This window comes from Serratia silvae (genome assembly GCF_023282985.1).
Taxonomy (GTDB): Bacteria; Pseudomonadota; Gammaproteobacteria; order Enterobacterales; family Enterobacteriaceae; genus Chania; species Chania silvae.
Map to the genome: position 1 here is coordinate 114801 of NZ_JAGQDC010000011.1, position 52883 is coordinate 167683.

49 protein-coding genes and 2 pseudogenes (1 of these 51 only partly in view) are annotated in these 52883 nt (G+C 52.8%); 40 read left to right on the forward strand and 11 right to left on the reverse strand.

The genetic code is table 11. The features are described from left to right. Together KAJ71_RS14625 and KAJ71_RS14630 are read left to right on the forward strand one after the other, a co-directional pair. Positions 1 to 1468: the 3' portion of an NAD(P)-binding protein gene (locus KAJ71_RS14625; RefSeq protein ID WP_248946404.1), read on the forward strand. Its footprint begins 443 nt before the window's first position; 1468 of the gene's 1911 nt are visible here — the last part of the coding sequence; its start codon lies off the left edge, out of view; the stop codon is at positions 1466 to 1468. After that, positions 1465 to 2646, forward strand: a complete 1182-nt coding sequence (locus tag KAJ71_RS14630) for a cytochrome c (RefSeq protein ID WP_248946405.1) — start codon at positions 1465 to 1467, stop codon at positions 2644 to 2646. Before KAJ71_RS14625 ends, KAJ71_RS14630 begins: the two co-directional genes overlap by 4 nt. Before the next feature lie 43 nt (positions 2647 to 2689). Here KAJ71_RS14630 and hmpA read toward each other — a convergent pair whose 3' ends face one another. Next, positions 2690 to 3880: an NO-inducible flavohemoprotein gene (gene hmpA, locus KAJ71_RS14635; protein WP_248946406.1), complete on the reverse strand. Its 1191-nt coding sequence runs from the start codon at positions 3878 to 3880 to the stop codon at positions 2690 to 2692. A 468-nt stretch (positions 3881 to 4348) separates the two neighbouring features. Here hmpA and glyA point away from each other — a divergent pair, with 468 nt between their 5' ends. Together glyA and KAJ71_RS14645 are read left to right on the forward strand one after the other, a co-directional pair. After that, on the forward strand, positions 4349 to 5602 hold the full coding sequence (glyA, locus tag KAJ71_RS14640; RefSeq protein WP_248946407.1) for a serine hydroxymethyltransferase: 1254 nt from the start codon (positions 4349 to 4351) through the stop codon (positions 5600 to 5602). Positions 5603 to 5762: 160 nt separating this feature from the next. Beyond that, entirely contained in the window at positions 5763 to 6914 is a 1152-nt protein-coding gene (locus KAJ71_RS14645; RefSeq protein WP_248946408.1) for a 3-phenylpropionate MFS transporter, read from the forward strand. Here the strand turns inward: KAJ71_RS14645 and csiE are convergent. Continuing rightward, positions 6911 to 8176: a stationary phase inducible protein CsiE gene (csiE, locus tag KAJ71_RS14650; RefSeq protein ID WP_248946409.1), complete on the reverse strand. Its 1266-nt coding sequence runs from the start codon at positions 8174 to 8176 to the stop codon at positions 6911 to 6913. The two genes, KAJ71_RS14645 and csiE, sit on opposite strands and share 4 nt — an antisense overlap. A gap of 145 nt (positions 8177 to 8321) precedes the next feature. Between csiE and KAJ71_RS14655 the strand changes: the two genes are divergently transcribed. The 4 genes from KAJ71_RS14655 to KAJ71_RS14670 all read left to right on the forward strand — a co-directional run bounded on the left by KAJ71_RS14655 (position 8322) and on the right by KAJ71_RS14670 (position 11509). Next, complete coding sequence (locus KAJ71_RS14655; protein ID WP_375540738.1) at positions 8322 to 8990, forward strand: DUF1007 family protein; 669 nt, start codon at positions 8322 to 8324, stop codon at positions 8988 to 8990. Next, the gene (locus KAJ71_RS14660; RefSeq protein ID WP_248946411.1) at positions 8981 to 10003 is read left to right on the forward strand and encodes a nickel/cobalt transporter; all 1023 of its coding nucleotides are present in this window, start codon (positions 8981 to 8983) and stop codon (positions 10001 to 10003) included. Before KAJ71_RS14655 ends, KAJ71_RS14660 begins: the two co-directional genes overlap by 10 nt. 143 nt (positions 10004 to 10146) lie before the next feature. Beyond that, the gene (locus KAJ71_RS14665; protein WP_511268708.1) at positions 10147 to 10479 is read left to right on the forward strand and encodes a DUF3375 family protein; all 333 of its coding nucleotides are present in this window, start codon (positions 10147 to 10149) and stop codon (positions 10477 to 10479) included. Beyond that, positions 10385 to 11509, forward strand: coding sequence for a DUF3322 domain-containing protein (locus KAJ71_RS14670; RefSeq protein ID WP_248946414.1), 1125 nt, complete (start codon positions 10385 to 10387; stop codon positions 11507 to 11509). Before KAJ71_RS14665 ends, KAJ71_RS14670 begins: the two co-directional genes overlap by 95 nt. Before the next feature lie 35 nt (positions 11510 to 11544). Here the strand turns inward: KAJ71_RS14670 and suhB are convergent, their stop codons facing one another. Then, positions 11545 to 12348, reverse strand: coding sequence for an inositol-1-monophosphatase (suhB, locus tag KAJ71_RS14675; protein ID WP_248946415.1), 804 nt, complete (start codon positions 12346 to 12348; stop codon positions 11545 to 11547). 117 nt (positions 12349 to 12465) lie between these two features. Here suhB and trmJ point away from each other — a divergent pair, with 117 nt between their 5' ends. The 22 genes from trmJ to KAJ71_RS14785 all read left to right on the forward strand — a co-directional run bounded on the left by trmJ (position 12466) and on the right by KAJ71_RS14785 (position 32961). After that, on the forward strand, positions 12466 to 13200 hold the full coding sequence (trmJ, locus tag KAJ71_RS14680; protein WP_248946416.1) for a tRNA (cytosine(32)/uridine(32)-2'-O)-methyltransferase TrmJ: 735 nt from the start codon (positions 12466 to 12468) through the stop codon (positions 13198 to 13200). A gap of 194 nt (positions 13201 to 13394) precedes the next feature. Further along, positions 13395 to 13889: a Fe-S cluster assembly transcriptional regulator IscR gene (gene iscR / locus KAJ71_RS14685; protein WP_248946417.1), complete on the forward strand. Its 495-nt coding sequence runs from the start codon at positions 13395 to 13397 to the stop codon at positions 13887 to 13889. 55 nt (positions 13890 to 13944) lie between these two features. Further along, positions 13945 to 15159 (forward strand): IscS subfamily cysteine desulfurase, encoded by a 1215-nt coding sequence (locus tag KAJ71_RS14690; protein ID WP_248946419.1) that lies wholly within the window; start codon positions 13945 to 13947, stop codon positions 15157 to 15159. Between the two features lie 24 nt (positions 15160 to 15183). Beyond that, positions 15184 to 15570: a Fe-S cluster assembly scaffold IscU gene (gene iscU / locus KAJ71_RS14695; protein ID WP_004952090.1), complete on the forward strand. Its 387-nt coding sequence runs from the start codon at positions 15184 to 15186 to the stop codon at positions 15568 to 15570. A gap of 178 nt (positions 15571 to 15748) precedes the next feature. Then, positions 15749 to 16072 carry an iron-sulfur cluster assembly protein IscA gene (gene iscA / locus KAJ71_RS14700; RefSeq protein WP_021178859.1) on the forward strand — a complete coding sequence of 108 codons (324 nt, stop codon included), beginning with the start codon at positions 15749 to 15751 and terminating at the stop codon, positions 16070 to 16072. 68 nt (positions 16073 to 16140) lie between these two features. After that, the gene (gene hscB, locus KAJ71_RS14705; RefSeq protein ID WP_248946420.1) at positions 16141 to 16662 is read left to right on the forward strand and encodes a co-chaperone HscB; all 522 of its coding nucleotides are present in this window, start codon (positions 16141 to 16143) and stop codon (positions 16660 to 16662) included. Positions 16663 to 16762: 100 nt separating this feature from the next. Continuing rightward, entirely contained in the window at positions 16763 to 18613 is a 1851-nt protein-coding gene (hscA, locus tag KAJ71_RS14710; RefSeq protein ID WP_248946421.1) for a Fe-S protein assembly chaperone HscA, read from the forward strand. 2 nt (positions 18614 to 18615) lie between these two features. Continuing rightward, the gene (gene fdx, locus KAJ71_RS14715) at positions 18616 to 18951 is read left to right on the forward strand and encodes an ISC system 2Fe-2S type ferredoxin (RefSeq protein WP_248946422.1); all 336 of its coding nucleotides are present in this window, start codon (positions 18616 to 18618) and stop codon (positions 18949 to 18951) included. A 166-nt stretch (positions 18952 to 19117) separates the two neighbouring features. Beyond that, positions 19118 to 19312, forward strand: a complete 195-nt coding sequence (gene iscX, locus KAJ71_RS14720) for a Fe-S cluster assembly protein IscX (RefSeq protein WP_248946423.1) — start codon at positions 19118 to 19120, stop codon at positions 19310 to 19312. A gap of 80 nt (positions 19313 to 19392) precedes the next feature. Next, a complete protein-coding gene (pepB, locus tag KAJ71_RS14725) occupies positions 19393 to 20688 on the forward strand; it encodes an aminopeptidase PepB (RefSeq protein WP_248946424.1) in 1296 nt (431 codons plus the stop codon). Positions 20689 to 20755: 67 nt separating this feature from the next. Beyond that, positions 20756 to 21595, forward strand: a complete 840-nt coding sequence (gene sseB / locus KAJ71_RS14730) for an enhanced serine sensitivity protein SseB (protein WP_202671265.1) — start codon at positions 20756 to 20758, stop codon at positions 21593 to 21595. A gap of 180 nt (positions 21596 to 21775) precedes the next feature. Next, positions 21776 to 22201 (forward strand): nucleoside-diphosphate kinase, encoded by a 426-nt coding sequence (gene ndk / locus KAJ71_RS14735; protein WP_202671266.1) that lies wholly within the window; start codon positions 21776 to 21778, stop codon positions 22199 to 22201. A 335-nt stretch (positions 22202 to 22536) separates the two neighbouring features. Further along, positions 22537 to 23724, forward strand: a complete 1188-nt coding sequence (rlmN, locus tag KAJ71_RS14740; protein ID WP_248946426.1) for a dual-specificity RNA methyltransferase RlmN — start codon at positions 22537 to 22539, stop codon at positions 23722 to 23724. A 98-nt stretch (positions 23725 to 23822) separates the two neighbouring features. Next, entirely contained in the window at positions 23823 to 24572 is a 750-nt protein-coding gene (gene pilW, locus KAJ71_RS14745; RefSeq protein WP_248946427.1) for a type IV pilus biogenesis/stability protein PilW, read from the forward strand. Continuing rightward, positions 24562 to 25542 (forward strand): cytoskeleton protein RodZ, encoded by a 981-nt coding sequence (gene rodZ / locus KAJ71_RS14750; protein WP_248946428.1) that lies wholly within the window; start codon positions 24562 to 24564, stop codon positions 25540 to 25542. Before pilW ends, rodZ begins: the two co-directional genes overlap by 11 nt. A gap of 47 nt (positions 25543 to 25589) precedes the next feature. Beyond that, entirely contained in the window at positions 25590 to 26711 is a 1122-nt protein-coding gene (gene ispG, locus KAJ71_RS14755; RefSeq protein ID WP_025119796.1) for a flavodoxin-dependent (E)-4-hydroxy-3-methylbut-2-enyl-diphosphate synthase, read from the forward strand. A gap of 121 nt (positions 26712 to 26832) precedes the next feature. After that, entirely contained in the window at positions 26833 to 28107 is a 1275-nt protein-coding gene (gene hisS, locus KAJ71_RS14760) for a histidine--tRNA ligase (RefSeq protein WP_248946429.1), read from the forward strand. A gap of 13 nt (positions 28108 to 28120) precedes the next feature. Continuing rightward, entirely contained in the window at positions 28121 to 28741 is a 621-nt protein-coding gene (locus KAJ71_RS14765; protein WP_248946430.1) for a YfgM family protein, read from the forward strand. Between the two features lie 10 nt (positions 28742 to 28751). Next, positions 28752 to 29933, forward strand: coding sequence for an outer membrane protein assembly factor BamB (gene bamB, locus KAJ71_RS14770; RefSeq protein WP_248946431.1), 1182 nt, complete (start codon positions 28752 to 28754; stop codon positions 29931 to 29933). Positions 29934 to 30174: 241 nt separating this feature from the next. After that, entirely contained in the window at positions 30175 to 31662 is a 1488-nt protein-coding gene (der, locus tag KAJ71_RS14775; RefSeq protein WP_025119792.1) for a ribosome biogenesis GTPase Der, read from the forward strand. A 104-nt stretch (positions 31663 to 31766) separates the two neighbouring features. Further along, positions 31767 to 32723, forward strand: coding sequence for an AEC family transporter (locus KAJ71_RS14780; protein WP_248946432.1), 957 nt, complete (start codon positions 31767 to 31769; stop codon positions 32721 to 32723). Positions 32724 to 32736: 13 nt separating this feature from the next. Then, positions 32737 to 32961, forward strand: coding sequence for a zinc ribbon domain-containing protein (locus tag KAJ71_RS14785; RefSeq protein WP_248946433.1), 225 nt, complete (start codon positions 32737 to 32739; stop codon positions 32959 to 32961). Positions 32962 to 32963: 2 nt separating this feature from the next. Here the strand turns inward: KAJ71_RS14785 and KAJ71_RS23535 are convergent. Next, positions 32964 to 33074, reverse strand: a pseudogene (locus tag KAJ71_RS23535) (cytochrome-c peroxidase); the annotation flags it as partial. A gap of 36 nt (positions 33075 to 33110) precedes the next feature. After that, positions 33111 to 34487, reverse strand: a complete 1377-nt coding sequence (xseA, locus tag KAJ71_RS14790) for an exodeoxyribonuclease VII large subunit (RefSeq protein ID WP_248946434.1) — start codon at positions 34485 to 34487, stop codon at positions 33111 to 33113. A 169-nt stretch (positions 34488 to 34656) separates the two neighbouring features. Between xseA and guaB the strand changes: the two genes are divergently transcribed. Then, positions 34657 to 36120 (forward strand): IMP dehydrogenase, encoded by a 1464-nt coding sequence (guaB, locus tag KAJ71_RS14795; RefSeq protein WP_037411907.1) that lies wholly within the window; start codon positions 34657 to 34659, stop codon positions 36118 to 36120. A gap of 104 nt (positions 36121 to 36224) precedes the next feature. Beyond that, positions 36225 to 37802, forward strand: a complete 1578-nt coding sequence (gene guaA, locus KAJ71_RS14800; protein ID WP_248946435.1) for a glutamine-hydrolyzing GMP synthase — start codon at positions 36225 to 36227, stop codon at positions 37800 to 37802. Between the two features lie 217 nt (positions 37803 to 38019). Here guaA and KAJ71_RS14805 read toward each other — a convergent pair whose 3' ends face one another. The 3 genes and pseudogenes from KAJ71_RS14805 to KAJ71_RS14815 all read right to left on the reverse strand — a co-directional run bounded on the left by KAJ71_RS14805 (position 38020) and on the right by KAJ71_RS14815 (position 40337). Next, positions 38020 to 38307, reverse strand: coding sequence for a putative quinol monooxygenase (locus KAJ71_RS14805; protein ID WP_248946436.1), 288 nt, complete (start codon positions 38305 to 38307; stop codon positions 38020 to 38022). 89 nt (positions 38308 to 38396) lie between these two features. Then, positions 38397 to 38618, reverse strand: a pseudogene (locus KAJ71_RS14810) (GNAT family N-acetyltransferase); the annotation flags it as partial. 126 nt (positions 38619 to 38744) lie between these two features. Continuing rightward, the gene (locus tag KAJ71_RS14815; RefSeq protein ID WP_248946437.1) at positions 38745 to 40337 is read right to left on the reverse strand and encodes an ABC transporter substrate-binding protein; all 1593 of its coding nucleotides are present in this window, start codon (positions 40335 to 40337) and stop codon (positions 38745 to 38747) included. 245 nt (positions 40338 to 40582) lie between these two features. On the opposite strand from KAJ71_RS14815, the gene pepT reads away from it, so the two are divergent. Beyond that, entirely contained in the window at positions 40583 to 41812 is a 1230-nt protein-coding gene (gene pepT / locus KAJ71_RS14820) for a peptidase T (protein ID WP_248946450.1), read from the forward strand. A gap of 99 nt (positions 41813 to 41911) precedes the next feature. Here the strand turns inward: pepT and KAJ71_RS14825 are convergent, their stop codons facing one another. The 3 genes from KAJ71_RS14825 to rluF all read right to left on the reverse strand — a co-directional run bounded on the left by KAJ71_RS14825 (position 41912) and on the right by rluF (position 44862). Beyond that, a complete protein-coding gene (locus KAJ71_RS14825; RefSeq protein WP_248946438.1) occupies positions 41912 to 42127 on the reverse strand; it encodes a YgdI/YgdR family lipoprotein in 216 nt (71 codons plus the stop codon). 82 nt (positions 42128 to 42209) lie between these two features. Then, a complete protein-coding gene (locus KAJ71_RS14830) occupies positions 42210 to 43796 on the reverse strand; it encodes a phosphoethanolamine transferase (protein WP_248946439.1) in 1587 nt (528 codons plus the stop codon). 319 nt (positions 43797 to 44115) lie between these two features. Further along, the gene (rluF, locus tag KAJ71_RS14835) at positions 44116 to 44862 is read right to left on the reverse strand and encodes a 23S rRNA pseudouridine(2604) synthase RluF (protein ID WP_248946440.1); all 747 of its coding nucleotides are present in this window, start codon (positions 44860 to 44862) and stop codon (positions 44116 to 44118) included. Positions 44863 to 45420: 558 nt separating this feature from the next. Here rluF and KAJ71_RS14840 point away from each other — a divergent pair. The 7 genes from KAJ71_RS14840 (at position 45421) to KAJ71_RS14870 (ending at position 52509) form a co-directional block, all read left to right on the forward strand. Next, positions 45421 to 47496, forward strand: coding sequence for a type VI secretion system Vgr family protein (locus KAJ71_RS14840; protein WP_248946441.1), 2076 nt, complete (start codon positions 45421 to 45423; stop codon positions 47494 to 47496). Then, positions 47493 to 48065 carry a DUF4123 domain-containing protein gene (locus KAJ71_RS14845; RefSeq protein WP_248946442.1) on the forward strand — a complete coding sequence of 191 codons (573 nt, stop codon included), beginning with the start codon at positions 47493 to 47495 and terminating at the stop codon, positions 48063 to 48065. The genes KAJ71_RS14840 and KAJ71_RS14845 overlap by 4 nt, the downstream gene beginning before the upstream one ends. Positions 48066 to 48085: 20 nt before the next feature. After that, entirely contained in the window at positions 48086 to 49450 is a 1365-nt protein-coding gene (locus tag KAJ71_RS14850; protein ID WP_248946443.1) for a hypothetical protein, read from the forward strand. Then, positions 49450 to 50439: a hypothetical protein gene (locus KAJ71_RS14855; RefSeq protein ID WP_248946444.1), complete on the forward strand. Its 990-nt coding sequence runs from the start codon at positions 49450 to 49452 to the stop codon at positions 50437 to 50439. The genes KAJ71_RS14850 and KAJ71_RS14855 overlap by 1 nt, the downstream gene beginning before the upstream one ends. Further along, positions 50439 to 51368: a hypothetical protein gene (locus KAJ71_RS14860; protein ID WP_248946445.1), complete on the forward strand. Its 930-nt coding sequence runs from the start codon at positions 50439 to 50441 to the stop codon at positions 51366 to 51368. The genes KAJ71_RS14855 and KAJ71_RS14860 overlap by 1 nt, the downstream gene beginning before the upstream one ends. Before the next feature lie 91 nt (positions 51369 to 51459). Next, complete coding sequence (locus tag KAJ71_RS14865; protein ID WP_248946446.1) at positions 51460 to 52197, forward strand: hypothetical protein; 738 nt, start codon at positions 51460 to 51462, stop codon at positions 52195 to 52197. Positions 52198 to 52209: 12 nt separating this feature from the next. Continuing rightward, positions 52210 to 52509: a PAAR domain-containing contractile injection system baseplate protein gene (locus KAJ71_RS14870; RefSeq protein ID WP_202728939.1), complete on the forward strand. Its 300-nt coding sequence runs from the start codon at positions 52210 to 52212 to the stop codon at positions 52507 to 52509. Positions 52510 to 52883: the final 374 nt, after the last annotated feature.

Here is a 52883-nt window from a genome sequence, read left to right on the forward strand (position 1 = left end):
CCCGGTCGCCATGGGGCTATTGAAAAACCTGGGCGTTAGCCTGGACGGTATGGAAAAGGCCTTCGACACCACTTTCTACCCGGATCTGAATCTCAGCCGTGGCGTTTACTTCGATCGCCAGAACTTTGGCGTTGATAAGGTTGTCAGTGGCGATCCGGGCCGAGTGGTGGCGGATGATATCCCGCGTGACCGCCTCAATGGTCGCTCTTATGAAGATTTTATCAACGACTTCCCGTTGCCGCAGGCCGATCGTCAGGCCTTGATTGCGCTGCACACCGTTGAAAAAGACTACCTGCCGGGTCTGAGCCAGGAAGAGAAGATGGCCTGGTTGGACAAGCACAGCTATAGCCAGTTCCTACGTGAGAAAGTGGGGCTGAGCGAAATGGCGATCCGCTATTTCCAGCAAACCACCAACGATTTTCAGGCCGTCGGCATTGATGCGACCTCATGCAGCGATGCTCGAATCTGTGATCTGCCGGGCCTGAACGGCATGAACCTGCCGCCGCTGGATGAGGAATCGCAGGCCGATCTCGACGATCCCTATGTGTTCCACTTCCCGGATGGCAATGCCACGCTGGCTCGCCTGATGGTGCGCCATTTGATCCCGGCGGTGGCACCGGGTGGCAAAGATATGAACGATGTCATCCTGGCAAAGTTTGATTACAGCCAGTTGGATCGCCCCGAGTCTCCGGTAAAACTACGCTTGAACAGCACCGGGCTGCACGTGACCAACGTGGGTGATAAGGCCGAGGTGGTCTATATCAACGGTGAGAAGATGGTCAAGGTTCGCGCTGGGCAGGTCGTCATGGCCGGTTACAACATGATGATCCCTTATCTGATCCCGGAAATGCCCCACGAGCAGCAAGAGGCGCTGAAACAGAACGTTAAATCGCCGTTGGTATACAGCAAGGTGGTGATCCGCAACTGGCAGCCGTTTATCAAACTGGGGGTGCACGAAGTCTATGCCCCGACTGCGCCTTATAGCCGAGTGAAACTGGACTACCCGGTAAGCATGGGGGGATATCAGCACCCACGCGATCCAAACCAGCCTATCGGGCTGCATATGGTGTATGTGCCGACATTGCCCGGCAGCGGCCTTAGCCCGCGTGAACAGTCGCGCAAAGGACGAGCGCTGTTGCTAGGAACTCCGTTTGAGGTACACGAGCAGATGATCCGTGAACAATTACAGGGCATGTTGGGTGCTGCCGGATTTGATCATCAGCGCGATATTCAGGCGATCACCGTCAACCGCTGGTCGCACGGTTACTCCTATTTCCTCAACGGCATGTTCGATGATGAAGATGAGTCTCAAAAGATCATCGAAACCGCGCGGCAGCCGATCGGCAAGATCGTCATTGCCAATTCTGATTCCGACTGGAGCCCGTATGCCAACTCGGCGATCGATCAGGCTTGGCGAGCAGTCAATGAACTGGCCTACGGCAAGGTTGCTGCCAAGGAGGGAGTATGACTCTGCGCCCGTTGTATCTGATGCTATTACTGGTTGGTGGCTCGGTTCATGCTATGTCCGCCGGTGAATACGTGGCAAAGGTGGGAGACTGCACGGCTTGCCATACGGCTCCGGGTGGTAAGGAACTGGCGGGCGGGATGAAGTTCCCAACGCCGGTAGGGGATATCTATGCCACCAATATCACGCCGGATAAACAGCAAGGTATTGGCAGCTACAGCTTTGAAGAGTTCGACCGTGCCATGCGTCAAGGCGTGGCCAAAGATGGGCATCGTCTGTATCCCGCCATGCCTTTTACCGCTTACGCCAAAATGAGCGAACAGGACATGCGCGCTCTGTATGACTACCTGATGCACGAAGTCCCGGCGCAAGACACCGCCAACCGGGAAAGCGATATCAGCTGGCCATTGTCTATGCGTTGGCCGTTAGCGGTATGGAATATGCTGTTCCATGAAGACCAAACCTATCAGCCAGCGAAGGATCAAAGCGCCCAGTGGAATCGCGGTGCCTATCTGGTGCAGGGGCTGGGCCACTGTGGCAGTTGCCATACTCCGCGCGGCTGGGCGATGCAGGAAAAAGGGCTGGATAACCAATCCGCTGAGTTCCTGAGTGGCGCAGAGTTGGATGGTTGGTATGCACCGAGCCTGCGTGGGTTGAAGTCGGATGATGTGGTTACGCTGCTGAAAAGCGGCCGCAGCCAACATGCGGCAGTGGCTGGGCCGATGAGCGACGTCGTGGCGCACAGCACGCAATACCTCAGCGATGACGATTTAAAGGCTATCGCGCAGTATGTACACAGCCTGGAGATAGAGGCACCGAAACCTGTAGCAACTTCGGCGGCATCAAGCGCAAGTATGGCTTCAGGCGGGCAGACCTATGCGATGTACTGTTCAACTTGCCATGGCAATAAGGGGGAGGGGAGCGACAACGTCATACCTGCTCTGGCTGGCAATCTGTCGGTGACGGCGGATAATCCGCTGACTGCTTTGCGTGTGGTGCTGGAAGGCGCTCATACGCCGGTCACCCAACATGCTACGGCGATCGTTATGCCGGGTTATGGTTGGGTGCTCGACGATCAGAAGGCTGCCGATCTGATGAGCTATCTACGCGGGAGCTGGGGGAACCAGGCTGCGCCGGTGACGGCGGAGCAGGTCCGGGATGCACGGAAGCTGACTAAATAACAGGTTGTTGGGGCGCAGCATGCTGCGCCCGTTCCCTGATGTGTTACAGCACCTTATGTGGACCGAAGCATTCGTAATGGATACGTTCGGCTTCCACGCCCATCGCCAGCAATTGCTTACCTACGTGCTGCATAAACGGCACCGGACCACAGAAGTAGTAATGCATCTGTGGATCGCTCAATTCGCCACGCAATGCGCTCAGATCCATCAGACCCTGGCTGTGATAATCGCGGCCCTGCACGTTATCGGCGCTAGGTTCGCGATACCAGACATGACGGCTCAGATTAGGCATGCGCCCGGCAATATCTGCCACTTCGTCAGCAAAGGCATGCACTGCACCGTTTTCTGCGGCATGCAGCCAATGGATGTTGGCCGGATGCTGATTGTCGTGCAGGGTGTTAAGCATCCCCAGCATTGGCGTTTGGCCAACGCCTGCCGAGATTAATGCCACCGGCGTAGTCGGTTCTACCTGCAGGAAGAAATCGCCGTGTGGTGCCGCGAGATGAATGATATCGCCTTCTTTGGCCTGCTGATGCAGGTAGTTGGAAACGGCTCCCTGCTCCTCACGTTTGACCGCGATGCGGTAATATTCCCCGTTCGATGCAGTGGTGAGTGAATACTGGCGGATCTCCTGGTGTTGCAGGCTGTCATCGTTAATATAAACCGCCAGATACTGGCCTGGCTGGTAATCGGCCACGCGACCACCGTCTACCGGTGCCAGTACAAAGCTGGATATCACCTCACTCTGCGGCTGTTTTTTCACGATGCGGAAGGCACGCAAATCACGCCAGCCGCCGTCACTCTTTTCCGTTTCCTGATAGATCTGGCCTTCACGCTGGATAAACACGTTAGCCAACACCCCGTAAGCTTTTCCCCAGGCATCGAGCACTTCCTGGCCAGGGCTGAACATTTCGTCCAACGTGGCTAACAGGTGGTGGCCGACAATCTGATACTGATCGGGCTGAATATTGAAACTGGCGTGCTTCTGGGCAATACGTTCTACCGCAGGCAGCAGGGCGGCCAGATTTTCCAGATTGCTGGCGTAAGCGCAGATGGCATCGAACAACGCCTGGCGCTGATCGCCGTTACGCTGGTTGCTCATATTGAAAATATCTTTCAACTCAGGGTTATGGGCAAACATGCGATCATAGAAGTGGGCGGTCAGTTTGGGGCCGGTTTCGGCTAACAGGGGAATGGTCGATTTAACGGTGGCGATGGTTTGACTATCCAGCATGGTGATACTCCTTGACGGGCGTTTTTATGTTTATTTGATAGGTGTATTTTAAATGCATCTTATAAAATTCACCCGTGCTTGTAAATATCCCTGTTTTTGTTATGGAGTTGTTAACCGTCGATCGCCTTCACAGAACATGAAAAAAGCGCATTTTGTTGATGAGTAAAACTCCGTTGCCAAAATGCGTCCTTTAAGGGTTCAAAGCCTTACGCCATCTGATGCCAATCGTTTGCGTAAAAACCTCTGTCAAGACCTATCTTCGATAGGCCGAAACGGTTTACACTGTGACCCAGAACCCATATGGGTAAAATTATCCCCGTCGTCTTTCAAGCTGCAGCGTTGTTACCTGCACTATCACACCCCAGTCACTTACTAAACGTAAGCTCCTGGGGATGAGATAGCTTGTCGCCTAGCTGCAGCTTGAAATCCATAGGGGAAAGCTAGCTGATTTCAGTCAGGAGATGCCGGATGTTAAAGCGTGAAATGAACATTGCTGATTATGATGCCGAACTGTGGCATGCAATGGAGCAGGAAGTGGTGCGTCAGGAAGAGCACATTGAGCTGATTGCGTCTGAGAACTACACCAGCCCGCGCGTGATGCAGGCCCAGGGTTCCCAACTGACCAACAAATACGCAGAAGGCTATCCGGGCAAGCGTTACTACGGCGGTTGCGAATACGTTGATATCGTTGAGCAACTGGCGATCGATCGCGCCAAAGAGCTGTTCGGTGCCGACTATGCCAACGTGCAGCCACACTCTGGTTCCCAGGCTAACTTTGCCGTTTATACCGCGCTGCTGCAGCCGGGCGACACCATCCTAGGGATGAACCTGGCACACGGCGGTCACCTGACGCATGGTTCACCGGTGAACCTGTCCGGTAAGCTGTATAACGTGGTGCCTTACGGCATCGACGAAACTGGGCAGATTGACTATAACGATCTGGCCAAACAGGCGCAGACCCACAAACCAAAAATGATCATCGGCGGCTTCTCAGCCTTCTCCGGTGTGGTTGATTGGGCCAAAATGCGTGAAATCGCTGACAGCATCGGCGCATACCTGTTCGTGGATATGGCACACGTAGCGGGGCTGATTGCCGCTGGCGTTTACCCGACCCCGGTTCCTCATGCCCACATTGTGACCACCACCACCCACAAAACGCTGGCGGGTCCACGTGGCGGCCTGATCCTGGCCAAAGGTGGTGATGAAGAGCTGTACAAGAAACTGAACTCTGCCGTCTTCCCTGGCGGCCAGGGCGGCCCGCTGATGCACGTGATCGCCGGTAAAGCGGTAGCGTTGAAAGAAGCGATGGAACCTGAGTTCAAAGTATACCAGCAGCAAGTGGCCGACAACGCCAAAGCGATGGTGAAAGTGTTCCTGGAACGCGGTTATAAAGTGGTTTCCGGCGGCACCCACAACCACTTGTTCCTGCTGGATCTGGTGGATAAGAACCTGACCGGTAAAGAAGCCGATGCCGCGTTGGGCCGTGCTAACATCACCGTAAACAAGAACAGCGTGCCAAACGATCCGAAGAGCCCGTTTGTGACTTCTGGCATCCGTCTGGGTACCCCAGCGGTAACTCGTCGTGGCTTTAAAGAAGCCGAAGTGCGTGAACTGGCTGGCTGGATCTGTGACGTGCTGGACAACCTGAACGACGAAGCCACTATCGAACGTACCAAGAAGAAAGTGCTGGATATCTGCGCTCGCTTCCCGGTTTACGCCTAAGTACTTCGATTGGTTTGCAGATAAACCCGCCTCGGCGGGTTTTTTTAGCGTTGTTGCAGCTAAACTGTGAACTACTTTGCACTCTAGCCCTTTGAGCATGAATGAAGATTGCTGCAAGGTGTGAGCTCTGTCAAAGTATTGCCCTCATCCTGGAGGGAACATGGTTCTGCAATCAACGCGTTGGCTTGCTCTCAGTTATTTCACGTACTTCTTTTCCTATGGCATCTATCTACCGTTTTGGAGCGTTTGGTTAAAAGGCGAGGGGATACCGCCTGAAACCATCGGTATTTTGCTCGGCGCTGGCCTGGTAGCGCGTTTCTTGGGGAGCCTGCTGATTGCTCCACGCGTGAAAGATCCCTCTTATTTAATCACCGCGTTGCGCCTGTTGGCGTTGCTCTCCCTGGCGTTTGCCGTCGGCTTCTGTTTCGGTAATGGCTGGGCCTGGCTGATGCTGGTGATCGCCGGTTTTAACCTGTTCTTCTCCCCGCTGGTTCCCCTTACCGATGCGTTGGCTGCCACCTGGCAACGGCAGATCACTCTGGACTATGGCCGAGTGCGGCTATGGGGATCGCTGGCCTTTGTGATCGGTTCGGCGTTAACCGGCAAGCTGGTGTCCGTTTGGGGCCATAATGCGATTTTGATCAGCCTGTTGGTCAGTATCCTGGCGATGTTGGTGGGTATGTTGCTGAAACCGAGCGTGCTGCCACAAGGTGAGGCACGGGCGCAGAATGAACCTAGCCGCTCCTGGCGCGAACTGCTCAGCGAAGGGCCAGTCTGGCGTTTTCTGCTGTGCGTGACGCTGTTGCAAGGGGCACATGCCGGTTATTACAGCTTTGCCTCCATCTATTGGGAAGAAGCGGGTTACTCCGCGGCAACTATCGGCTACCTGTGGTCTTTGGGTGTGGTCGCCGAAGTGGTTATCTTTGCCAGCAGCAATTTCCTGTTCCGCCGCTGGAACGCGCGTAATCTGCTGTTACTTTCCGCCGTGTGCGGCCTGTTGCGTTGGGGCCTGATGGCAACCACGACGGAAATCGGCTGGTTGTTGCTGGTGCAAGTGCTGCATTGTGGCACCTTCACGGTCTGCCATCTGGCGGCGATGCGCTTTATTGCGGCGCGTCAGGGGGCGGAAGTGATCCGTCTGCAGGCGGTGTATTCGGCGCTGGCGATGGGCGGCGGCATTGCCGTGATGACCGTGGTGGCGGGCTTCCTGTTCGAGCACTATCAGGGCGGAGTGTTCTGGGTGATGGTGGCGGTAGTGGTACCAGCGTTGTTTATTCGCCCACCGGCGGTAGCGGTTAGCAGCAACCGCTAATGGCTTTCCAGCAGCGCACGGATCGCCTTGCGCTGCTGACGCTCTAGTGGCAGTTCGGTAATAATCAGTGTAGGTGGTTGCTCCTGGTTCGGTGTGGCGTAGGGGCTAATCACCAGCGTAATCCCTTGCGGTGCGCCAGCAAGCAGGTAGTCGTGTAAGGGCTGATATTTGATATTCAATGGCAATAGCGTCAGCTCGCGGATCTGATATTCCACTTCTTCTTCCAACTGCGGGTTATCCAGCGTTAGCAACAGTATCTGCTTTTCATGCAGCGCATTGCCCTGCATCAACCAGGCACCGAAGCTGATCGCCACTAGCCCTGCTTCTTCCCGCGAAAATTGAATCTCATACTCCTGTTCAAATGGCGCTAACGCCTCTTGCGTGGTGCGCATCAGCCGGGGATATTTACGGACCACCTCTTCCAGTAGCGTATTGTCGATGCCGATAGCAAACCGGCAGCGTTCCACGGCAGGGGCCAAATGGGCAAACAGCTGGCTGATTAACCCCTCCTGGCTGCTGAAATGCATGCCGGAGATCTGCTGGAAGCGTTCCACCACCTGGCCAATGGCCGCCATCAGGCGTTGGTCCTCTGGCGAATCGCTGCTCTGGTAGCTGTGACTTTTCAGCAGGGTAAACATCAACACCAGGAAGTCGCGCTCTCTACTATCACCGGGCTGGCCAAACAACTGATTCAGCGCTTGATGCAGTCCCACCGTCGCCAGGTGCTCTGGCTTGCTTTGCAGCCACTCATGTTGGCGGCGATCAAATTGAGGATGGCGCTGATGCTGGCTAGCCCAGACGCAATAACAAAGATAGTGTTGCAAGAACTGCCGGTCGCGCTGTTCAAAACGGCGGTTAAGGCGCTGTTCACATTGATTGATGCACAATTCCAGTGCCGGAAGCTGTTGGTGCTGAAGCTGTATCGCCCGCTGAAACTGAGGGCCAAAGTGTTGTTCGACAAACTCTGGGCTGCAACGTAAGGCTCGCCGTAGCCATTGGAGCAGACACAAACGAAGATCCAGCTCGCTGCCTTGGATCTGGTAGCCCTCGTCGGGGTCGCCGCTGATTTCCAGATGATGGAAATGCTGGATCTCGCTGGCAACCTCGGCTATATCTTGCCGGGTAATGAGCAGGTCTACGCCGTTGATTTGGCCGATTGTCTCCAGTTGTACCGAGGGTACTGGCGCATACAGCATCAGCAGTAAATGACAGCGCCGTTGTTGACCGGAGAACTCAGGCGCAGAAGAAGTCTCCAGGCTCATATCACCTTCTGGCAGGTTGTTTTTAAATTATGTTTAAGCATAGCAAAAGGCTCTGCGGGGGCGTGGTCGTTACCCCTGCTTTTACTTCGGCTTACTACTTTCGTCACAGTTATTCGGCTTGTTAACGCCGGTTGAGGTTTGGTTGATGTTATATTATAACAATAAAAAGTATGCTTGGATGATGAAACGCCGCGCACTGGTGGCCTGCTTACTCATGATGATCAGCATGGGCGCACTCGCTCATCCTCACAGTTTTATCGATATGAACACCACCTTTGTGGCTAAGGATCAGAAGCTGACCGGTTTAAAAATGGTTTGGGTAATGGATGAGATCACCTCGGCGGATCTGCTGTATGACGCAGAAAATGCCAACAGCGATTCAGAAGTCTGGAAAAAACTGGCGGCGGAAGTGATGGCTAACGTCCTCGGGCAGCACTATTTCACCGATATTTACCGCGCAGGCAAACCGGTGAAATACCTCAATCTGCCAACCGAATACCATCTATCCCGGCAGGGTCATAAGGCGGTACTGGAGTTTGTGTTACCGCTGGCTGAGCCACAGCCGTTGGTGGGAAAGCCCTTTGAGATTTCCACCTACGATCCCACCTATTTTGTGGACATGACCTATCAGGATCAACAGGCGCTGCACTTGCCACCAGAGATGGCAAAACAGTGCAAATTCAGCCTGATGACACCAAAGCCTGATTCGTCATTACAAGCCTATGCATTGTCTCTCGATAAGAACGACTCGCCCGGCGAAGATATGGCATTAGGGCAACAGTTTGCCCAGCGGGTGACGCTAACATGTCAGTAAACCTCAGCCAGATCGGCAAACCTCAGCGCCATTGGGCCTTCAGCCTGTGGCCGTTGTTGCTGTTCTTTGTTCTGCTGGCGGCGGGGGCCAAATGGGTTTGGCATTACTGGCCGCAGCTATTGATGCAAAGCGTGGTGTGGCAGAAAGGGCTACATCAGGAAATGGCGGCGTTGCTGCAACAGGTAAAGGCTGCTCCCCAGCAGGCGGGAGTGGCGCTGATGCTGTTCAGCCTAGGCTATGGCGTGTTGCATGCCTTGGGGCCGGGCCACGGTAAAGTGGTGATCGCCACCTATCTGGCTACCCACCCGGCAAGGTTGAAAAGCAGCCTGAAGCTGACGTTTGCTGCCTCCGTGGTGCAGGGATTGGTCGCGATTGCCCTGGTCACGCTAGTGCTGGTGGTGCTGCAACTCTCTTCCCGCCAGTTGCATCAAAGCAGTTTCTGGTTGGAGAAGGGCAGTTTTATTCTGGTGATCCTGCTTGGTGGCTTGTTGACCTGGCGTGCGTTAAAGCGCTTGTTTAGGGCGGTGAAAGCCATGTGGCCTCGGCCTGCGCTGCGTATCAACAGCTTGCAGCCTCTGCCAGCCGATCATGTGCATAGCGCGAATTGTGGTTGCGGCCACCGGCATTTACCGAGCGATGAGGAACTGCAAGCTGGCAATGATTGGCGTACCAAAACGGCGATTGTGCTGGCAATGGGGCTACGGCCTTGCTCCGGGGCGATCCTGGTATTGCTGTTTTCCAAGGTGATCGGCGTTTTTACCTGGGGCGTGTTGTCGGCACTGGCCATGGCACTGGGTACCTCGATCACGATTTCCGGGTTGGCGCTGTTGGTGCATTACAGCCGTAAGCTGGCGATACGCATCAGCCGTCAGCGCGCACCGGCGGCCTGGAGTGCGGTTGCCTGGGGGGTGTTGGCGTTAGCCGGAGGTTTAATCTTGCTGTTTGCCGGTGTGCTGCTGTACGTCAGTGCTCAGCCGGAATTTGGCGGCGGGATACGACCTTTTTCCCGTTGATCGCGAGATTAAATATTGAACAAATAGATAGCATAAGTAAAATAACCTAATGTAATCCCTCAGGATTTCTTATAAAGAAAGAGAGGTTTATCATTAGTTTCTATGAGTTCCAAGCCAGATTCCGGCGTATCTATCAGGAAAATATAGCCTGGAAGTTATTGCGCACGAATAACGCTCCGCTGATATTGGCTTTCGTCGCCGATCTGTTCAGTGAGGAAAATGAAGTGCCCTATGGGCGTGCCCGCATTCTGTTGGACAGCATCCTTGAACAGTGCCGCCTCCAGGGCGTTTGGATCACCGAAAGCCCGGCAACCAGCTATCTGAATCAATGGATCCAGGCAGGGTGGTTACGTGAGTTGGACGGCCAACTGACCAAAACCGATGCCTGTGAATTTGAAAGCCTGTCTTTTAGGGGAACGCCCTTTTCCCATACGTGTTTCGCTGAAACCACCGACGAATCGGGCAATATTAGCTGACCTGGCGCATTTTCAGCGCTACGTCGGTGCCTGGCGGCAATTTCCGCAGCAGCAATGGCTTGAGTGGGAAGAGCGTAATTATCGAACGTTGGGGAGCCAGCGGGTGCCGATGGCGTTGGTGCTTGAGGATATCACCAGCTTGCTGGCTTATCTGGGGAAAGAGGCACAAGCCCGCAGTGATAGCTGGGTACGAAATATGACGCCATTATTGGCGATAGAGGCCAAATTGTACCCGGTATTGGTGAATTATCTGGAGTTGTTAGCCTCGTTGTCCCCGATAGATATTCAGCGGTTGCAGCAGTTAATTCCTCAGCTTAAACCCGGTATGGGGAATGGGCAGTATCTACGTGCTTTACCGCTGCAAGGCGTCGATACCAAATTTGTAGAGCAATATGTTCGCTTGATTAGCGATCTGCTCGATTGCCTGCATGATGGGGTGATCAAAGCGCAAGGGGGTTTGGCTAACTGGCTGGATGTTAAAGGTAATCATAAAGGCTGGTTAACGGTACGCCCGCTATGCGCCGCCGCGCAGGTCAGGTTGGGGGGATTAGGGTTGTTGCAGTTAACGGTGGATGAGCTGCGACAACAACCGTTACCGGCCAAACATATTCTGGTGGTGGAGAATGTGCAGTCAGGATTGGGATTACCCTTATTGGCAGATACGATAGCGGTATCCGGCGGAGGGAAGAATGTCAGTTGGCTGGATGCACCCTGGCTGGCCGATAAACAGGTCGCTTACTGGGGCGATATCGACTCGTGGGGATTGCATGTGTTAAGTGATGCGCGCGGCAAATTACCACAGCTGACAGCCCTGATGATGGATCATACCACCGTGATGCGCTATTCCGCGATGATGGTTGATGAGGACTCTTCGATGACCGTAGTGCCAACGCACCTGACGGCGGATGAACTAGCGCTGTTTAAGGCGTTGATCGCGGGAAGTTACCCAGGAACGCGTTTGGAGCAGGAGAAGCTGGCGCCGGATTATATCCAACAGCGACTCGGTGAATGGTTGAGCTGTTTGCAGTAGAAAACGCGGCATCAGTAGCCTGATGCCGCCCGAGATTAACGCTTCAGCGCTTCACTCAGTTCTTCACGCATGTTGGAAAGAATTGCTTTCACCACACGTGGGTTACCGGCAACTACGTTGCCCGAGCTGAGGTGGTTGTGGCCGCCAACGAAGTCGGTGACCAGGCCGCCAGACTCACGTACCAGCAGTTCGCCAGCAGCAAAGTCCCAAGGCTTCAGGCCGATCTCAAAGAACCCGTCAACGCGGCCAGCGGCAACGTAGGCCAGATCCAGCGCGGCGGAACCGGTACGGCGGAAGTCGGCACATTGGGTGAACAGTTTGCCCAACAGGTTGATGTACGCCGGTGCGTGCTGTTTGACTTTGAACGGGAAGCCGGTCGCCAGGATGGTGCCATCCAGATCTTTGGCGTTGGTGCCGCGCAGACGGTAACCGTTGAGCTGTGCGCCCTGGCCACGGGTGGCGGTGAACAGTTCGTTGCGCATTGGATCGTAAACCACGGCCACTTCGGTACGGCCTTTAATGCGTACGGCGATGGAAACGGAGAAGTGGGGTAGACGTTTGATGAAGTTGGCGGTGCCATCCAGTGGATCAATCACCCATTGTACATCCTGATCTTCACCGGTTAACTCACCGCACTCTTCACCAATTACGGTGTGTTTCGGGTAAGATTTACGGATGATTTCGATGATCAGACGCTCAGCCTCGCGATCGACGTTAGTGACAAAGTCGTTAGAGCCTTTTTGTGTCGCTTCTACAGCGTCTGGAGTCTCGTAATTTTTGGCAATCAGGTTGCCAGCCTTGCGCGCAGCGCGCACGGCGATAGTCAGCATCGGATGCATGGGTATCTTCCACAGGATGTTAAAGAACAGGAAACGGCGCGAAGTATAGCAGGTGTTCGGCAAAATACCTACGACTGTGTTAGGATGCTACGATTTTCCGCAACGCTCAGAGTTTGTATGCTGCACAATATCCGCATTGTTCTAGTTGAAACCTCTCATACTGGCAACATGGGTTCTACTGCCCGCGCCATGAAAACCATGGGGTTAACTAACCTTTATCTGGTCAATCCACTGGTGAAGCCCGATTCCCAGGCGATCGCCCTGGCCGCAGGTGCCAGCGATGTGATTGGCAACGCCACGATTGTCGATACTTTTGATGAAGCCATTGCGGGTTGCCGCTTGGTGGTGGGCACTAGTGCTCGTTCACGCACTCTCCCGTGGCCGATGCTGGAACCCCGTGAATGCGGCGTGCGCGCGGTACAGGAAGGGGAGCAGGGGCCGGTTGCGTTGGTCTTTGGCCGTGAACGCGTTGGGCTAACCAATGACGAATTACAGAAATGCCATTATCATGTCGCTATTCCCGCCAACCCGGATTACAGCTCGCTGAATCTGGCTATGGCAGTGCAAATTCTGGCGTATGAGGTTCGCGTTGCCTTCCTCGATCGCCAGCAGGTGGAGGCCGCACCGGTGGAAGAGTCGCCGTATCCTCTGGTGGATGATATTGAACGCTTCTATCAGCACCTGGAGCAGACGCTGGTACGCACCGGCTTTATCCGCGCCGCCCATCCAGGGCAGGTGATGAACCGTTTACGCCGCCTGTTTGCTCGGGCACGCCCGGAAGCGCAGGAGTTGAATATCTTGCGTGGTATGCTGACGTCGATTGAGAAACAGGATAAACAGCAAGGTAATTAATTTTGCTGTCACCCGCAGTTACGCAAGATAGTATTGCTTATCTGCGGGTTATAAGGTGTATTTTATATACATCGGATAGGAATGCGCACAAAAAGCACGAATACTTGAGTAAATTAGTGGGTTAAATAGTTGACTGATTTACTCGGGAATGTCAGAATTTGGCCCATGTTTGACCAACAGGTAACCAATTAGCTATGAGACTGACATCCAAAGGCCGTTATGCAGTAACTGCCATGCTCGATGTGGCATTACACTCCCAGGAAGGGCCGGTACCACTGGCGGATATTTCCGAACGCCAAGGTATCTCGCTCTCTTATCTGGAACAACTGTTTTCCCGTCTGCGTAAGAATGGCCTGGTGGCCAGCGTACGTGGGCCAGGCGGCGGTTACCTGCTGGGCAAAGACGCGGACGCTATCGCCGTGGGTGCGGTGATTTCCGCAGTCGACGAGTCAGTAGACGCAACCCGTTGTCAGGGTAAAGAAGGCTGCCAGGGGGGCGATCGTTGTCTGACCCATACCCTGTGGCGCGATCTGAGCGAGCGCATCAGCGGGTTCTTGAACAATATTACGCTGGCCGAATTGGTGAACAACCAGGAAGTGCTGGACGTGGCAGACCGTCAAAATAGCGATTCGCGCCGCACGGCCAACGGTCGTCTGCAAGAAACGATCAACGTTAATCTGCGCGCATAAGCAGCTGGCGACTAATTTATTGGTTTTTGGAAGTGATGTACGGAGTACAAGAGCAATGAAATTACCGATTTATCTGGACTACTCGGCCACGACTCCCGTCGATCCGCGTGTTGCCGAGAAGATGATGCAGTTTTTGACCCTGGACGGCACTTTCGGTAACCCGGCCTCCCGTTCCCACCGTTTCGGCTGGCAGGCGGAAGAGGCGGTTGATATCGCCCGTAACCAGATCGCTGAACTGGTTGGCGCGGACCCGCGTGAGATCGTCTTCACCTCTGGGGCCACCGAATCCGATAACCTGGCGATCAAAGGCGCTGCCAACTTCTATCAGAAGAAGGGCAAGCACATCATCACTAGTAAAACCGAACATAAAGCCGTGCTGGATACCTGCCGCCAACTTGAGCGCGAAGGTTTTGAAGTCACCTATCTGGCACCGCAGAGCAACGGGATCATCGATCTCCAGGTTCTCGAAGCCGCGATGCGTGAAGACACCATCCTGGTTTCCATCATGCACGTGAATAACGAAATTGGCGTGGTGCAGGACATCGCTGCCATCGGCGAAATGTGCCGGGCGCGTGGCATCATCTATCACGTCGATGCAACCCAGAGCGTAGGTAAACTGCCTATCGATCTGAGCAAGCTGAAAGTGGATCTGATGTCCTTCTCCGGCCACAAGATTTATGGCCCGAAAGGTATTGGTGCCCTGTATGTGCAGCGTAAGCCGCGCATCCGCATCGAAGCCCAGATCCATGGCGGTGGCCATGAGCGCGGTATGCGTTCCGGCACCCTGGCAGTGCATCAGATCGTTGCCATGGGCGAAGCCTATCGTATTGCCAAAGAAGAAATGGCCAGCGAAATGGCACGCCTGCGCACTCTGCGCGATCGTCTGTGGGACGGCGTGAAAGATATGGAAGAAGTGTATCTGAACGGCGATCTGCAACACGGTGCACCGAACATTCTCAACGTCAGCTTCAACTATGTTGAAGGTGAGTCGCTGATCATGGCGTTGAAAGACTTGGCGGTTTCTTCAGGCTCAGCCTGTACTTCTGCCAGCCTTGAACCCTCCTATGTGCTGCGTGCACTGGGTATGAGTGATGAGTTAGCGCACAGCTCGATCCGTTTCTCCCTGGGGCGTTTCACCACGGAAGAAGAGATCGATTACACCATTTCGTTGGTGCGTAAATCCATTGGCCGTCTGCGCGATCTCTCCCCTCTGTGGGACATGTTCAAGCAGGGCGTGGATATCAACAGCATCGAATGGGCACATCATTAATTCTCAGCATCCAGGAGCAACGTCATGGCTTACAGCGAAAAAGTAATCGATCATTATGAAAACCCGCGTAACGTAGGGTCGTTTGATAACGAAGATCCTACCGTCGGTAGCGGTATGGTAGGGGCACCGGCCTGTGGCGACGTGATGAAGCTGCAGATCAAGGTTAACAACGAAGGCATTATTGAAGATGCCCGTTTCAAAACCTACGGCTGCGGTTCCGCCATCGCTTCCAGCTCGCTGGTGACCGAATGGATGAAAGGCAAGTCTCTTGATCAGGCCGAAGCGATCAAAAATACCCAGATCGCCGAAGAACTGGAGTTACCTCCGGTTAAAATTCACTGCTCGATTCTGGCCGAAGACGCCATTAAAGCAGCGATCGCCGACTACAAGAGCAAACACAGCGCCAAGTAGTTATACTCGTCATACTTCAAGTTGCATGTGCGTTGGCTGCACCTGTTCACCCCAGTCACATAGTTCATCTATGCTCCTGGGGATTCTCGGGCTTGCCGCTTTCCTGCAACTCGAATTATTTAGAGTATATTAATAAGTCATTTAGCCCGCTCTGCGGGCTAAGATTGAAGAGGTTGTTATGTCGATTACCATGAGCGACAGCGCCGCGCAGCGGGTTCAGGCATTTTTGGACCACCGTGGCAAAGGTCTCGGCCTGCGTCTGGGCGTGCGAACTTCCGGCTGTTCAGGAATGGCGTATGTGCTCGAATTTGTTGATGAAACGAACGACGATGATATCGTTTTTGAAGACAAAGGCGTCAAGGTGATCATTGACGGCAAGAGCCTGGTCTATCTGGACGGCACCGAGCTTGATTTCGTCAAGGAAGGTCTGAACGAAGGCTTCAAGTTCAACAACCCGAACGTCTCAAGCGAGTGCGGCTGCGGCGAGAGCTTTAACGTCTGACAGTCCATCGTGCTCCCCCGTGACCCACGGGGGAACCTCAATCATCACGATAACGCCCCGAGCACGCTATGGATTACTTTACTTTATTCGGGTTGCCGGTCCGCTATAGCGTAGACGGTAGCTTGCTTACCTCACGCTATCAAGATTTGCAGCGCCAATTCCACCCCGATCGTCATGCCCTCCAACCGGAGCGTGAACGCCTGATGGCGTTACAGCAGGCGGCGACCATCAATGAAGCCTATCAGTCGCTGAAGCACCCGTTAAAACGTGCCGAGTATATGTTATCTTTGCACGGCTTTGATTTGGGCAACGAGCAACATACCCTGCGCGACACCGCATTCCTGATGGAACAGTTGGAGCTGCGTGAAGAGCTTGACGCCATTGAACGCTCACCGGATGCGCCAAACGCACTGGCTGACTTCGCCACGCGCCTGAACAAGACCTTCAAACAGCGTAGCGCGCAGATGGTGCAGGAGCTGGATGATCAGCAGTGGCCACAGGCTGCCGATACCGTGCGCAAGTTACGCTTTTTGGACAAACTCCAGCAACAGATTGAACAACTCGAAGAAAAATTGCTGGGTTTTGATTAAAACTCCCCTATGGATTTCGAGTTGCAGCTAGGCAATAAAGTAACAACGCTGCAACTTGAAAGACGACGGGGAAACATTCTTGATTGTGGAAGCTTTGTATATGGCCTTATTACAAATTAGTGAGCCTGGCCTCACGGCTGCGCCGCATCAGCGCCGTCTGGCTGCCGGTATTGATCTGGGCACCACCAATTCGCTGGTGGCTACGGTGCGTAGCGGCCAGGCTGAAACGTTGGCCGACCTTGAAGGGCGCTATCTGCTGCCTTCCGTAGTGCATTATCAGGCCACCGAACACCAGGTTGGCTGGAGTGCTCGTGCACAGGCGGCACAAGATCCGGTCAATACGGTCAGCTCTGTCAAACGCATGATGGGCCGCTCTTTGGCTGACGTGCAACAACGCTATCCAAACCTGCCGTATCAGTTCCAGGCCAGCGACAACGGCTTGCCAATGATCGTGACCGCCGCAGGTCTGGTTAACCCGGTTGGCGTATCTGCCGATATCCTCAAGGCACTGGCTACCCGCGCTAAAGCGGCGCTGGAAGGTGAACTTGATGGGGTGGTGATCACCGTTCCCGCCTACTTCGACGACGCTCAACGCCAAGGCACCAAAGACGCTGCGCGTCTGGCTGGCCTGCACGTACTGCGCCTGTTGAACGAACCGACCGCCGCGGCTATCGCCTACGGGTTGGATTCGGGTCAGGAAGGGGTGATCGCTGTTTACGATCTGGGCGGCGGCACCTTTGATATATCCATTTTGCGTCTCAGCCGTGGCGTGTTCGAAGTGCTGGCTACCGGCGGTGATTCCGCATTGGGTGGCGATGACTTCGACCATCTGCTGGCGGACTGGTTGCGTGAACAGGCCGGTATTAGCGATCGTAGCGATCATGGTGTGCAACGCCAATTGCTGGATGCCGCGATTGCGGTCAAAATCGCCCTGAGCGATGCGCAGAGCACCACGGTAGATATCGCTGGTTGGCAGGGTGAAGTGACCCGTGAACAGTTCGAAACGCTGATTGCCTCGTTGGTGAAACGCACCCTGATGGCTTGCCGCCGCGCGCTGAAAGATGCCGCCGTCAGTGCCGAAGAGGTGCTGGAAGTGGTGATGGTTGGCGGCTCAACCCGTGTGCCATTGGTGCGCGAGCAGGTGGGCGAGTTCTTTGGCCGCACGCCGCTGACGTCGATCGATCCGGACAAGGTAGTGGCTATCGGTGCCGCTATCCAGGCGGATATCCTGGTAGGGAACAAACCGGATAGCGAAATGCTGCTGCTGGACGTGATCCCGCTGTCGCTTGGCCTGGAAACCATGGGTGGCCTGGTCGAGAAGGTGATCCCGCGTAACACCACCATTCCGGTGGCGCGAGCGCAGGAGTTCACTACCTTTAAAGACGGCCAGAGCGCGATGATGATCCATGTGCTGCAAGGCGAGCGTGAACTGGTGCAAGATTGCCGTTCGCTGGCGCGCTTTACGCTGCGTGGTTTACCGCCGTTGCCTGCTGGTGGGGCACATATTCGTGTGACCTTCCAGGTGGATGCCGATGGCCTGCTGAGCGTGACGGCGATGGAGAAATCCACTGGTGTCGAAGCTTCCATTCAGGTCAAGCCATCGTATGGTCTGTCCGATGCCGAAATTGCTGGCATGTTGAAGGACTCGATGGCCAATGCGCAAAGCGATGTCGGTGCTCGCAAGCTGGCGGAGCAACGGGTAGAAGCTTCCCGTGTGCTGGAAAGCCTGCAAGGTGCACTGGCAAGCGATGCCGCTCTGTTGAGTGATGAAGAAAGCCAGGCTATCAACAACGCGGTAGCCGAACTCCAGCAAGTGATGCAAGGCTCCGATCCTGCTGCGATCGAGGCTGCAATAAAAATAGTCGATGCAACAACCCAAGATTTTGCCGCGCGCCGCATGGATGCCTCCATTCGCCGTGCGCTGGCTGGCCATTCTGTGGATGAGGTTTAACCATGCCGAAAATTGTTTTCCTGCCCCATCAAGATCTATGCCCGGAGGGGGCAGTACTGGAAGCGGAAATTGGGGAAACTATCCTCGATGTCGCACTGCGTAACGGTATTGAAATTGAACATGCCTGTGAGAAGTCCTGCGCCTGTACCACCTGCCACTGCATCGTGCGTGAAGGGTTTGATTCCCTGGCCGAAAGCAGCGAGCTGGAAGATGACATGCTGGACAAAGCCTGGGGGCTGGAGCCGGAAAGCCGCTTGAGCTGCCAGGCCCGCGTCACCGAAGACGATCTGGTGGTCGAAATGCCGCGTTATACCGTCAACCACGCACGCGAGCACTAGTTTACCCGTCGTCTTTCAAGCCGCAGCGTTGTTACCTGCGAGCGTGAACCCCAGTCACTTACTGAAAGTAAGCTCCTGGGGACTCACACTCTTGTCGCCTAGCTGCGACTTGAAATCCATAGGGTAAAATGAGCCGTAATCATCATGTAGTGCAGGAGATAGTTTTATGAAGTGGACAGACAGCCGCGAAATCGGCGAAGCCCTGTACGATGCCTATCCAGATACCGATCCGAAAACCGTGCGTTTCACCGATATGCACCAGTGGATTTGCGATCTGGAAGAATTTGACGACGAACCGCAGGCTTCCAATGAAAAAATACTGGAAGCGATCCTGCTGGTCTGGTTAGATGAAGCAGAGTAAATAGCGAAATGGGCTGCCAAAGGCAGCCCGTTTATTTTGTATCCGACAAGATTAGTACAAGAATAATCCGGAGTAAGGCTATGACAACCGAAATCATGCAGATCACGCTATCCCAGCAACCCGCCGATGCGCGCTGGGGTGAAAAGGCGCTGCTGAGCACCAATGACCAAGGCATCACCATCCATCTGAGCAATTCCGGCAAACTGGGCCTGATCCAGCGTGCGGCACGCAGGATCGATGGCCAGGGTATCAAGAAAGTGAAACTGGCCGGGGAAGGCTGGGACCTGGAAAATAGCTGGGCGTTTTGGCAGGGCTATCGCGGGCCGAAAGGGCAGCGTAGCGTTGAATGGGCAGAGCTGCCGGAAGCGGAAAGCCAGGAACTGCAACAGCGCCTGAAGATTGTCGACTGGGTGCGTGACACCATCAATATGCCAGCGGAAGAGCTGGGGCCAGAGCAACTGGCAAGCCGCGCGGTTGATCTGATGTGTGCCGTCGGTTGCGATGCCGTCAGCTACCGTATCACCAAAGGTGAAGACCTGCGTGAGCAGAACTACGCCGGTATTCATACCGTTGGCCGGGGTTCCGATCGTTCTCCGGTGCTGTTGGCGCTGGACTTTAACCCGACGGGCAACCCTGATGCACCGGTATTTGCCTGCCTGGTGGGTAAAGGTATCACCTTCGACACCGGCGGCTACAGCCTCAAGCAAAGCGCGTTTATGGACTCGATGAAGTCCGACATGGGCGGCGCGGCCACCATCACTGGCGCATTGGCATTAGCAGTGGCACGTGGCTTGCAGCAGCGCGTTAAGCTGTACCTGTGCTGTGCGGACAATATGGTCAGCGGTAACGCCTTCAAACTGGGTGATATTATCCGCTATCGCAATGGCAAAACGGTTGAAGTGATGAATACCGATGCGGAAGGGCGTTTGGTATTGGCCGATGGGCTGATCGATGCCAGTGCACAAAACCCTCAGTTGATCATCGATTGTGCGACCTTGACCGGCGCAGCCAAAACGGCGGTAGGGAATGATTACCACGCGCTGTTCAGCTTTGACGATGCGCTGGCGCAAGAGCTGTTGGCCAGTGCGGATGAAGAGCACGAGCCGTTCTGGCGTCTGCCGCTGGCGGAATTCCACCGCAGCCAGTTGCCGTCAAACTTTGCTGAACTGAACAACGTTGCAGGCCCGGCTTATACTGCTGGTGCCAGTACCGCCGCAGCTTTCCTGTCACACTTTGTGCAGAATTACCAAAAGGGCTGGCTGCACATTGACTGTTCTGCCACTTACCGTAAAGGTGCTGTGGATCAGTGGTCGGCAGGCGCAACCGGTCTGGGCGTTCGCACGCTGGCCAACCTGTTGCTGAGCAAAGCCAAGTAAGTTTAACATTACGTTTTTCCGTAAGGGCTCAGCATGCTGAGCCCTTAATACATTGGAGGAGTCGGCAATGAGTTCCCACCACCATCATGATGATGACGCCGTTGCGGGCGAAAACGAGCTTGAGCGCCTGCTGAGGCTGGCGGCCTCGGAGCCGGCGCACCGCCCGGCGTTTTTCCGCGAACTGCTGGATTCAACGGTTTACATTTTGGGTGACAGCGAGCAGGTGCCGCACGACGGCGAAATCACGCTGAATGCCGAGACACCGGTGAACATTCAGCACTGGGAAAAGCAGGATGGCAGCAGCGTAGTGCCTTTCTTCACCTCATTGGAGGCGCTGCAAAAGGCCGTGGAGGATGAGCAACCCTTTATCGCCATGCCCGCTCGCGTGCTGTTTGAAATCACGCAAGGTGCCGAACTGTTCCTGAACCCGAAAGGCACCCACGGCAAAGAATTCCTGCCAGCCGAGATCGCCATGCTGCTGGCTACCGGCGGCGTAGTGAAGCCAGCGGAACGCTATATCGATACCGAAACCCAGCTGCTGCTGGGGCAGCCCGAAGAGTATCCTGCGGCGATGGTAGATGCGCTGACGACCTTGTTCAGCCAGCGTAAACCGGTACGCCGCGCTTTCCTGGCACTGATGCACGACCGTGCTGTAGACGAGAAGCCGAACCTGCTGGTGGGTCTGGAAGTGGATGGCGACCCGGCAGAGATTGAAGCCCTGATCAGCGAAGCCGGTATGGTGGCCAGCGAAACCGCGCCAAACGATGAGCCAGTCGATTTTTGCCTGGTAGAAGAGAATGCGCGGGGCGTGAGCCATTATCTGATCACCCATACCCAGGCTTTCTATCAACGTCGCTGGGGGAGTTGGCTGCGAAATATGATCCCATCGACCGATAAAACACAGTAAACCGACCGGTAAGGATCCAATTTGTCGCTGACTATCGAGGATTAAGATAATTTTTTTTTAATGAAATGTTGATTTTCCCGTAGGCAAGCGTTAACAGCGCACATATAATCTGCGCCACTTGAAAGGCCGGCACCTCACCTTATCGCCCGGCCTGTTTTGGAAGACATAATAGAGGCCATCATGACCGTAGAACGTACCTTTTCCATCATTAAACCAAACGCAGTAGCTAACAATGACATCGGCGCTATCTATGCTCGTTTCGAGCGCGCGGGTTTCAAAATCATCGCATCTAAAATGTTGCGTCTGACTCGCGAACAGGCCGAAGGCTTCTACGCTGAGCACAAAGGCCGTCCTTTCTTCGACGGTCTGGTTGAGTTCATGACCTCTGGCCCAATCGTGGTGCAGGTTCTGGAAGCCGAAAACGCCGTACAGCGTAACCGTGACATCATGGGCGCAACCAACCCGGACAACGCATTGGCTGGCACTCTGCGTGCTGACTATGCAGACAGCTTCACTGCCAACGCCGTTCACGGCTCAGACGCAGTAGAATCTGCCCAGCGTGAAATCGCCTACTTTTTTAACGAAAGCGAAATCTGCGCACGTTAATACCCGTCGTCTTTCAAGCTGCAGCGTTGTTACCTGCACTATCCCACCCCAGTCACTTACGAAAAGTAAGCTCCTGGGGATGAGATAGCTTGTCGCCTAGCTGCAACTTGAAATCCATAGGGTATTAAGAGGTTTCTTGCATAGTGAAGTGAGCTTTTACCGGCAGATACAATAAAAATGCCGTGAAAGCCGTTCAGACGTAGAAACCCGCTACTAAAATTTGTACAATGCCGCGCCCCAGGGAAGTCATCTTGCCTGGGGCGTGTCTTTTGATGACACACTTACTTTCCACTCCTTCAAGCCATAACGTGTAATAACGAGGCTAAGAGATCATTATGTTAGAACCCATCGCGCCCGAGCATACCTTGTCTGAAAATAATTCCCTGACCGTGCAAACGGAACAACCGGCTACGGCCAAAATCAACCTGCTGGATTTGAACCGTCAGCAATTGCGCGAATTCTTCGCCAACATGGGTGAAAAACCTTTCCGCGCCGATCAGGTGATGAAGTGGATGTATCACTATTGCTGCGATGATTTTGAGCAGATGACCGACATCAACAAGGTGCTGCGCAATAAATTACAGAGCGTGGCGGAAATCCGTGCGCCGGAAGTAGCTGAAGAGCAGCGTTCGGCTGATGGCACCATCAAGTGGGCCATCAAGGTGGGCGATCAACAGGTCGAAACTGTCTATATCCCAGATGGTGATCGCGCCACTCTGTGCGTGTCTTCACAGGTAGGCTGCGCACTGGAGTGCAAATTCTGTTCCACGGCTCAGCAGGGCTTTAACCGCAACCTGCGAGTGTCGGAAATTATCGGCCAGGTTTGGCGTGCCGCTAAAATTTTGGGTGCCATCAAAGTCACCGGCCAGCGCCCGATCACCAACGTGGTGATGATGGGCATGGGCGAGCCGCTGCTTAACCTGACCAACGTGGTGCCTGCGATGGAAATCATGCTGGACGACTTTGGTTTTGGCCTGTCCAAGCGCCGCGTTACCTTGTCCACCTCCGGTGTCGTGCCCGCCTTGGACAAATTGGGAGACATGATCGATGTGGCCCTGGCCATTTCGCTGCATGCACCAAACGACACGATCCGCGACGAGATCGTGCCAATCAACCGCAAGTACAATATTGAAACCTTCCTGGCGGCGGTACGCCGTTATCTGGAAAAATCCAATGCTAACCAAGGGCGGGTCACCGTTGAGTACGTGATGCTGGATCATATCAACGACAGCACTGACGACGCGCACCAACTGGCGGAAGTGCTGAAGGATACGCCATGCAAGATCAACCTGATCCCATGGAACCCGTTCCCTGGAGCACCTTATGGCCGCAGTTCCAACAGCCGCGTCGACCGTTTCTCCAAGGTGTTGATGGAATACGGCTTTACGACTATTGTTCGTAAAACCCGTGGCGATGACATTGATGCTGCCTGTGGGCAGTTGGCGGGAGAGGTGATCGATCGTACCAAGCGTACCCTGAAAAAGAAAATGGCCGGGGAACCTATCAACGTACGAGCGGTCTGAATCCTATAGCATGATTTTTTTGTTATCTAACAGCCTGTTATGTGAGCAGCAATCCTTCAGGCGATCGGGTAACATCGGATAAGGAAATGAGTGCAAGCATGAAGCTGAAACTGTGGGGTGTATTATTGGCGGCCAGTTTGCTGGCGGGCTGTTCCAGCTCGCAGCCCGATAACGACGGGCCAGCGGTGGCGGCAGGCCAGACCCGGTTGCAACTGGGCCTGGAGTATCTGAACCAGGGCGATCTACCGGCTGCCAGGCAGAATCTGCAAAAAGCGGTCGATGCTGCCCCACAGGATTATCGTACCCAATTGGGCATGGCACTCTACAATCAGCGGATCGGCGATAACGCCGCCGCGCAGCAGAGTTATCAGCAAGCGCTTAAACTTGCACCGGGTAACGGTACCGTATTGAATAATTACGGTGCGTTTCTCTGTAGTTTAGGGCAGTATGTACCGGCCCAACAGCAGTTTAGCGCTGCGGCACTGGCGCCAGAATATGGCCAGGTTGCCGACAGTCTGGAAAACGCAGGTTACTGTTTCCTCAAGGCCGGTCAAAATGATGAAGCTCGTAAGTTATTAACGCGAGCGCTGAAGATCGATCCGGACAAGGGGGCTCCGCTGTTAGTGGAGGCAGAAAAGCAATTTGGAGAAGGGAAGCGCACGCAGTCGCAACTTTTATTGGACAGTTATCAACATGTTCTGCCGGCGAGTGCCGACAGTCTATGGTTACAGATTCGTTTCGCCGCGTTAGCGGGCCGTCAGGATAGCGTTCAACGCTATGGCAAACAGCTAGCGCGAAGTTTTCCACAATCCAAACAGTACCAGCAGTTCTTAGCTAATGAATACTGAAGATTCCCAAGATAAAACCGTATCTATGACAACAGGTCAACGCCTGCGCCAGGCTCGTGAACAACTCGGGTTGAGCCAACAGGTCGTGGCTGAACGCCTGTGCCTAAAAATGTCTACCGTGCGCGACATTGAAGACGACAATATGTCTGCCGATCTGGCTTCAACGTTCGTGCGTGGTTATATCCGTTCCTATGCCAAGCTGGTGCATTTGCCAGAAGATGAACTGTTGCCGATGATGGAAAAACAGGCACCAGTGAGAGCGGCCAAAGTGGCTCAGATGCAGAGCTTCTCTTTGGGGAAGCGCCGTAAAAAGCGTGATGGCTGGCTGATGAGCTTTACCTGGCTGATTGTGTTTGTGGTCGTGGGTTTGACCGGTGCCTGGTGGTGGCAGAATCACAAGGCTCAGCAGGAAGAGATCGCCACCATGGCGGATCAATCTTCTGCACAACTTTCTCAACATGGTGAAGGCCAACCCGTACCGCTAACCGACGGCAACGTCGATAATGGCGCTTCTGCGGTAGATCCTGACAGCAGCCCCGCGCCAGCAACCAATAGCGCGGTGACGACTCAACAGGTTCCGGTTGTGCTTGATCCTCAGGCGGCTCAGCAGCCTGCGGTGGTAGCACCAAGCCAGGCCACTATCCCGGATGCAGCTCCGACAGCCCCAGTGGTTCAGTCTCAGCTGCCTACCGGTACCGCTGGCGTCAGTGCTCCAGAAGCAGATGCCAATGGGCTGGTAATGGATTTTTCCGGCGACTGCTGGGTACAAGTGGTTGACGCGACGGGCAAATCTTTGGTCAGCGGCATTCAGAAAAGCGGTTCCCGGCTGAATCTGGCAGGAACGGCCCCGTATAAACTGACCCTCGGCGCACCGGCTTCGGTACAGGTTCAATTCCAGGGTAAACCGGTCGATTTAAGCCGGTTTGTCAAGTCAAACCGTGTTGCTCGTCTGACCGTTGCCGCGCAGTAATTGCGCGGCTATTGTCGTTAAGTCAGAGCAGCAGTGGAGAGTAACTGATGCATAACCAAGCTCCCATTAACCGTCGCAAATCTACCCGTATTTACGTCGGTAACGTGCCTATAGGCGATGGAGCGCCGATTGCCGTGCAATCGATGACCAACACCCGTACCACCGATGTCGAAGCGACGGTTAATCAGATCCGGGCTCTGGAGCGCGTGGGGGTTGATATCGTCCGCGTTTCCGTTCCCACCATGGACGCCGCCGAGGCGTTTCGGCTGATCAAACAGCAGGTCAACGTACCGCTGGTGGCCGATATCCATTTCGATTACCGCATTGCGTTGCAGGTTGCCGAATACGGCGTTGACTGCCTGCGTATCAACCCGGGTAACATCGGCAACGAATCACGTATCCGCTCAGTGGTTGACTGCGCACGTGACAAAAATATCCCGATCCGCATCGGCGTTAACGGCGGTTCGTTGGAAAAAGATATTCAGGAAAAGTACGGCGAACCTACGCCGGAAGCGCTGCTGGAATCCGCCATGCGTCACGTGGATATCCTGGATCGCCTCAACTTTGACCAGTTCAAGGTAAGCGTAAAAGCGTCCGACGTGTTCCTGGCCGTGCAGTCTTACCGGTTGTTGGCTGCCCGTATTGACCAACCCTTGCACCTTGGTATCACCGAGGCGGGCGGCGCACGCAGTGGCTCAGTAAAATCAGCCATTGGCTTGGGCATGCTGCTGTCGGAAGGGATCGGCGATACGCTGCGCATTTCGCTGGCGGCAGATCCGGTTGAAGAAGTGAAGGTTGGCTTTGATATCCTGAAGTCTTTGCGCATCCGCGCTCGTGGCATCAACTTCATTGCCTGCCCAACTTGCTCACGTCAGGAGTTTGACGTCATTGGCACTGTCAATGCGTTGGAACAGCGCCTGGAAGACCTCATTACCCCGATGGATGTGTCCATTATCGGTTGTGTGGTGAACGGGCCGGGCGAAGCTTTGGTGTCTACCATTGGGGTAACCGGTGGGCACAAGAAGAGTGGCTTCTACGAAGACGGCGTACGCCAGAAAGATCGTTTTGATAACGAACAGATGATTGATCAGTTGGAAGCGAAGATCCGGGCCAAAGCGGCCATGATGGACGAATCCAAGCGTATTTCGATCAATCTTCTGGAAGAATAAGCCAGTGGGCATTTGGCCCACTGATGAATTATCCGAGGGCTAGATTGCCTATCCGCGTTGAATAGCGGGTGGCAAAGTCCCTATAATCGGATCCATTTTATAAAACGGACAGAGAACTCACGTGGCAAAAAACATTCAAGCCATTCGCGGCATGAACGATTACCTGCCGGAAGAAACGGCACTGTGGCAGCGCATTGAAGGCACACTCAAGCAGGTGCTGAGCGGCTATGGCTATAGCGAAATCCGGTTGCCGATTGTAGAGCAGACCCCGTTATTTAAGCGCGCCATCGGTGAAGTGACCGACGTCGTGGAAAAAGAGATGTATACCTTCGAGGATCGCAACGGCGAAAGCCTGACGCTGCGCCCGGAAGGAACGGCTGGCTGCGTACGCGCCGGTATCGAACATGGTCTGCTGTACAATCAGGAACAGCGTCTGTGGTATATCGGCCCGATGTTCCGTTACGAACGTCCACAAAAAGGCCGTTACCGCCAGTTCCATCAGTTAGGGGCAGAGGTATTTGGCCTGCAAGGCCCGGATATTGATGCTGAGCTTATCCTGCTGACTGCCCGCTGGTGGAAGGCGCTGGGTATTGCCGAACACGTCAATCTGGAACTGAACTCCATCGGTTCACAGGAAGCTCGCTGCAACTATCGTGACGCTCTGGTGGCTTTCCTGGAACAGCATCAGGAAAAACTCGACGAAGACTGCAAGCGCCGCATGTACAGCAACCCACTGCGCGTGCTGGATTCTAAAAATCCAGAAGTGCAAACCCTGCTTAACGATGCGCCGCGTCTTTCCGACTATCTGGATGAAGAGTCCAAAGCCCACTTTGCCGGGCTGTGTGAACTTTTAGCTCAGGCCGGTATCCCATATACCGTTAACGAGCGCCTGGTGCGTGGCCTGGATTATTACAATCGCACGGTGTTTGAGTGGGTCACCACCAGCCTGGGCGCTCAGGGCACCGTGTGTGCCGGTGGCCGTTACGATGGCCTGGTTGAGCAACTGGGTGGGCGTGCTACCCCTGGCGTTGGTTTTGCCATGGGGCTGGAGCGTTTAGTGCTGCTGGTTCAGGCGGTTAATCCGGACTTCAAGGCACCGGCCACTATCGACGTGTACGTCATATCGAGCGGGGCGGGTACCCAGAGTGCGGCCATGTTGCTGGCAGAGCAGGTTCGTGATGCTGCGCCGCAGATTAAACTGATGACCAACTATGGCGGCGGCAACTTTAAAAAGCAGATCACCCGTGCAGATAAGTGGGGCGCTCGTATCGCCCTGATCCTGGGTGAGAACGAAGTCGCAGCACAGCAGGTGGTGATGAAAGACCTGCGCAGTGGTGAACAAGAAACGCTGGCGCAAAGCGAAATCGCTGCGCGTCTGGCTTTGATGTTAGGTTAAGGAGAAGGACACCGTGGAAGTCTATACCACTGAAAACGAACAGCTTGACGCCGTGCGCAACTTTTTTGCCGAAAACGGTAAAGCTTTGGTTGTGGGTGTGGTGCTCGGTATTGGTGCCCTGGTTGGTTGGCGCTACTGGCAGAGCAACCAGACCTCCAGCATGATGGCGGCCTCACAGTCTTATCAACAGGCTAGCGTTGCCTTGGAATCGGGTAAAGCCGAAGACGTGGCAACGGCAGAGAAGTTTATCCAGGCGAACGACAACAGCTACGGCGTGTTCGCGGCTCTGGAGTTGGCTAAGCACTTTGCAGAACAAGGTGATTTCGCCAAGGCAGAACAGCAACTGGTAGTGGCACAGGGCCATGCCAAAGATGAAAACCTGCTGGCGCTGGTAAACCTGCGTCTGGCACGTATTCAGATGCAAGAGAAAAAGCTGGATGAAGCGCTGAAAACGCTGGATGGCGTGAAAGGCGAAGGTTGGATGGCAATGATGCAAGACGCACGCGGTGACGTGCTGTTGGCCAAAGGCGACAGCAAAGGTGCACGCGAAGCTTACAGCAAAGGCATCGAATCCAATGCTTCTCAGGTGCTTGCGGCAGTGATGCGCATGAAATTGAATAACTTGTCCAGCTAAGGGGAATCCCATGCAATTGCGTAAAACACTCTTGGTCGGACTGGTTTCCGTGACTTTGCTGAGTGGTTGTTCGCTGTTTAGTGGCGAAGAAGATGTGGTTACCATGTCGCCGCTGCCAACGGTTGAAAATCAGTTCACGCCGAACAAAGCGTGGAGCACGTCGGTCGGCGACGGCATTGGTGAGTACTACTCTCACCTGCGTCCGACTTATCAGGACAGCACGGTTTATGCTGCCGATCGTCGCGGTACGGTGAAAGCGATGGACTTGGCCGACGGTAAAGAAAAATGGAAGGCCGACCTCTCCGAGAAAACCGGCTTCTTCTCCAGTAACCTGCCAGCGCTGCTGTCTGGCGGCCTGACGGTGTCTGGCTCCAACGTGTACGTTGGCAGTGAGAAAGCAGTGGTGTATGCGCTGAATACCGAAGACGGTAAAGTCTCTTGGCAAACCAAGGTAGCGGGTGAAGCGATTTCCCGCCCGGTGGTCGCCGAGGGTCTGGTACTGGTCCATACCACTAACGGCCAGCTGCAAGCGTTGAACGAGTCCGATGGTACCATCAAGTGGACGGTCAACCTGGATATCCCTTCACTGTCACTGCGTGGTGAGTCTGCTCCGGCAACGGCCTTTGGTGCAGCAGTAGTTGGCGGTGACAACGGTCGCATCAGCGCGGTGTTGATGCAGCAGGGCCAGTTGATCTGGCAGCAGCGTATTTCCCAGCCAAGCGGTGCGACCGAGATCGATCGCCTGAATGACGTAGACACCACGCCGGTGATTATTGACAACGTGGTCTATGCCTTGGGTTACAATGGCAACATGGCGGCGCTGGATCTGCGCTCCGGCCAAATCATGTGGAAACGTGATATGGGCTCGGTGAACGACTTTATCGTCGATGCAGGCCGTATCTATGTGGTCGATCAGAATGACCGTGTAGTGGCGATGAATACCGAAGGTGGCGTTAACCTGTGGCGTCAGAGCGATTTGTTGCACCGTAACCTGACCGCACCAGCGCTGTATAATGGCTACTTGGTCGTCGGCGATGCCGAAGGTTATCTGCACTGGATCAATACCACCGATGGCCGTTTTGTGGCTCAGCAAAAAGTGGATAGCTCCGGCTTCCTGTCCGCGCCAATTGTGGCCGGTGATAAACTGCTGATCCAGGCGCGTGGCGGCAAGGTTTACGCCTTCACTCGCTAACAGTTTTTACTCAGTAGATCGCAAATTGCGGTTAGTGATATTTACTACACGCCGTTTGATAGGTCTTACCCTATGGATTTCGAGTTGCAGCTAGGCAATAACAACGCTGCAGCTTGAAAGACGACGGGTAATGGGATAACGGCTCCTGCTATCAGGGGCCGTTTCGTATTTTTAAGCTATGCCGCTGCTGTCTATTGCGCTGCATAGTAACGCATTGATTATTAAGTAATGAGGCTTCAACATGATACCTGTCGTTGCGCTGGTCGGGCGCCCGAATGTCGGTAAATCCACCTTGTTTAACCGTTTAACACAGACGCGCGATGCGCTGGTGGCGGATTTCCCCGGGCTAACGCGAGACCGCAAGTATGGTCGTGCTGAAGTTGAGGGCAACGAATTTATTATCGTCGATACCGGGGGTATTGACGGGACGGAAGATGGCGTTGAAACGCGTATGGCCGGCCAGTCGCTGCTGGCGATCGAAGAGGCCGATATCGTCCTGTTTATGGTCGATGCCCGTGCCGGGCTGATGCCTGCCGATCAGGGGATTGCCCAGCACCTGCGTAATCGCCAGAAGGCGACGTTCCTGGTTGCCAACAAAACCGATGGCATGGACCCGGATACGGCGACGGCAGATTTCTATTCCTTGGGCCTGGGCGACGTCTATGCGATTGCCGCTTCCCATGGCCGTGGCGTCACGCAACTGATTGAGCACGTACTGGTGCCGTTCATCCCGGCAAAACCGGAAGAAGTCGAGCTGACCGAAGAAGAAGCCAATGCCGCCTATTGGGCCGAGCAGAATGGTGAGCTGGAAGAGGGTGAATATGAAGATCCGGAAGACGACTTCAACCCGCAGGATCTGCCGATCAAGCTGGCGATCGTTGGCCGCCCTAACGTAGGTAAGTCGACGCTCACTAACCGTATCCTCGGCGAAGAGCGTGTCGTCGTGTTTGACATGCCAGGCACCACTCGCGACAGCATTTACATTCCGATGGTACGTGACGAGCGCGAATACGTGCTGATCGACACCGCCGGGGTGCGCAAGCGCGGCAAGGTTACCGAAACCGTAGAGAAATTCTCGGTGATCAAAACGCTACAGGCGATTGAAGATGCCAACGTAGTACTGCTGGTGGTTGACGCCCGCGAAGGCATTTCCGATCAGGATCTGTCGCTGCTGGGCTTTATCCTCAATAGTGGGCGCTCACTGGTGATTGCGGTCAACAAGTGGGACGGCATGAGTGAGGAAGATCGCGATCACGTGAAGGAGATGCTCGATCTACGCCTGGGCTTTGTCGATTTTGCGCGTGTGCACTTTATCTCTGCGCTGCACGGCAGCGGTGTGGGTAACCTGTTCGAATCTGTTAACGAAGCCTATGAGTGTGCTACTCGTCGCGTAAACACCTCGATGCTTACCAAGATCATGCAGATGGCTGCTGAAGACCATCAGCCGCCGTTGGTGCGGGGCCGCCGCGTGAAGCTGAAATACGCGCACGCTGGGGGTTATAACCCACCTATCGTGGTGATCCACGGCAACCAGGTATCCGATCTGGCCGACTCCTACAAACGTTACCTGATGAACTACTTCCGTCGTTCACTCAAGGTGATGGGAACGCCGATCCGCATCCAGTTCAAAGAGGGCGAGAACCCGTTTGCGGGTAAGCGCAACACCTTGACGCCAAACCAGATGCGCAAGCGTAAGCGCTTGATGAGCCACCTGAAGAAGTCAAAATAACCATCGTAGGGCGTGGAATTGATACCGCGCCCTATTTTTATCCTGCTTAAACCGTTCTATTATCTGCCAATCTCACTCCTTCACCGACCCTGCAAAGGAACCTCATGTCCTGGGAAACCTGGAGTTTTGCCTTTAGCGTCACCGTACCCAACCTATTGATGATGCTGCTGGGGATCCTGCTGCGCCACTGGCGGCTGATGGACGATCGCTTTATCGATGGGGCCACCAAGCTGGTATTTAATCTGGCTCTGCCCTGCCTGTTGTTCTTCAGCATCGCCACCAACCATCCGCAACTGCGCGATAATTTCGCGTTGGTGATCTACGGTGCGGTAGGAACGGTTGCGACCTTCCTGCTGCTGGAGATCGCAGCAAAGTGGCTGGTGAAAGAACCACGCGAGCGTGGCGTATTCGTGCAGGGGGGATTCCGGGCGAATACCGCGATTGTCGGCCTGGCTTATGCCATGACTGCCTACGGCGATGAGGGCGTCGCGATTGCCTCGCTGTATCTGACCGTGACGGTGATCCTGTTTAACGTGCTGTCGGTCATCACCCTGACGCGCAGCCTGCAAGGCGGCAACGGGCAGAAAATCAAACATCTGTCATTGCTGCGCAGCATCGTGACCAATCCGCTGATCTTGGGGCTGTTGAGCGGTCTGGCCTATGCGCAGACCGGGTTTGGGATTGCGCCAGTGCTCAAACAGACCGGCAGCTACATCTCAGGCCTTTCATTACCGCTGGCCTTGCTGTGTACCGGGGCCAGCCTCGATCTGCGGGCGATGTTCCGCTCTTCCAACGTCGCAGCGTTGTCGTCGTCGGCTAAACTGTTTTTGGTTCCGGTGCTGATGACGTTAGGGGGTTGGCTTTGCGGTTTTGAGGGCGCTACGCTCGGCATTATTTTTATGTTCTCGGCGACGCCAACCGCTTCCGGCAGCTATGTAATGACACGCGCTATGGGGGGCAACGCGACGTTGGCCGCCAATATTATTGCGATCACCACCGTGGGATCCTTCTTTACCACCGCGCTGGGGATCTCTTTCCTGCGCTCGTGGGGCGTGATTTAAACCAGGAGGAAAGATGGACGCCTTATGTCCGGTTTGTGCCCAGCCGATGAGCTGGTTGAATGGCCACTATCATTGTGACGGCTGTAACAGTGATTACCAGCAGTTTGCCGAATGCCCCGACTGCGGGCAACCGTTGCAAGAACTGAAAGCCTGTGGCGCCGTGGATTATCTCTGCCAGCATGGCCACGGGCTGATCTCCAAAAAGCGAGTGAAGTTCAGCTATCAACCGGTGGAATGACCTTATGCATCATAGAGCCGGTGGTCGTGCGTGCTGACCGCTGGTGACACCTTGTTTTGGCTGAGGCGTTTTACCGAGGCCCGTACCGCCAAGCGCCTGTGCAGCAGCATATTTCCGCAGAAGAAGTCGATCAGCTCTGCCACTAACGGCTATTCCACCACGCGTTTCTTACGTGGCTTTTTCGCCACGGTGACGATTTTTACTTCGCTCTCCACCCAGCCATCCTGCAGGCGGGTTTTCAGCATTTCCCCAACCTGTGCCTGCTTGGTGGTTTTCAGTAACTCACCCTGTGGCGTCTGCGTTACGCTATAGCCGCGAGCCAAGGTTGCCAGCGGACTAACTGCCTCCAATTGACTACAGGCGACGCCAAAGCGCTGGCGATAGCCATTGAGTTGCCGCTCCATCCCCTGTTGCAAACGGTATTCCTGCTGCTGAACACGCTGCTGTAAGCGGTGGATGTGGCCCATCGGCTGTACCTGCGCCAAGCGCTGCTGCACGCGTTCACTGCGGCGAGAAGATAGCCGTAATTGCTGCTGCATCCCTTCCTCAAGACGGCGCTGTAGTTTGAATAACAGCGTTTGCTGTCGTGCCAGCCGCAGGTGTGGATGCTGCTGTTGCAGACGGTGGTTGATGCGGGTGAACTGCTGCTGGCGCTGCGCCAGATAATAGTCCATCGCCATTTCCAGCCGCTGTTGCTGTGACTGCAATTGGCGCAGCAGCTCAAGCTGATTACGGCTGATCAACTCCGCCGCAGCGGAAGGGGTAGGTGCCCGCAGGTCGGCAACAAAGTCGGCAATGGTGACGTCGGTTTCATGGCCAACGGCGCTGACAATAGGGATACGGCTGGCAAAAATTGCCTTCGCGACGCGTTCGTCGTTAAAACTCCACAAATCTTCTAACGAGCCACCGCCGCGCCCGACGATCAGCACATCACACTCATCACGGCGGTTGGCGGTTTCGATCGCGCGAACGATCTGCAACGGAGCTTCTGCCCCTTGCACGGACGTGGGATAAATCACGATCGGCAGTGAAGGATCGCGCCGCTTTAGCACCTGCAAAATATCGTGCAGAGCCGCGCCGCTGGCGGAGGTGATCACCCCAACGTGTTTGGCCGGGTTTGGCAGCGGTTGCTTGAACTGCTGATCAAACAAGCCTTCGGCCGCCAAGCGCTGCTTCAATTGCTCGAATTGCTGTTGCAGCAGGCCGTCACCGGCAGGCTGCATGCTTTCGGCGATCAGTTGGTAATCACCGCGTGGCTCATACAGGGTGATGCTGGCCCGCACCAGAACCTGCTGGCCATTTTGCGGGCGAAAGGTGGTGCGCCGGTTGCTGTTGCGGAACATCGCGCAACGCACCTGGGCACGGTCATCTTTCAGCGTGAAATACCAGTGGCCGGAGGAGGGCTGGGAGAAGTTGGAGATCTCGGCGGAGAGCCAAATCTGCCCCATTTCCATTTCCAGCAGCTGTCGAACCGTCTGATTGAGGCGGCTTACGGTAAAAATGGACGGTGAAGTAGGTAGTGACATGTGACCCAGATCAAATTTCAAAACAAGCACTTAATTGGTCGATATTACAGCTCGGCGAAAGGTAATCAAGAGTTTTTGTAAGAAAGTGCTGGAGGCAACCGATTACGCTCTGTATAATGCCACGGCAATATTTTATCTTTTCCGCATCCACCTTGGTGAGATATTGCCCATGCTACGTATTGTAAAAGAAGCTCTAACGTTTGATGACGTTCTCCTGGTTCCAGCCCACTCCACAGTTCTGCCTAATACCGCAGATCTTGGCACCCAACTGACCAAATCCATCCGCCTGAATATCCCTATGCTGTCCGCAGCCATGGATACTGTAACCGAATCCAACCTGGCCATTGCGCTGGCGCAGGAAGGCGGCTTGGGCTTCATTCACAAAAACATGTCCATTGAGCGCCAGGCGGAAGAAGTTCGCCGGGTGAAAAAACATGAAAGCGGTGTGGTCACGGACCCACAGGCCGTTACTCCTTCCACCACGCTGGCAGAAGTGAAAGAGTTAACCGCGCGTAACGGCTTTGCCGGTTACCCGGTTGTGACCGAAGAAAACGAACTGGTGGGGATCATTACCGGCCGTGACGTGCGCTTCGTCACCGATCTGACTCAGCCTGTCACCGCAGTGATGACGCCAAAAGAGCGCCTGGTCACCGTCAAGGAAGGCGAAGCGCGTGAAGTCGTGTTGCAAAAAATGCACGAAAAACGTGTTGAAAAAGCGCTGGTGGTGGACGATAGCTTCCATCTGCTGGGCATGATCACCGTTAAAGACTTCCAGAAAGCAGAGCGTAAACCTAACGCCTGTAAAGATGAGCATGGCCGTCTGCGCGTAGGCGCTGCGGTGGGTGCTGGTGCTGGTAACGAAGAGCGCGTTGATGCGCTGGTTGCCGCCGGGGTTGACGTACTGCTCATCGACTCTTCACACGGCCATTCCGAAGGCGTGTTACAGCGTATTCGCGAAACACGTGCCAAATACCCAGACCTGCAAATCCTTGGTGGCAACGTCGCGACCGGGGCTGGTGCCAAAGCCCTGATGGAAGCCGGCGTGAGCGCGGTAAAAGTCGGTATTGGCCCTGGCTCTATCTGTACGACTCGTATCGTAACCGGCGTGGGTGTTCCGCAGATCACTGCTATCGCCGATGCAGTAGAAGCGTTGGAAGGTACAGGTATCCCTGTTATCGCTGACGGCGGTATCCGCTTCTCTGGCGATATCGCCAAAGCGATTGCTGCTGGCGCGTCCTGCGTGATGGTTGGCTCAATGCTGGCGGGTACGGAAGAATCTCCAGGCGAAATCGAGTTGTATCAGGGGCGTTCGTTCAAATCTTATCGTGGAATGGGTTCTCTGGGCGCGATGTCCAAAGGTTCCTCCGACCGTTACTTCCAGACCGATAACGCCGCTGATAAACTGGTGCCGGAAGGTATCGAAGGCCGTGTGGCCTATAAAGGCATGCTGAAGGCGATTGTACATCAGCAGATGGGCGGCCTGCGTTCCTGCATGGGCCTGACTGGCTGTGCGACCATCGACGAACTGCGTACCAAAGCCGAGTTTGTGCGCATCAGCGGTGCCGGTATTCAAGAAAGCCATGTGCATGACGTGACCATCACCAAAGAATCACCAAACTATCGCATGGGCTAATGCTTTAACCTCTCTCCTGCGGGAGAGAGGCAGGGATGAAGGGGCAGCCTCTCATCCCAAATACCCTTTTTGCTCTTTTTCTCTGTTGCTGGAATTTGCCTCACATGACAAACAATATTCATAAGCATCGCATCCTGATCCTGGATTTCGGTTCACAATACACCCAACTGATTGCCCGCCGCGTGCGTGAGATCGGTGTTTACTGTGAGCTGTGGGCCTGGGACGTCAGCGAAGAGCAGATCCGCGAATTCAATCCAAGCGGCATCATTCTCTCCGGTGGCCCAGAAAGCACCACCGAACTGAGCAGCCCGCGTGCGCCAGAATATGTCTTCACCGCCGGCGTACCGGTATTGGGCGTGTGCTACGGCATGCAGACCATGGCGATGCAACTGGGCGGCCATGTACAGGGTTCAACCGAGCGTGAGTTCGGTTATGCGCAGGTGGAAATCACCCAATCAAGCGCCCTGATCCGCGATATCGAAGATGCGATCAGCCCGGCAGGCAAACCGGTATTAGACGTATGGATGAGCCATGGCGATAAAGTCACCGCTATCCCGTCAGATTTCGTCACCGTTGCCAGCACCGATACCTGTCCGTTTGCCATTATGGCCAACGAGGAAAAACGCTTCTACGGCGTACAGTTCCACCCGGAAGTCACCCATACCCGCCAGGGCCAGCGCATCCTGGAGCGTTTCGTGCTGGATATCTGTGGTTGTGAAGCGCTGTGGACGCCTGCCACCATCATCGAAGATGCCGTTGCGCGTATTCGTGAGCAGGTCGGTGAAGATCACGTGATCCTCGGCCTGTCTGGCGGCGTGGATTCATCCGTTACCGCTATGTTGCTGCACCGCGCCATTGGCAAGCGCCTGACCTGCGTATTCGTGGATAACGGCCTGCTGCGCCTGAACGAAGCTGACCAAGTGCTGGAAATGTTCGGTGACCACTTCGGCCTGAACATTGTGCACGTGGCGGCGGAGAACCGTTTCCTGAGCGCGCTGGCGGGTGTGGATGAGCCAGAAGCCAAGCGTAAGATCATTGGCCGTGTCTTTGTCGAAGTGTTCGACGAAGAAGCCTGCAAGCAGAGCGCCGTGAAGTGGCTGGCTCAGGGCACCATCTACCCAGATGTGATCGAATCCGCCGCTTCCGCTACTGGCAAAGCGCATGTGATCAAATCGCACCACAACGTCGGTGGCCTGCCGAAAGAGATGAAGCTGGGTCTGGTGGAACCGCTGAAAGAGCTGTTCAAAGACGAAGTGCGCAAGATTGGTCTGGAGCTGGGCCTGCCGTACGACATGCTGTACCGCCACCCGTTCCCAGGGCCAGGTCTGGGCGTGCGCGTATTGGGCGAAGTGAAGAAAGAATACTGCGATCTGCTGCGCCGTGCCGATGCGATCTTTATCGAAGAGCTGCACAAAGCCGATCTGTACAACAAGGTCAGCCAGGCGTTCACCGTGTTCCTGCCGGTGCGTTCCGTCGGCGTGATGGGCGATGGCCGTAAATACGATTGGGTTGTCTCACTGCGTGCGGTAGAAACCATCGACTTTATGACCGCGCATTGGGCACACCTGCCGTACGATTTCCTTGGCCGTGTTTCCAACCGTATCATCAACGAAGTCAACGGTATTTCCCGTGTAGTTTATGATATCAGCGGGAAGCCACCGGCGACGATTGAGTGGGAATGATTCAGTCTATTGTCTCTCTGCACTGAAGCATTCAGTTTGATATCAACCCTCTGTTTTTACAGGGGGTTTTATTTTTATCCTATTATGACTTTTGATTAACTCACACCTGTTGACGGTATTTTTGACGGTATTGCCAATTGGACATATTGTTAGTCTGCTCAGCTTTATTTTTGTACGAATAACTAGCCCAAGGGGCGCATGGGCTGTAATCATACTGTTAGACAAACAGGTCCATCAATATATAGCTAGCCTCTTTTCGTTTGTGCTGATCAATCAACGGCACCAGGCGTTTAAAATGTTCGCTCGCGCAGTGAGCATCCAACGCCGCTTGATCGGGCCACTCTTCGATAAAGATAAAGTGCCCGGCATCCTTTTGATCGACATACAGATCATAAGCGATACAGCGGGGTTCCTGCTTGGTGGCTTTAACCAGCTCTTGATAAAGTGGTAACACCGTTTCTATCGCTTCAACCTTGATAAAATCTTCGGCAATGACTTTTAGCATTTTTATTCCTCATCCACTTTTATGACCCGGGTATTGCGTAAGTTGAGTGCTTGTCCTGCATGACCGATTGGCGTCATGCGAGGTATTGGCTCTGCGGCGTGCAGTAGCGCACTGCCCACGCCCTGCGGTGGCTGCTGCGTATCGACATACAAGTGGTGAATAAAATCCTCGGCGCGATAAATCGAAACAAAGCCGAGCAGCCTGCCATCCTGCTCGGCTACCCAGATCTCTTCGCCAGTCGTTGAGCGATCAAAATCTTCCAACCGATAATTTCGCGTATCACGCCAGCTAAAGGCGGCTAGGCGGTTAGCGAAATCCGGGTTCCCTGTTGGTTAGGCACTTTATTTTGCGCCAGTTTCAATGCCTTGGTGGTATTGCTCCTCAGTGGACAGGGTTGGCCCAAATCGGTTTGAGCACAATCGACCATACGTCAGTGTTTACTTCACATCGACCTGATAGAAAATGTGTTTGCCGAACGGATCGATTTCGTATCCGGTGACCTCTTTGCGCACCGGCTCAAAAATCGTCGAGTGAGCAATCATCACCGCAGGCATCTGATCGTGCATCATCTGCTGGGCTTCCTTGTACAGCTCTATGCGCTTTTGGTGATTACTTTCGGCTCGTGCTTCCAGGATCAGCTTATCAAACGGCTGATAACACCACTTCGACGAGTTGGAGCCGCCGTTGGCTGACGTACAGCTATACAGCGGGCCAAAGAAGTTATCCGGGTCGCCGGTTGCCGTGGTCCAGCCCATCAGAGCGGCCTGATGCTCGCCGTTTTTCACCCGTGTCAGGTACTCGCCCCACTCGAAGGTGACCACTTTGGCCGTTACGCCCACTTTAGCCCAGTCGGCCTGGATCATCTCGGCCATGCGCTTGGCGTTCGGGTTATACGGGCGCTGAACCGGCATTGCCCACAGATCGATGGTCATGCCGTTGGCGAAGCCAGCTTCTTTCAACAGCGCTTTGGCCTTCTCCGGCTCGTAATCGTAGTCTTTCAAATCCGCATCGGCACTCCACACGTCCGGGGGCAGTATGTTTTTCGCCGCTGTGCCGGTGCCGTGGAATACTGCCTCGATGATCGCTGGTTTATTAATTGCCAGCGCCAACGCCTGACGGACCTTCACGTTATCCAGCGGAGCCTTCTGGGTGTTAAATGCCAGGAAGCCGGTGTTCAAGCCCGCTTTTTGCATCAGGTTGATGTCTTTATTTTCCATCATGCGCGGCAGATCTGCCGGGTTAGGGAACGGCATCACCTGGCATTCATTTTTTTCCAGCTTGGCGTAACGGATCGACGCGTCCGGCGTGATGGAGAACACCAGACGGTCAATTTTCGCTTTGCCCTGCCAGTAATCAGGGAAGGCGCTAAACAGGATGCGGGAGTCTTTATGATATTGCTTCAGTTCAAACGGCCCGGTGCCAATCGGTTCCATATCCACACGTTCTGGCGTGCCCGCTTTCAACATGCTATTGGCGTATTCCGCCGAGAGAATTGAGGCGAAATACCAGCCTAAATCGGCAACAAATGGCGCTTCCGGATGGGCCAGCGTGAAACGCACGGTATGGTCATCAATCTTGTCGATGGCGGTGATTAACTTGCCGAACTCCAGGCTTTCGAAGTTGGAGTAGTTGCCATTGGAAACGTTGTGATAGGGATGGTTTGGATCTTTCTGGCGCATAAACGAGAAGATCACATCATCGGCGTTAAAATCGCGCGTTGGTTTGAAATATTTGTTGCTCTGGAACTTCACCCCTTGGCGCAGATGGAAGGTATACACTTTACCGTCTTCGCTGACGTCCCAGCTTTCTGCCAGGCTAGGCTGCAGTTCGGTGGTACCTACTTTGAAATCCACCAGCCGGTTATAGATCGGCACCGCGCTGGCATCTACGCTGGTCCCGGAGGTGTAGAGTTGCGGGTTAAAGTTTTCTGGTGAACCCTCTGAACAATAGACTAACGTTTTTGCTGCTACCCCAGAGCTTATTGAGAGCGCTGCTATGGCCAGCGCAAGCTTTGTAATTTTAATTATCATTACTATCTTCCTGTTGGTGAGTCTACCACTGAAAAATAAAGCTTGTACTAAAGCGCTTAATAAATAACATTAAATTTACATTATCAGCAAACAACATCGAACGATAACAATGAGGTCAACGCTAGCCTCGGTAAAGGCGGTAGTTGGCAAAGATAAACTCTAACGAAAGGGTGAATTCTGAAAGATTGCTCTGGTGATCCTCGCTATGGAAGCCTTGCAAACGGGATGCGTTCATGTACAACATTATGTCTTCACCGCTCGCCACGCAGTTAACCCAACGTTTCTTCCGCTACCTGGCCGTCACCAGCCAGAGCAACCCGGCGGTAAGTACTTTACCCAGTACTCCTGGCCAGTTCGCCATGGCGGAGATGCTGGCTGAGGAACTACGCCAACTCGGCCTGGATAATGTGGTTATTGACGAACATGCGACCGTCACCGCAGTGAAAAAAGGCAACGTACCCGGTGCACCACGTATCGGGTTCATCACCCATATCGATACCGTTGATGTCGGTTTATCGCCGGATATCCATCCACAAATCTTGCGCTTTACCGGTGAGGATTTGTGCCTGAACGCGCAGCAAGATATCTGGTTACGCACCGCTGAACACCCGGAAATCAAAGCCTATCCGGGGGAAGAGATTATTTTCAGTGACGGCACCAGCGTGTTGGGGGCGGATAACAAAGCGGCCGTCACGGTAGTGATGACGGTGTTGGAGAACCTTACCGCCGAGCACCAACACGGCGATATCGTGGTGGCATTTGTCCCGGACGAAGAGATTGGCCTGTGTGGAGCCAAAGCGTTGGATCTGGCGCGTTTCGACGTTGACTTTGCCTGGACCATCGACTGCTGCGAATTGGGCGAAGTGGTGTATGAGAACTTCAATGCCGCCAGCGCCGAACTGCGTTTTACCGGCGTGACCAGCCACCCGATGTCCTCCAAAGGCGTGCTGGTGAACCCGCTGCTGATGGCGATGGATTACATCAACCACTTCGATCGCCAGCAGACTCCTGAGCATACCGAAGGGCGTGAAGGCTATATCTGGTTTAACGGCATGCAGGCATCGCAAAGTGAAGCGCTGCTGAAAGCCAATATCCGTGATTTCGATTTGGCGAACTTTGAGCGCCGTAAACAGCAGATTGGTGAAGTGGCGCAGAAGATTGCAGCGCAGTATCCCACTGCCCGCGTGGAGTATCACATCAGCGATACCTACAGTAATATCAGCAACGCCATTACCGATGATCGTCGAGCCATTGATTTGATTTTTGCTGCACTGGCCGAGTTAGACATTGAGCCAAAAGTCATTCCGATGCGTGGGGGCACAGATGGTGCTGCGTTGTCCGCTAAAGGGTTATTAACCCCCAACTTCTTTACCGGTGCGCACAACTTCCATTCACGGTTTGAATTTTTACCCCTTAAATCGTTCGAGGCGTCCTATAACGTGGCGTTTACGCTGTGTAAGCTGGCGGCTAAATAAGGGCGGATATCGCTTAAAAGCTATCGCTAACCAGGCTTGTTCTAGCCTGGTTAGCGAAGGTTATCGTTATTTGGCTAATTCCAATAAACAAGACAGCGGCTATTTTTTCACTATCCCTGAAATATCATTGGTATTGATCAGATGATAATCGCCGTTCATGCCGGTATAGCTGGTCATACCGCTATCGCGGTCAGTGTCCGGTTCACCGTGAGCCTGCAGGATATCGCCAGATTTGGTCGTGATAATGTAATCACTGGTACAGCCCGCCAGCAGCAATGTCAGGAAAACCAGAGGCAGAAAAGTCAGTTTTTTCATCGGTCAACAGGCTCTTTTTCAATTTAACTGCCTCATATTACAAACAAAGTGGCCCGAGATGCAAAGGCTACCTTGCTACATTTCAGCGCGTTTGGGTTTCAAAGATATCTGTTGGCAAATGCGTGTAGTCCACCGGCTTGAGCTTAAAGTTAGTGATATAGACGGGGCCGGCTTTTTGCTCGGAGATAAACGAGTATTTTGGCGTCAACTCTTTGGTTTTGATCCCGGTCCACGAGGCGAAAAAGGTCAGAAAATCATTAGCTGAACGGCGTGCTTTGATCAGGCGGTGTTCGGTATCATCGCTGGAAAGTACCATAAACGGCACCTGAAAGTTTTGCTGAAACTGATCATCGTGCGCCAGATATTGCACGTTAGTGCCGCGTTCTTTAAAGGCCAGACCGTGATCGGAGAAGTAAACCATCGAGAAACTTTCCCCGGTGCCGCGTAACTGCTGATAGAGCTGTTTCAGCAGGTTGTCGGTTTGCGTCATGGTGTATAGATAGCAGGAGGTTTCTTTGGATTGCACAAAGTCCACGTATTTGCCCTGAGTCCGGTCACAGGCTTGCGGGTGTGAACCCATCAGGTGTAAGACAATCAACTGCGGGGCCGTAGTGCGTGGGGCGGCAAAAACCTGGGCGGTCATCTTGAGCAGCGTTTCATCATGGGTGTTTTTATCCGCTTCAAAATCACCGTTTTTCAGGAACTGCACTTCATCGGCACGTTTGGCAATGCTGGCGATAGCGGTGTCATATTCACCAATTTGCCCTTGGTTTGAGAACCACCAGGTCTGAAAGCCTGCCCGATTAGCCAGCGTAACGAAGTTATCCTGATATTGCGGTTTACCGTTAATGACTCGGGTTAACGTCATACCGAGTGACTTCTGTGTTGAGCCGCTGGCAGCAACATAATCCATGAACAGATTGCCGTTTACCTGGCTGGTAAAGGGAGTATTGTCCCAGTGCCCACCAAACGCACCCAACGCATCTCGCCGTGCACTTTCACCGATAACTACCATGTAGATGTGATATTTCGGTTTCACTGCCAATACGTTCCAGGAATCTTTCAGCTGCGAAAACGCCTGCATACGGGCTTGCTCATCAATCACTTCCTGGTTGTTGACGATCACATCTTTAACGAAGCGGAAGACGGGATAACCGGCATCACCCACTTTAAACACGCCGCCATAAAGCAGATTTTGCACTGGTGTGACAAAAAAACAGACCACGCTGATGGCGAGGCACAGGCTGTGGAAGGTGTTCCAGGCGCCTTTGGGGGTTGGCTTACGGCGCAGTGCGATAATGCCCAACGCCAGAATAAACAGGGACACCAGATAGCTGTGCCACGGGAAGATGGTCAATATCTCGCTGGACTCTTCCATCGTGGTCGAGTGTAACGCCAGCAGGGTATTAAAATTGGGTGAGCCATAGGCCTGAGCGAATGGGAAATACATGGCGGCGACGAGGCTGCACAGCCCGATCACACTCTTTTGCAAGCGTGGGCCAAGACGCCACAGCAGCAGTAAAACACAGCTGAACGCCACGGCATAAAGCAGACTGAACGGATAGCCGAGAGCGAAGTTGATCAGCAGCGATTGCAGGAAGTAAAAACCTGTCCACGGGTTTAGGGCGACGCTACGGGCTGCCAAGGTATCTTTAACCGTTGAGTTCATGTTTACCGAAAGTTATCAAATGCTGTGTGGTAACTCTGACAAGGCAAGAGTCATTAATCCGATTGGTAGACGGAAAGGGGGGAGGAAGAGGGATAGACCGCATCCAGCGAGCCGCTTTATGTACCCGGATGCGAGAAGATAGAGCCGAATGAATACAAGATCAACTGATAATTATGGGCTGTTTTGAGAGATTGATAGCAATTCCGAACGGAAGGAGAAGGTGCGGATTTTCAAGAGAATTGTAGCCCCCTCTGTGAGTGCGGATCGCGCTCAGTACATCCTCCTTTTCCGGGGATGTATATGTCGGTGGTAATGGTAATCAAAGCGGGGAGGAAATATCCTCTGACGAGGAATGTTCAACCAGCTTAAATAGCTCAATCCGTTCATCATCGGTCAAATCCCGCCATTCGCCCAGCGGCAACCCTTTCAGTGCGATGTTCATAATACGTACGCGCTCAAGCTTGGTGACTTCATAGCCAAAATATTTGCACATGCGGCGGATTTGGCGGTTAAGCCCTTGCACCAGCGTGATGCGAAACATCTGCGGGGCTTCTTGCTCGACTAGGCATTTTTGAGTCACCGTGCCCAGGATGGGGACGCCCGCGCTCATGCCCTGAATAAACTCATCGGTCACCGGCTTGTTGACGGTGACCAGGTACTCTTTTTGATGATTATTGCCGGCACGGAGGATCTTATTAACCAGTTCGCCGTCATTGGTCAGGAAAATCAGCCCCTGGGAGTCTTTATCCAGGCGCCCGATGGGAAAGACGCGTCTGCTGTGATTAACGAAATCACCGATGTTATCCCGCACGTGCTTCCCCATGCTGGTAATGATGCCAACAGGCTTGTTCAGTGCGATAAGCACCAAATCGTCCGCACCACGCGGTTCGATCTGCTGGCCGTTAACTTTCACCACATCCCCGACCAATACCTGAGCGCCCACGGAGGCTAATTTGTCGTTGATGAAAACGTTGCCCTGCTTGATGTGGAGGTCGGCAGTGCGACGAGAACATACGCCGCTGTCGCTAATGTATTTGTTAAGGCGAGTCGATGAGTGAGTGAGCATGGTTTCCCCGTTAAACGCGAACTATACATTACCTGGGGGGCATTGCGAACTGCGTAGAGCCAGTCAAAATTGATTGCTCGATCACTACGAGGCGACCGCCAGAACAAACCGCTACGGGCGTTGTGTCACCAACGCAGTAGGCCAGATTTTTAATTGCACTTACAAAAATGTGAAGACGGGTAAACGTTGGAAGCTTGATGTGATGCGCCGTAAGCTGCTCAGTCATATTATGCCAGGACCGTTTATCAGTTTGTGCACGAACATCCGGGTTTGATATGTGCATTAGAGCAGGATGGATTTGTATCTTACATAAAAATTAATGATGAGGATTGGCGACATCCGCTTTTGAAGATTGTCTTGAAGAATAAAGCTCTGCACTGTTCTAAGGTGACTACCACCTACCACGCTAGTTTTTCGGGGGGATTACCACAGGTCTCACTGAATGAGTAGATACAGGTTGTTGCCGCTTTTTACATGCATTAAAATGTCTTATATATCATAAGTATTTTATTTGTATAGTTCGGGAAGTATTCACGCCATCAATAAGGAAATGTGAACATGGATGCGAGTGGCCTGCGGTTTACGTTGAGTGTGGGGGATCTGCCGCCTAAAACCTTCGTGGTATCGGGTTTTACGTTGCACGAGCAATTCTCTACACTCTTCACGCTCGAACTTGAGGTGGCCAGTGCCAGCCCCAATGTGGAGTTCCGTTCTATTCTGGACAAAACCGCCACTTTGACCATTTGGCGTGAAACAGAAGTGCAGCGTATCGTTAATGGTATTGTCACTTCCGTCGAGCAAGGCGATACAGGACTTCATCAAACCCGTTACCGACTCAGTGTCCGCCCCGCGCTCTGGCGAGCAGGGTTAAGACAAAACTCGCGTATTTTCCAACAACAAGGTTTTCAAGAAATTCTGGAAACCTTGATGAAAGAAAATAACATCATCAACTATGCTCATGCTTTTCGGTACACGCACGCAGCTCGAGAGTTTTGTGTCCAATATAACGAAAACGACCTGGATTTCCTTCATCGAATGGCGGCAGAAGAAGGTATCTATTATTTCTTCGAGCATGAGAATGGCAAACACACGCTGGTCTTTGCTGATGATAACATCATCGTGAATGATGGGCCGACGCTACCCTACTACCCAGATCAGCCACAAACCTCACTCGATCAGCCTTGTATCACCACCTTCAAGCGCCGGGAAAGCCTGCGCCCTTCGGACGTGTTGCTGAAAGATTACACCTTCAAAAATCCTGAATGGGCAGCAGAGTATCGCGACTATGCTCGAGATGATGAACACCAGTCCATCAAGTATCTGCATTATGATTACCCTGGCCGCTATAAAAATACCGGTCCGAGCGGGGAAAAGTTTGCCCAGTGGCGCATTCAAGCATTGCGCAATGACGCCCATCAGGGCGAAGGGGCGAGTAATTGTCCTGCCCTGCAACCCGGCGTGCGCTTTACCCTGGAAAACCATCCGCTGGGCACACTGAATACCAGTTGGCAAATTACCCAGGTCATCCATACGGGGCAACAACCTCAGGCGCTGGAAACTGTATCAGGAGGGCAAGGCACAACCATAACCAGCCAGTTTGCGTTTATTCCCAACAACCAGACATGGCGTCCGCTTTCGCTGCCAAAACCGCGCATTGATGGTGCTCAGATAGCTATTGTCACTGGACCACCCTCTGAAGAAATTTATTGTGATGAGCTTGGGCGAGTCAAGGTGCGTTTTCTTTGGGATCGTTCAGGGAAAACGGATGATACCAGTTCCTGCTGGGTTCGCGTATCTCATCCCTGGGCGGGCACCAAGTGGGGGATGTCAGCTATTCCGCGCATTGGTCATGAAGTTATCGTGGAGTTTCTGAACGGCGATCCCGATCAACCGGTGATTATCGGGCGTACTTACCATGTTAACAATCAGACCCCCGGTGACTTACCCGCAACAAAAACCCAAATGACGATACGGTCCAAAACCCATAAAGGCGAAGGGTTCAATGAGCTGCGTTTTGAAGATGAAAAAGCGCGGGAAGAGATCTACATGCATGCGCAAAAAGATCACCGTACAGAAATTCTCAACGACCAGTTCCACTCTATCGGCCACAACCGTACTAAATCTGTCGGTGTTGACCAACAGGAAGAAATTGGCCAGGACAAACGCACTAACGTGGGGCGAGATCACTTTGAAACCATTGGTAATAACTCAGTGATTAAAGTGGTTAAAGATCAGGAAATCCAGGTTGATAACAACCGAACTCTCATCGTCAACAGTTCTAAAAAGAATGTTATCTACGCCGACTCCATTGAAAAAATTGGTGGGCATAGCACGGTGGAAATTCAGGGTGTGTTGGATGAAAAAGTGAACACCAAAATTTTCTCTCGAAGCAAACGCTACATTATGCATGCCGAGGATGAAATGGTGGTAGCTGGTCCTGGCGGGAGCCTAACCATTAACAGTAGTGGGGTCACCATCAAGGCCAAGAAACTGTCTATATTGACCCCGAGCATGAATATCAGCGGAGGAGGGGTGGATCAGGTGGAGGCACTGACGGCAATGGTGAACGAAGGTTCTCCCTTCTGCGAAATCTGCGCCAAGGCGAAAAAAGCAGCTAAAAAGGACGCAGGGTGAACAGATTAAATCGCATTCCCTTGTCTGATGATGCCACTGAGCGGCTGGATGCGGTCAAAGCCATACTGTTCGGGCCTGTTGAGATGTTCTTGTCAAGAGACACTGAAGTGATTGGCGCTAACTCTCAAGCAGATTGCCATACCTATGCAGTGATCGACGCGATGCAACGTTCTGATATTTCCGTCTTGCTTAACGCCTACGACACCGAATGGTCGTGTCTGTGGAAAGGAGATAGTGAGCAGCAGTTTGCGTTTTATGCGCCTTATATCGTCAAACTGGAAGAAAACAGCCCCTTTGCCGACTGGCTATTGAGCAATAGTTGGGGGAAGGGCTGGGGGATCTATCTGCGAAGCTATGGTTCATTGGAAGTCGTGACCCATCATCTGAGGAAATTTAACCAGATCTACGATGAAGTTAATGGACAATGGTTGATGTTCCGCTATTACGCGCCGGTAAGCATCAAGACGTTGCTCCCTTTTCTGCCCGCCAAAGAATTCATTGAATTTACCGATGGGTTAACCCAGATACTTTCTGAAGACCCAGAAGATAATACGTTACTGGTGATCTAGCGCCATAAGGATATTAGGCAATGGCTGCACTTGAGTTAAATACAGATTATTCCCTAGCTCCTCCGTCCAGGGCCACGTTTCCTGACGCACAGGTATCCTCGGATGTTGGCCGGGGAGAATGTGAAAAAATGGCAGCGTTTATTGAATTTGATGACTCCTCAGCGGCGGGAATGGCAGATATTGATACGTTTTACAAGAATACCCCAAGCTTTATGCCTTCTTTTCTGGAACTGCCTAAGTTTGAGGCTCAAAAGCCCGTTCCACTGCAACGCGGGATACCGCTGGAAACGTTGGAGCAGTCAATAGCCGAATATGCAGCGATGACTATCACGGCAGAGAACCGTGACACGCCCATAGGCTCCGCTATTGAGATCGCCAAAGAGCTGATGCAGATGGAGAGATTTTATGCTGCGGTTGAAAAAGAGTTGGGGCCAGAGGAATTTTTGAATTTCATGCTACTGTTTGATCAGCAGGCTAGGGAAGGCCCCACAGGTGAAGGGTTTAAAGTCACCTACAAGGGGCAAACCATCGCGCTGGAAGACGCAAAATTCAAACTGCGCTACCACACGGAAGGTGCCAATATCCTGGCCAGGCATGAAAACCCACAGAGTTACGTAGCCAAACATGTGTTAACTCATGGCAGCGCGTTCTTTGGCGATGATTTTGTAGCAGAGGTTTCGCCTAATATTTATTTGTTCCAGGATTCGCAGGCCCCATTTTATATCGACCCAAAAACTTTAACTGCTGAGCAAAGAGAATATCGCCCTTTCGAAACCTTGGACGTGGCATTACTTTATACTCAACAAAGTGCCGATTATCGGCCTGAATTTCATTTTAAAAAAATCGGTCAGTCACTCAATAAAAATGAGCAGGTATTAGCCAAAGAATTTGTCGATAAAGTGTTGTCGACAGCAGATGAAAACCGCCGAATTGATTTTGCCCGCGATGTGACATTTGAAGTGATTGATGCGGTTATCACGGTGGTGGCGGTTGTCTCTGGGGCTATAGTTCTTAAAGCAGCCTTCAAGGGAGTTATTTCTGCCGTTCGCCGGGTTGGAATGTTTATTTTGAGCGCCAACTATGGTGTTCAATCATTAGGCACTCTGAGTAACCGCTGGTTGGGAGTCCGTGGCAATGGCTATAACCCGCTACTGGATTTTTCTAAAACTATGGATAAGAAAATTGGCGGGCACACGGTTGAAACCACTTTTCATGCGATAAACACTCTGATGGTGTTTGGCAAGAAGATCAAGATCAAGGTGATCACAGGGTCCACCAGTGCTGGGGCTGGTGGGTATCTGGGCAATCAGGCCGCTTGGACAAGTGAGCAACCAACCAAACAGGCTGTAGTAGAGAATGCAGACCAAGGAAAGGGACAACAATAATGGTAGGAGAAGTAGTCCGCGTTAACCGCAGAGCGATAAATGCCGTCGCTGAGCGAAAGGCAGTGGACACACCGCTGCTGAAAGCTGATATAGCCTATGCCTCTTTCACTGAGGTCAGTGGACCTGTTAGGATCACAGGAGGATTTACTCATGGCACGACGACGGGAAAGAGCCGAACTGGGGCTACCGTACGGGTTGAAATAGAACCTATGCCGGGGGAAACAACTCAAGCGACCTTCAAAGTGAAAGGTAAGTTTGAAGTGGGGAGCAGCCCGGCTAATATGGCAAACTTCTTGCTGAAGAATAACTTTTTTGAACATATGCTAGCACTGAAGATTTCTCAGTTTATCGGGACTATTGGTGAAGTCAACATTGTCAAAAAGCTGATGGGGGCTTCGCCTCGTTTCCATTTGTACCAAGAGGGTGCAACTACGGCAACACCACTCCTTAACCTGAATGTGGTAGCAGGTTCTGTCACTCACTTGCAGCATAGCCGTACAAAAAACGGGCTGGATATCATTGCCAAGGTCGTCAATCCCTCCCCACCTCCTCCACATTTTTGGGCAATATTTGAGATAAAAACCAAGGCGATGCACGAGAAAGATGTTCCGCCGTTGGCTCAGTATCAGGGGGAGTTGGCGGTTAAACAGAGAGAAGGTATTGACTATGTTATAAAGACTATTGAAAAAGCTTTAAAAGCTAACGAGAAAAACCCTTCAGGGTTTATCATGGATAGAGATAAAATTAAAGAGATGAGAAAGCTACTTTTTGCATTGAATGCGCAAAAAATAAATGGCGATAATAGAGTCCTAGGATTTGTCATTGGACAAGGGATAGATAAAGAGTATAAGGCTGTAAAAAACAGCATTAGCTCAGAAGGGCTGCAGCAGATAACATTATGGTTTGGAAATAAAAGTCTTGTCAAAGAGAAATTTGGAGTGGATATTATGGAACATTCTCAAGTAGTAAAAAATGGGAGTTTTAATTAATGAGCCGTTATAATGACGTTAGTAACTATTATTATAGTGAGAATAATGCTGAGATGGATGTCGAAAGATATTTAGGCTTATTAAGCGACTCTTATGAACTATACTTAGAGGAACTAGACGTTAGTCCTCAAGATTTATTTTTTCCAGCAGGGTTTCTTTTTGGTTACGTCTCTCAAAGACATATGTATTACTACTCTTGGCAATTGATATTCAAAAATAAAATCGACAACCAGATGTTGTGTGACTTCATCGCTTTTGAATCAATGAGCTTATTCTGTGAGTATGCGTCATACCCTGGTCATGTTGATAATTTCAAAGTTCCTCTTTCCAGGCAAGGTAGTGCCATACTGTCGTTTTTAGCTTGTCATCGAAATGATATTGCAGAGCATTGCTATCCCTTCATTATTGATGGGTTAAAAACCATGACTCCGGGAAAATTGGGCGAGTTAAAAGTACAAAAGCTTGGAATACTAGCTATTGAAATGCTAGCGAGTGAAAATAAGCAGGTTATTGATTGGGATTCAATGCAGATCCCATACGACAGGTTCTACCGTGATTTTGCTAGGGAGGTCCTTTATTCAAAAGACGAAAATGTCTTGGTCGATTGGCTAAAAGGTCTTTGTGATAATCATTTAAAATGGTCTGCACGTTCAGAACTTGTAGAGAATGAGTCGCCTTTGTTGGGCTATGAAATAGAAGAAGACCATCAATTCCTTTGGCCATTTGAATACCAAGCTGTTAAAAACTTCCGTATAAAACATGGCCTAAGCACCCCAGAAATTGATCATCCGTTACTTAAAACACCGATGGCTATTGATCATCGTCCAGATTTTAGTCAATGGCAGGCGCCCGAATGGTTTTACCCATTACTTGACAAATTAATTGCTATCAATCCGAAAATTTCATTTGTTAATGATCTATTTAAATAATATATGACTGTAAGTGAAAATTAGTATAGGACTGTCTGATTAGCAGTTTTATATCGTTCTATTTTTAGCTAATGGGAAAAACGGAGGTAGCATGAGGTTGACTCAAACGGTTTATGAAAGCATCACTCGTTACCGTATTACAGATTTTGTTAATGCTGGTGTTGAATATCTGCACGACAATTTCAAACCCATAATTTCCTACAGGAAAATCCCCGACTCTAACTTGGAGCAAGCCATCCGGCAAAGCTATGCCTGGGTGGAAAAACAAGGCCGTCCTAGCCAATTGCTGGCAATGAGAACGGTATGTGCTCGGTTGTGTTTTGGATCATTTTTTATGCAGGACCCCCGTTATAGTAAGCTTATAGCAATTATGCACGGGCAACTCCAAACAGAGGATCTCACTGATGATGACCCTATCTATCAGTATATTAAGCAGTATCGTAGCGACTGGTTGGTTGACTGGTTTAAGGAAAATCTGCAACGGTCCAGGGACCTAGTTGTTTCCCGACAGTTATTACCTACGCACTCCCCTGATTGGCTATCGAATCAACAGGTACTAGATAAGCTATTAATCGACGAAAAACGTGAAAGCGTTCAATGGGTTGAAAACTGGAGATCCATATCCCAAAACTTCGACCAGACCGCCAACCAGTCATTACCGGTAGCCGCTGGGGTACAGGCGGTGCTGTTACTGGCGATTGCTCAGTACTATGATGGTTATCAGTGTTTTAACGACCCTTTGAGGCCACGCTGGTATAACTGTCTATTATCTGAGAATGTGCAGGCGAAGGTCTATCACCTTCAAAATAATTTCTATGAACCTTCTTGAGGAAAGCTGAAAATGAGTAAAGCGGTAGCTCTAAAAGGCCACAATCATACTTGCCCGTTAGTTGATCCTGGCCCTAAGCCTCATATTGGTGGCCCTATCAGTAGTTGCCAACAAAGTTTCGTGACTTTTAACGGTATTCCACTGGCGCTGGTAGGGGACAAACTTACTTGTGTGGGCAGTAGTTCGGAAGACAGCATTGCTAGTGGTTCATCCTGTGTCACTATTAATGGTATCCCTGTTGCCCGGATTGGTGACCCCACCACTCATGGTGGCATTATTGTGGGAGGAGAGGCCAGTTTGACGATGGATTAACCTCATAGGGATAGATGCTGATGACATTAATATTATCAGGATAGTGTCACTAAATTTGTCTGGTTGCTTAATGATGTTGAGAATGTGATTGCCGTTGACAATGAAAGAAACATGTAAAGTAGAATATAAATCTGAGATCAACTATTACCTTTATCTACCAGAGTCTCTACATCAAGAGGCCGATCGCCTGATCCACTATCTGAAGCATTTCCCATTTGAAACGCCGGAGTGTTGCCCCAAGTGCGGCCACAAGTCGTTTCGGGTAGACTGATCTTACCCAGCAATAGTGGACACGGTGCTAAGTGAGTAAACTCTTAACCAGAGGTAGCTCACATGACAAAATCAGCATCAATCAAAAAGCAGTCCCGCAAACA

What these genes read in the sequence shown, in the direction of transcription:
- KAJ71_RS14630 (WP_248946405.1), top strand. Translation starts at nt 1,465, where the DNA reads ATGACTCTGCGCCCGTTGTATCTGATGCTATTACTGGTTGGTGGCTCG.
- hmpA (WP_248946406.1), bottom strand. Translation starts at nt 3,880, where the DNA reads ATGCTGGATAGTCAAACCATCGCCACCGTTAAATCGACCATTCCCCTG.
- glyA (WP_248946407.1), top strand. Translation starts at nt 4,349, where the DNA reads ATGTTAAAGCGTGAAATGAACATTGCTGATTATGATGCCGAACTGTGG.
- KAJ71_RS14645 (WP_248946408.1), top strand. Translation starts at nt 5,763, where the DNA reads ATGGTTCTGCAATCAACGCGTTGGCTTGCTCTCAGTTATTTCACGTAC.
- csiE (WP_248946409.1), bottom strand. Translation starts at nt 8,176, where the DNA reads ATGAGCCTGGAGACTTCTTCTGCGCCTGAGTTCTCCGGTCAACAACGG.
- KAJ71_RS14655 (WP_375540738.1), top strand. Translation starts at nt 8,322, where the DNA reads ATGTTATATTATAACAATAAAAAGTATGCTTGGATGATGAAACGCCGC.
- KAJ71_RS14660 (WP_248946411.1), top strand. Translation starts at nt 8,981, where the DNA reads ATGTCAGTAAACCTCAGCCAGATCGGCAAACCTCAGCGCCATTGGGCC.
- KAJ71_RS14670 (WP_248946414.1), top strand. Translation starts at nt 10,385, where the DNA reads ATGCCTGTGAATTTGAAAGCCTGTCTTTTAGGGGAACGCCCTTTTCCC.
- suhB (WP_248946415.1), bottom strand. Translation starts at nt 12,348, where the DNA reads ATGCATCCGATGCTGACTATCGCCGTGCGCGCTGCGCGCAAGGCTGGC.
- trmJ (WP_248946416.1), top strand. Translation starts at nt 12,466, where the DNA reads ATGCTGCACAATATCCGCATTGTTCTAGTTGAAACCTCTCATACTGGC.
- iscR (WP_248946417.1), top strand. Translation starts at nt 13,395, where the DNA reads ATGAGACTGACATCCAAAGGCCGTTATGCAGTAACTGCCATGCTCGAT.
- KAJ71_RS14690 (WP_248946419.1), top strand. Translation starts at nt 13,945, where the DNA reads ATGAAATTACCGATTTATCTGGACTACTCGGCCACGACTCCCGTCGAT.
- iscU (WP_004952090.1), top strand. Translation starts at nt 15,184, where the DNA reads ATGGCTTACAGCGAAAAAGTAATCGATCATTATGAAAACCCGCGTAAC.
- iscA (WP_021178859.1), top strand. Translation starts at nt 15,749, where the DNA reads ATGTCGATTACCATGAGCGACAGCGCCGCGCAGCGGGTTCAGGCATTT.
- hscB (WP_248946420.1), top strand. Translation starts at nt 16,141, where the DNA reads ATGGATTACTTTACTTTATTCGGGTTGCCGGTCCGCTATAGCGTAGAC.
- hscA (WP_248946421.1), top strand. Translation starts at nt 16,763, where the DNA reads ATGGCCTTATTACAAATTAGTGAGCCTGGCCTCACGGCTGCGCCGCAT.
- fdx (WP_248946422.1), top strand. Translation starts at nt 18,616, where the DNA reads ATGCCGAAAATTGTTTTCCTGCCCCATCAAGATCTATGCCCGGAGGGG.
- iscX (WP_248946423.1), top strand. Translation starts at nt 19,118, where the DNA reads ATGAAGTGGACAGACAGCCGCGAAATCGGCGAAGCCCTGTACGATGCC.
- pepB (WP_248946424.1), top strand. Translation starts at nt 19,393, where the DNA reads ATGACAACCGAAATCATGCAGATCACGCTATCCCAGCAACCCGCCGAT.
- sseB (WP_202671265.1), top strand. Translation starts at nt 20,756, where the DNA reads ATGAGTTCCCACCACCATCATGATGATGACGCCGTTGCGGGCGAAAAC.
- ndk (WP_202671266.1), top strand. Translation starts at nt 21,776, where the DNA reads ATGACCGTAGAACGTACCTTTTCCATCATTAAACCAAACGCAGTAGCT.
- rlmN (WP_248946426.1), top strand. Translation starts at nt 22,537, where the DNA reads ATGTTAGAACCCATCGCGCCCGAGCATACCTTGTCTGAAAATAATTCC.
- pilW (WP_248946427.1), top strand. Translation starts at nt 23,823, where the DNA reads ATGAAGCTGAAACTGTGGGGTGTATTATTGGCGGCCAGTTTGCTGGCG.
- rodZ (WP_248946428.1), top strand. Translation starts at nt 24,562, where the DNA reads ATGAATACTGAAGATTCCCAAGATAAAACCGTATCTATGACAACAGGT.
- ispG (WP_025119796.1), top strand. Translation starts at nt 25,590, where the DNA reads ATGCATAACCAAGCTCCCATTAACCGTCGCAAATCTACCCGTATTTAC.
- bamB (WP_248946431.1), top strand. Translation starts at nt 28,752, where the DNA reads ATGCAATTGCGTAAAACACTCTTGGTCGGACTGGTTTCCGTGACTTTG.
- der (WP_025119792.1), top strand. Translation starts at nt 30,175, where the DNA reads ATGATACCTGTCGTTGCGCTGGTCGGGCGCCCGAATGTCGGTAAATCC.
- KAJ71_RS14780 (WP_248946432.1), top strand. Translation starts at nt 31,767, where the DNA reads ATGTCCTGGGAAACCTGGAGTTTTGCCTTTAGCGTCACCGTACCCAAC.
- KAJ71_RS14785 (WP_248946433.1), top strand. Translation starts at nt 32,737, where the DNA reads ATGGACGCCTTATGTCCGGTTTGTGCCCAGCCGATGAGCTGGTTGAAT.
- xseA (WP_248946434.1), bottom strand. Translation starts at nt 34,487, where the DNA reads ATGTCACTACCTACTTCACCGTCCATTTTTACCGTAAGCCGCCTCAAT.
- guaB (WP_037411907.1), top strand. Translation starts at nt 34,657, where the DNA reads ATGCTACGTATTGTAAAAGAAGCTCTAACGTTTGATGACGTTCTCCTG.
- guaA (WP_248946435.1), top strand. Translation starts at nt 36,225, where the DNA reads ATGACAAACAATATTCATAAGCATCGCATCCTGATCCTGGATTTCGGT.
- KAJ71_RS14805 (WP_248946436.1), bottom strand. Translation starts at nt 38,307, where the DNA reads ATGCTAAAAGTCATTGCCGAAGATTTTATCAAGGTTGAAGCGATAGAA.
- KAJ71_RS14815 (WP_248946437.1), bottom strand. Translation starts at nt 40,337, where the DNA reads ATGATAATTAAAATTACAAAGCTTGCGCTGGCCATAGCAGCGCTCTCA.
- pepT (WP_248946450.1), top strand. Translation starts at nt 40,583, where the DNA reads ATGTCTTCACCGCTCGCCACGCAGTTAACCCAACGTTTCTTCCGCTAC.
- KAJ71_RS14825 (WP_248946438.1), bottom strand. Translation starts at nt 42,127, where the DNA reads ATGAAAAAACTGACTTTTCTGCCTCTGGTTTTCCTGACATTGCTGCTG.
- KAJ71_RS14830 (WP_248946439.1), bottom strand. Translation starts at nt 43,796, where the DNA reads ATGAACTCAACGGTTAAAGATACCTTGGCAGCCCGTAGCGTCGCCCTA.
- rluF (WP_248946440.1), bottom strand. Translation starts at nt 44,862, where the DNA reads ATGCTCACTCACTCATCGACTCGCCTTAACAAATACATTAGCGACAGC.
- KAJ71_RS14840 (WP_248946441.1), top strand. Translation starts at nt 45,421, where the DNA reads ATGGATGCGAGTGGCCTGCGGTTTACGTTGAGTGTGGGGGATCTGCCG.
- KAJ71_RS14850 (WP_248946443.1), top strand. Translation starts at nt 48,086, where the DNA reads ATGGCTGCACTTGAGTTAAATACAGATTATTCCCTAGCTCCTCCGTCC.
- KAJ71_RS14855 (WP_248946444.1), top strand. Translation starts at nt 49,450, where the DNA reads ATGGTAGGAGAAGTAGTCCGCGTTAACCGCAGAGCGATAAATGCCGTC.
- KAJ71_RS14860 (WP_248946445.1), top strand. Translation starts at nt 50,439, where the DNA reads ATGAGCCGTTATAATGACGTTAGTAACTATTATTATAGTGAGAATAAT.
- KAJ71_RS14865 (WP_248946446.1), top strand. Translation starts at nt 51,460, where the DNA reads ATGAGGTTGACTCAAACGGTTTATGAAAGCATCACTCGTTACCGTATT.
- KAJ71_RS14870 (WP_202728939.1), top strand. Translation starts at nt 52,210, where the DNA reads ATGAGTAAAGCGGTAGCTCTAAAAGGCCACAATCATACTTGCCCGTTA.